41 protein-coding genes are annotated in these 46,775 nt (G+C 39.8%); 10 read left to right on the top strand and 31 right to left on the bottom strand.

What is annotated here, in order from left to right; genetic code table 11:
- From BUB05_RS10490 to BUB05_RS10400, 19 genes are all read right to left on the bottom strand, one after another.
- On the bottom strand, positions 1–206 hold a 206-nt coding region (locus BUB05_RS10490; protein WP_139257990.1), incomplete at its 3' end, for a helix-turn-helix domain-containing protein.
- Between the two features lie 480 nt (positions 207–686).
- Positions 687–995: a 2Fe-2S iron-sulfur cluster-binding protein gene (locus tag BUB05_RS10485; protein WP_073049562.1), complete on the bottom strand. Its 309-nt coding sequence runs from the start codon at positions 993–995 to the stop codon at positions 687–689.
- 19 nt (positions 996–1,014) lie between these two features.
- On the bottom strand, positions 1,015–2,670 hold the full coding sequence (locus BUB05_RS10480) for an FAD-binding protein (protein ID WP_073049561.1): 1,656 nt from the start codon (positions 2,668–2,670) through the stop codon (positions 1,015–1,017).
- Positions 2,667–4,289 carry an amidohydrolase gene (locus BUB05_RS10475; protein WP_073049560.1) on the bottom strand — a complete coding sequence of 541 codons (1,623 nt, stop codon included), beginning with the start codon at positions 4,287–4,289 and terminating at the stop codon, positions 2,667–2,669. Before BUB05_RS10475 ends, BUB05_RS10480 begins: the two co-directional genes overlap by 4 nt.
- A gap of 24 nt (positions 4,290–4,313) precedes the next feature.
- Positions 4,314–4,784 carry an amidohydrolase family protein gene (locus BUB05_RS10470; protein ID WP_139257988.1) on the bottom strand — a complete coding sequence of 157 codons (471 nt, stop codon included), beginning with the start codon at positions 4,782–4,784 and terminating at the stop codon, positions 4,314–4,316.
- Positions 4,785–4,853: 69 nt separating this feature from the next.
- Positions 4,854–5,888: a DctP family TRAP transporter solute-binding subunit gene (locus BUB05_RS10465; protein WP_073049558.1), complete on the bottom strand. Its 1,035-nt coding sequence runs from the start codon at positions 5,886–5,888 to the stop codon at positions 4,854–4,856.
- 30 nt (positions 5,889–5,918) lie between these two features.
- Complete coding sequence (locus BUB05_RS10460) at positions 5,919–7,196, bottom strand: TRAP transporter large permease (protein WP_073049557.1); 1,278 nt, start codon at positions 7,194–7,196, stop codon at positions 5,919–5,921.
- 28 nt (positions 7,197–7,224) lie between these two features.
- The gene (locus BUB05_RS10455) at positions 7,225–7,734 is read right to left on the bottom strand and encodes a TRAP transporter small permease (protein WP_073049556.1); all 510 of its coding nucleotides are present in this window, start codon (positions 7,732–7,734) and stop codon (positions 7,225–7,227) included.
- 38 nt (positions 7,735–7,772) lie between these two features.
- Complete coding sequence (locus BUB05_RS10450; RefSeq protein WP_073049555.1) at positions 7,773–8,507, bottom strand: maleate cis-trans isomerase family protein; 735 nt, start codon at positions 8,505–8,507, stop codon at positions 7,773–7,775.
- 12 nt (positions 8,508–8,519) lie between these two features.
- Positions 8,520–9,401, bottom strand: a complete 882-nt coding sequence (locus BUB05_RS10445) for an agmatinase family protein (protein WP_073049554.1) — start codon at positions 9,399–9,401, stop codon at positions 8,520–8,522.
- A 187-nt stretch (positions 9,402–9,588) separates the two neighbouring features.
- Positions 9,589–10,974, bottom strand: a complete 1,386-nt coding sequence (locus BUB05_RS10440) for a sigma-54 interaction domain-containing protein (protein WP_175548549.1) — start codon at positions 10,972–10,974, stop codon at positions 9,589–9,591.
- Between the two features lie 76 nt (positions 10,975–11,050).
- Positions 11,051–12,019 (bottom strand): threonine ammonia-lyase, encoded by a 969-nt coding sequence (locus BUB05_RS10435; RefSeq protein ID WP_073049553.1) that lies wholly within the window; start codon positions 12,017–12,019, stop codon positions 11,051–11,053.
- A gap of 79 nt (positions 12,020–12,098) precedes the next feature.
- On the bottom strand, positions 12,099–13,157 hold the full coding sequence (locus BUB05_RS10430) for a DctP family TRAP transporter solute-binding subunit (protein ID WP_073049552.1): 1,059 nt from the start codon (positions 13,155–13,157) through the stop codon (positions 12,099–12,101).
- Positions 13,158–13,187: 30 nt separating this feature from the next.
- Positions 13,188–14,462, bottom strand: a complete 1,275-nt coding sequence (locus BUB05_RS10425; protein ID WP_073049551.1) for a TRAP transporter large permease — start codon at positions 14,460–14,462, stop codon at positions 13,188–13,190.
- Positions 14,463–14,996: a TRAP transporter small permease gene (locus BUB05_RS10420; RefSeq protein WP_175548548.1), complete on the bottom strand. Its 534-nt coding sequence runs from the start codon at positions 14,994–14,996 to the stop codon at positions 14,463–14,465.
- Between the two features lie 44 nt (positions 14,997–15,040).
- Positions 15,041–15,931: an agmatinase family protein gene (locus BUB05_RS10415; protein WP_073049549.1), complete on the bottom strand. Its 891-nt coding sequence runs from the start codon at positions 15,929–15,931 to the stop codon at positions 15,041–15,043.
- 157 nt (positions 15,932–16,088) lie between these two features.
- Positions 16,089–16,832, bottom strand: a complete 744-nt coding sequence (locus tag BUB05_RS10410) for a maleate cis-trans isomerase family protein (protein WP_073049548.1) — start codon at positions 16,830–16,832, stop codon at positions 16,089–16,091.
- Between the two features lie 26 nt (positions 16,833–16,858).
- Positions 16,859–17,878, bottom strand: a complete 1,020-nt coding sequence (locus tag BUB05_RS10405) for an ornithine cyclodeaminase family protein (RefSeq protein ID WP_073049547.1) — start codon at positions 17,876–17,878, stop codon at positions 16,859–16,861.
- Positions 17,879–17,904: 26 nt separating this feature from the next.
- Entirely contained in the window at positions 17,905–19,029 is a 1,125-nt protein-coding gene (locus BUB05_RS10400) for an aminotransferase class I/II-fold pyridoxal phosphate-dependent enzyme (protein WP_073049546.1), read from the bottom strand.
- A 156-nt stretch (positions 19,030–19,185) separates the two neighbouring features.
- On the opposite strand from BUB05_RS10400, the gene BUB05_RS10395 reads away from it, so the two are divergent.
- Positions 19,186–20,409: a PucR family transcriptional regulator gene (locus tag BUB05_RS10395; protein ID WP_073049545.1), complete on the top strand. Its 1,224-nt coding sequence runs from the start codon at positions 19,186–19,188 to the stop codon at positions 20,407–20,409.
- Positions 20,410–20,679: 270 nt separating this feature from the next.
- Here the strand turns inward: BUB05_RS10395 and BUB05_RS10390 are convergent, their stop codons facing one another.
- Positions 20,680–21,567 (bottom strand): LysR family transcriptional regulator, encoded by an 888-nt coding sequence (locus BUB05_RS10390; protein WP_073049544.1) that lies wholly within the window; start codon positions 21,565–21,567, stop codon positions 20,680–20,682.
- A 142-nt stretch (positions 21,568–21,709) separates the two neighbouring features.
- Between BUB05_RS10390 and BUB05_RS10385 the strand changes: the two genes are divergently transcribed.
- Entirely contained in the window at positions 21,710–22,303 is a 594-nt protein-coding gene (locus BUB05_RS10385) for a DJ-1/PfpI family protein (protein ID WP_073049543.1), read from the top strand.
- A gap of 97 nt (positions 22,304–22,400) precedes the next feature.
- A complete protein-coding gene (locus BUB05_RS10380; protein ID WP_073049542.1) occupies positions 22,401–23,732 on the top strand; it encodes a Na+/H+ antiporter NhaC family protein in 1,332 nt (443 codons plus the stop codon).
- Between the two features lie 159 nt (positions 23,733–23,891).
- On the opposite strand, the gene rlmD is transcribed toward BUB05_RS10380, so the two are convergent.
- The 11 genes from rlmD to citC all read right to left on the bottom strand — a co-directional run bounded on the left by rlmD (position 23,892) and on the right by citC (position 36,752).
- Positions 23,892–25,256, bottom strand: a complete 1,365-nt coding sequence (rlmD, locus tag BUB05_RS10375; protein WP_073049541.1) for a 23S rRNA (uracil(1939)-C(5))-methyltransferase RlmD — start codon at positions 25,254–25,256, stop codon at positions 23,892–23,894.
- 166 nt (positions 25,257–25,422) lie between these two features.
- Positions 25,423–26,802, bottom strand: a complete 1,380-nt coding sequence (locus BUB05_RS10370; protein WP_073049540.1) for a sodium/glutamate symporter — start codon at positions 26,800–26,802, stop codon at positions 25,423–25,425.
- Between the two features lie 188 nt (positions 26,803–26,990).
- Entirely contained in the window at positions 26,991–27,881 is an 891-nt protein-coding gene (locus BUB05_RS10365) for a response regulator (protein WP_073049539.1), read from the bottom strand.
- A complete protein-coding gene (locus BUB05_RS10360; protein WP_073049538.1) occupies positions 27,871–29,160 on the bottom strand; it encodes an ATP-binding protein in 1,290 nt (429 codons plus the stop codon). The genes BUB05_RS10365 and BUB05_RS10360 overlap by 11 nt, the downstream gene beginning before the upstream one ends.
- A gap of 66 nt (positions 29,161–29,226) precedes the next feature.
- The gene (locus tag BUB05_RS10355; RefSeq protein WP_094762849.1) at positions 29,227–29,511 is read right to left on the bottom strand and encodes a DUF1294 domain-containing protein; all 285 of its coding nucleotides are present in this window, start codon (positions 29,509–29,511) and stop codon (positions 29,227–29,229) included.
- A complete protein-coding gene (locus tag BUB05_RS18460) occupies positions 29,508–30,626 on the bottom strand; it encodes a GGDEF domain-containing protein (protein ID WP_094762848.1) in 1,119 nt (372 codons plus the stop codon). Before BUB05_RS18460 ends, BUB05_RS10355 begins: the two co-directional genes overlap by 4 nt.
- Positions 30,627–30,707: 81 nt before the next feature.
- Positions 30,708–31,910, bottom strand: a complete 1,203-nt coding sequence (locus BUB05_RS10345) for an efflux RND transporter periplasmic adaptor subunit (RefSeq protein WP_073049537.1) — start codon at positions 31,908–31,910, stop codon at positions 30,708–30,710.
- 17 nt (positions 31,911–31,927) lie between these two features.
- Entirely contained in the window at positions 31,928–34,276 is a 2,349-nt protein-coding gene (locus BUB05_RS10340) for an ABC transporter permease (RefSeq protein WP_073049536.1), read from the bottom strand.
- Positions 34,276–34,986, bottom strand: a complete 711-nt coding sequence (locus BUB05_RS10335) for an ABC transporter ATP-binding protein (protein WP_094762847.1) — start codon at positions 34,984–34,986, stop codon at positions 34,276–34,278. The genes BUB05_RS10340 and BUB05_RS10335 overlap by 1 nt, the downstream gene beginning before the upstream one ends.
- A gap of 34 nt (positions 34,987–35,020) precedes the next feature.
- Complete coding sequence (locus tag BUB05_RS10330) at positions 35,021–35,635, bottom strand: NUDIX hydrolase (protein ID WP_245819851.1); 615 nt, start codon at positions 35,633–35,635, stop codon at positions 35,021–35,023.
- A 100-nt stretch (positions 35,636–35,735) separates the two neighbouring features.
- Positions 35,736–36,752, bottom strand: coding sequence for a [citrate (pro-3S)-lyase] ligase (gene citC / locus BUB05_RS10325; protein ID WP_073049565.1), 1,017 nt, complete (start codon positions 36,750–36,752; stop codon positions 35,736–35,738).
- A 233-nt stretch (positions 36,753–36,985) separates the two neighbouring features.
- On the opposite strand from citC, the gene BUB05_RS10320 reads away from it, so the two are divergent.
- From BUB05_RS10320 to BUB05_RS18680, 7 genes are all read left to right on the top strand, one after another.
- A complete protein-coding gene (locus tag BUB05_RS10320) occupies positions 36,986–38,083 on the top strand; it encodes an MGDG synthase family glycosyltransferase (protein WP_073049533.1) in 1,098 nt (365 codons plus the stop codon).
- Positions 38,084–38,338: 255 nt separating this feature from the next.
- Positions 38,339–40,291 (top strand): hydantoinase/oxoprolinase family protein, encoded by a 1,953-nt coding sequence (locus BUB05_RS10315; RefSeq protein ID WP_073049532.1) that lies wholly within the window; start codon positions 38,339–38,341, stop codon positions 40,289–40,291.
- A 157-nt stretch (positions 40,292–40,448) separates the two neighbouring features.
- Positions 40,449–41,756 carry a bifunctional folylpolyglutamate synthase/dihydrofolate synthase gene (locus BUB05_RS10310; RefSeq protein WP_073049531.1) on the top strand — a complete coding sequence of 436 codons (1,308 nt, stop codon included), beginning with the start codon at positions 40,449–40,451 and terminating at the stop codon, positions 41,754–41,756.
- Between the two features lie 154 nt (positions 41,757–41,910).
- Positions 41,911–44,541, top strand: coding sequence for a calcium-translocating P-type ATPase, PMCA-type (locus tag BUB05_RS10305; RefSeq protein WP_175548547.1), 2,631 nt, complete (start codon positions 41,911–41,913; stop codon positions 44,539–44,541).
- Positions 44,542–44,812: 271 nt separating this feature from the next.
- A complete protein-coding gene (locus tag BUB05_RS10300) occupies positions 44,813–45,547 on the top strand; it encodes a hypothetical protein (protein ID WP_073049529.1) in 735 nt (244 codons plus the stop codon).
- Between the two features lie 389 nt (positions 45,548–45,936).
- On the top strand, positions 45,937–46,086 hold the full coding sequence (locus BUB05_RS18685; RefSeq protein ID WP_175548546.1) for a hypothetical protein: 150 nt from the start codon (positions 45,937–45,939) through the stop codon (positions 46,084–46,086).
- 434 nt (positions 46,087–46,520) lie between these two features.
- Positions 46,521–46,670 (top strand): hypothetical protein, encoded by a 150-nt coding sequence (locus BUB05_RS18680; protein ID WP_175548545.1) that lies wholly within the window; start codon positions 46,521–46,523, stop codon positions 46,668–46,670.
- The last annotated feature ends 105 nt before the right edge of the window (positions 46,671–46,775 follow it).

Here is a 46,775-nt window from a genome sequence, read left to right as displayed (position 1 = left end):
TTTAAATCCCTAGTATATTTCTTATGCTTTATTTTTGTATTTAAACCTTCAATACCAAAGGTTTCGTATTTTCTGATCCATTGCTGGACTGATGTTTTTGTAACTCCAGCTATCCTTGCACAATCCTCTTGTGAACAAATACCATTCAAATACATTTCTACTATACGAGTCTTTTCCTCAAAAGATACTTTTCCTTTTCTTCCCATAAAAAATATGCCCTCCTAGTGATAACAGTTTTATTATTTAAACTGTCTATTACTAAGGGAGCATATCATAGTGATAACAGTTTTATTATTTAAACTGTCTATTACTAAGGGAGCATATCAAATTGTCGACATTTCCACATAAACTTTCCTATTCAATTCTCTCTAACCATTGATATCCCTTACTATTACAGTGGCCCGTTTGCTAGTCATTTTTCAGAGTGTTATCTAGTGTTACGTGTATGACCTGTTATATCAAGGTTTCAGAGGGTTGTTTTTTCTTTTGTTACCTAGTTTTATCTATTGTATCGTAATGTAATTAAGCATAATCTACAGGCAATGTTGGCAAGATGTTGGAAATGCCTGCAATCACTATTCAACAAGTTGTTTAATTTTGTCATTCTAATGTAAAAGAGCTTCCATAGAAACAATTCTATAGTTTCCATGAAAGCCCTTTATCAAATCGGAAAAGTGGTTGTTGAATCAATCAATATTTGCTACCAAATCTTTTATAACACCATATTTTTCAAGAGGTTCAATGGTCATCTCATCTGACATGGATGTAACACATGCTCTCTTCACCTTTCCATTTATTATCATGGTACATGAGCCACATACTCCCCTGTTGCAGCAGTATCTCCTGAATGACAGACTCCTGTCTTCCTCTGCAAATATCTCCCTCAACATCTGAAGAACGCTCTTGTTTGGATCATATTCCACTTCATATTGCGAATATGTTTTTTCTACTTCATCCTTGTATTGCCTGGCTATTTTAACCTTAGAATATCTCATTTTCATCACTCCTCACAAATTATATCAGTTCAAAACCATTGCCTTTGCTCGTACATGAACTTCCTTTGAAATCCCTATCATTGACTTCAGGAATATCCTGTCTGAAGTGATTTCCTCTGCTTTCATTCCTGAAAAGGGCTGCTCTTATAAGAAGTTCTGCATTATCAAGAAGTGACTTTAATTCAAGAGCTTCCACAAGTTCCTGGTTGCATACCAGATCCTTGTTAACCAGGCTGACATTACTGAATTGCTTCCTCATTTCATGGACCTCTTCCAACGCTTCCTTGAGCTGGGTCTCGTTTCTCACAACACCGGCTTTCTTCACCATAAGTTTCTGCAGCTTCACTTTCAGTCCAAGCACATCAACACCTTCTTTCTCTTCTCCTTGTAAGATTGAATATACTTCATTGCAGGCGGTTTCGATATCATTATAATCACTAATCAAGTGGTCATTATCCTTAGAAAACCTACCAGCTTCCTGGCCGCTTACCATACCATAAACAACAGCCTCGGTAAGAGCATTGCTAGACAGCCTGTTTGCACCGTCAAATCCGCCCGTGCATTCACCTGCAGCATACAATCCCTTGATATTTGTACTTCCATCGGCTTTAATCTTGATCCCGCCACACTGGTAATGGGAGCTGGGAGCGACTTCAAGAGGAACTTCAAGCATATCGACACCATTTCTCAAGAGAAAATTATAAAGCGGACCTACAAGACCCATAATCTCCTTCTTGTCACATCCTCTTCCATCGATTATGATCCCTCCGTGTTCGGTTCCCCTTCCTTGATCAATTTCAGTGAATATGGCTCTTGCCAATATATCTCTTGTTGTCTTTTCTTTTCTCACAGGATCATACCTGTATGCGAACTCTTCACCCTGGCCATTGTATATCCTGGCCTTAACAAGACTTTCATAGTATACCTCTTCCGGTATGATCACACCTCTCAAGGCATCGGGATAGACAAGCGCATGGGGATAGAACTGCATGAATTCCATGTCCATCACTTGGGCTCCTGCATTATATGCAAGAGCTATACCGTCTCCCGTAGAATCTACTGATGCATCAGAGAAATAGTAAAGCCTTTCATTGCCACCAGTTGCCAAGACAATTGATTTTGCCCTTATAAAAGTCAACATCCCCTTTTGACAATCTAGTCCAATAGCGCCTACCACCCTGTCGTCCGATACAAGGAGCTTAGTCACCATGAAATCTTCCTTGAATTTGACTCCCACTTCCTTGGCAGTCTTAAAGAGCGGTTTGGAAAGTCCTGCACCACCACCTTTTATCCATAGGCACCTTGGACGTGAACTTCCGCTTGATGCATACTGGAAATATGTACCATCTTCATTTTCAATGAAAGAAACTCCATATTCCTCGATTTTCTTGAAAGAGCCGGGAGCCTTTTCAGCCATTACTCTCACAAGTTCCCTGTTGTTAATGTACTTGCCTGCATCCAATGTATCCTTTATATGATCATCTATTGTATCGCTTTGATGAAAGCTGGCCTGGATTCCTCCTTCTGCCATGGGAGTATTGCCACTTTTGCCTCCCAACCCTTTCACTACAAGCATTACATCATCTGTAGTCTTGGATGCTTCTATTGCAGCCAGGGAACCTGCTACACCACCTCCAATTACTAGAACATCAGTTTTTATTTCTCTATAATTCATTTCATTCCTCCATAGATCAGTCTACCACCCAGAAAAGTCATCTCCACATTAATATCCTTAATTCTAGTTTTGTCAATAGATAGAGGATCATCCGACAGTATAATCAAATCAGCCAATTTCCCTTCCTCTATTGTTCCCTTAGTATCTTCTTCAAAAGCAGAATAAGCTGCATTTGTGGTATACATCTCAAGCGCATCATATACAGACACTTCTTCTTCCTTGAGCCAATAATCTCTGTTGACTATTGCACTAATACCTTGAAAAACACTTGCTGCATTTCTATCATTAGTGCATGGAACATCAGAGCTTCCAGTTATTACAACTCCTTCTTCTTTCAAGGATTTCCAGGCATGGCATTTTGATGTCCTATCCTTGCCCAGCCTGTATTCTATTAGAGGAAAGTCTGTTCTTGTGTGTAAAGGTTGTATATTTATATTAAGTCCCAACCTACCTATTCTTTCATACTGCTTATGATTGCCTATCTGACAATGCACTATTCTGTGTCTGTTATCTGCTTCCAAACTGCTGCCTGTCTTTTCATATGCATCTAATATCTGCTCAAGTGCCGCATCACCTATGGAATGTATGCACATCTGCAGATTGTTCTTTTGACAAAGGTCTATTATTTCCACCATTTCGTCGTCATCATAGACTGAAATCCCCTTTTGTCCAGAAGCATCATCATAATCCTCAATAAGCCATGCTGTTCTTCCACCCAATGTTCCATCGGCCCACAGCTTGACCGGTCCTATTCTGAAATAATCGTTTCCGTCGCCTGATTTAAGGTCTTTCTTAAGAAAGTTTCTAACATTTTCAATCCTGGGCAAGGATATTTTCTGATATACCCTTTGATAAAGATTACCTTCAATGATTAGTTGCCTGTAAGCTTCATAAAGATCTTCAAGGTCTCCTGCGTAACCCAGATCATAAGAATCCTCTGTATGGACTGATGTTATTCCAAACCTTGACAGGTCTCTTCCACCAATCATTATTGCTCTTTTCAAATCATCAACATTCCTTGACTGTGACATTTTTTCCTTGAACCACTCAAGCGAAGCTTCCTTGATAACTCCATTTGGACTGCCATCCTCATGCTTATCAAAGCTGCCTCCCCTTACATAAGTATTACCATCCACACCTGCAAACTGAAGAGCAAGGTCGTTTGCAATACCTATATGTCCGCATGTCCTTAGAAGTAGGATTGGGTGTTTTTCAGATATTCTATTCAGATCACTGGAATTCGGAAATCTTTTTGTATCTTCAAACCTGTTATGATCAAATCCTCTTCCCAGTATCCATGTTCCATCCGGTATTTCGTTTTCTCTTATATGTCTCTCACACTTTTCAACAAGTTTTTCAAGAGAAGGTATCCCAAGCAGGTCAATTGCCTCAAAAGAAAAGCCATAACCTACTACATGGACATGTGTATCTATAAGTCCTGGCATAAGAGTTCTTCCTTCAAGGTCTATTACCCGTGTCATTACATTTGCCAATTCCATGATTTCATCTCTAGAGCCAAGAGCTGTAATCCTGTCACCTTCAACAGCTAGTGCTTCGGCTTTTAGCCCTTCCTTCATAGTTATTATGTTTCCATTTATGAATATCAATGTCGGTTCCATATATACCTCTCACTTTTTGCTTTTTTATATTTCACGCTTGGTAGCCTCATATACCAAGCTTCCATCTATATATACACTTTCCAGGTTTATGGATTCAAGCATTTCAAAACTTAAAACCAGAGGATTGCTATCCAATACTACAATATCAGCCAAATACCCTTCCCTTATCATTCCTGTTTTTTTATCTCTGCTTGCCTTCAATGTCATAGATTCCAGCAGTTCATAAATACGGTTATCCTTGTTGCTTTCAGCCGCCTCCCTTAGGATATCATCTATAAAACCCAATGGATTCGTCCTGTTGTAAACAGGAGTTATAGTCTTGCCTTTCAAGTTCACTACACAGGTATCTACAGACAAGTATTTCATTGCTTGGCTGTTGTCTCCCACATAAAGAATCCTTTCATTTTCCACTGCAAGAGCTTCAGCTATCATACCATTGTCCATAGTTACAATATTACCGTTTATAAATATTATGGAAGCATCCATTACACTCACTCATCTCCATTCAGTATTTCAATCTGTAAAAAAAGAAAATTCCTTTGGAAAGGAATTTTCTTCTTGATGTTATTTATATATTTCCAAATCTTTAAGGAACAGGTCAAGTATTTCCTTTCCTCTTTCGCCTGTCTCTTCAATGAACTTGTCTCTAACAGGAAGGCTGGCCTCAGCATATATTGCTCTGATTTCCGGTGCCAGCTCAACAACCTGTATTTCACTTGAATCCTTGATTTTCTGAAGTCTTTCTTCTGTCAAATTCTTCTGTGCTCCAACTATGTACTCGCCAAGTTCAGGGAATACACTTCTTACCAATTCCTTGTCTTCATCGCTGAGTCCATTCCAGAAACCTACATTAGCCACTAGATTGCCAGGTAGTATTCCATGCTTTGACAATGTCAAATAATCCTGAACCTCGTAAAACTTCATCTCCTGAATTGCAGTAATGGGATTTTCCTGTCCGTCTATCATCTTGAGCTGAAGACTGGAATATACCTCCATGAATGGTACAGGTGTAGGATTTGCTCCTAGAGCCTTGTAGTTTTCAATGATTACCGGGGAAGCCATTGTCCTCATCTTGAATCCCTTGAAGTTATCCATTGAATCTAGAGGTCTGTTGCTCGTCCAGTGCATGAATCCAAGATTGTGCCAGTGGAGTGATACCATGTCATTAGCCAGGAAGAGCTCATCAAGCTTCTTGACACCTTCTCCGTTGTTCAAAACCTTCATGTTGACTTCAGGATCTTCAGAGAACATGAAGTTAAGTGACAATACCTGTGTTTCAGGAATAGTCGTTGCCACTGCTGCTGCATAATTGAGCATAAACTCCACTCCACCAGCCTTTAAGAGTTCTATCTGCGCCGATCCGAATCCCAACTGTCCTGCCGGGTAAAGCTCTACATCCACCCTTCCTTCAAACTTTGCTTCTATAAGTTCTTCGAATTTTTTTGCGTAAAGGTCCTGGGTTCCACCTTCAATCTCCTCGAATGCCACCTTCCATACTACTGTTTCAACTTGCTCATCTGCAGGAGTTCCATTTCCACATCCAACAAACAAAGACATTACAAGTGCTATAACCAATACAATACTAAATTTTCTTTTCATAAAATCCATCCTCTCTTATTTATTATTCATTTACATCGCTATATTTCTGAAAAACAAGGCTACTTCTGGAAAGAATATCATCAGTACAGATATTATTCCAAATATTATTACGTAGGGGGGAAGCCCCTTGATTACTTCAATATACGGTTTGTTGAAAACTGCACATGCTGTGAATATGTTACAGCCAAATGGCGGTGTTACTGATCCAATTGCCGACTGGAGTGTTACAATAATTCCCAAGTGTATAGGATCTATTCCTGCCTTCATGGCTATTGGGTAGAAAATAGGTGTCAATATTATAATAACTACTGCCTGGTCAACAAACATGCAACCTATAAAGTAGAATATAGTTACAAGAACAAGAATCTTGATCGCTGAAGGTGCTGGCCCCAGAAGCGCCGCCGTCATAAGTTGCGGTATCCTTGCATAAGTGATGACCCAGGAAAATATCTGACCACTTGCTATAAGTATAAACACAAGAGCAGTTACCACACCTGTTGACAATGCCAACTTGTACATATCGCTAATCTTTACTGATCTGTATATTAATACCTCCACTATGAATGCATAAAGCACCGATGCTGCAGCAGCTTCTGTTGGACTGAATATACCAGTGTAAATTCCTCCAATTATCAGGGTAGGGAATCCAAGGGGCAAAAGTGCCTTCCTGAATATCTTAGCTCTTTCAACCCATGTAGCCTTGTCCTTTCTTGGAAGGTCTATTTTTCTGGCATGGAAATAGTTATATGCTGCAAAACTTGCAAAGAGCAAAAGACCAGGTCCAATACCTGCTATGAAAAGCTCCCCTACTGATGCACCTGTAACTACGCAATACATTATCATTACTATGCTTGGCGGTATCAACAGGGCTATGTTTGCCGAACTTATGATTAGTCCCTGAACATCAGAATCCCTGTATCCTACTCTAAGTAGGTTATCCCTCATAGGTTTACCAATTGCTATTACGGTAGCCTGGGTAGAACCCGAGATTGCTCCGAAAAGGGTACATGCACCTACTGTAGTTATTGCAAGACCTCCGTATATATGTCCTACAAAGGACTGCACCAGGTCAACCAGCCTGTTTGAAGTATGTCCCATGGACATGATGTCAGCTGCAAATATGAACATAGGTACAGCTAAAAGTACAAAGGGTGATATACCTGCTATGAGCTGCTGTATTATAAGAACCAGGTCAAGACTTGAGAAATACACAAGCATCATGGCCAGTGGTGCTACTATCATTGAAGCAAACATTGGGAATCCAAGAATCAGGAAGACTACCATTATACTGCATAATAAAATTACCATTTTCTCATCTCCTCTCTAATATCCATTCTCATTCTGGCTCCTCGGTACCAATGTATACCTCTTTTTTTCTTATATTATTGATAAATATGTTAACGTAATGCAGTGACGACAGAAGGAATCCTGCACAAACAAATAAAACAACATATACTACGGGTATTTTAAGTACAGGTGTCATCCTGCCGCTTTTATTCACATCCATCAGATAGTTGATTGACAGATAGAAGAGAAAGAACATTGACCCTCCTGTAAAGAAGGATATTACTATGGCAAATATTTTTCTCAGTTTCAGGGGAACTGCATCGAATACTGCCGACATCCTGATATGCTTGCCCTTTCTTACTGCGTAACTCATGCCTATGAATGTTACAATAATAATAAGTATCTGTCCAAGTTCCTCAGCAAACTCCCAACTCCTGTTGAAGAAGGACCTGCTGATTACATTTCCAATGAGGATGACTGCCATTCCCAGAATACTCGACGCTACCAGAATTTCTTCTATCTTGCACATAATTTTGTCTATTTTCTTTAGAATTTCCATACTCTCACTCCTTTCAAATTTATTTTGAGTGAAGAATTCTATATAATGAATATTTTCCCATAATCCTGCACCTTATCCACAGGATAACCGATTTTTTTGAGAGATGACAACAGGGATACCTGGTTACTGGAAAGAACCGGTTTCCCAGTCTCTTCCTCTAAACGATTGATGGCTTCCAGAGTGTTCGAATTCGTACAGCTTATAAAAGCACAGTCTGCATCATCCGAATCTCCCTTCTTCACAGCATCAACGAATTGGTCCGGTGTAACCCTTGCTATGTCATAATCCGCAATACACTGATATCCGAAAAGACTAGTAACATTGAATCCATTATCCTCAAGAAATCTCTTCTCCAACACATTAAGTTCATCAATATAGGGAGTTACCACATTTACTCCCTTGCTGTCCAAATGCTCCAAAGCTTCAAGCAGTCCAGTTGAAGTGGATGTAGCAGGTACTCCTCCGCTGCTCTTCTCAATCCTTGTCAGCAGCTCCTTGTCCCATCCCTTTCCTTTTATAAGACTGCCAATGGTGCAGCAGAACACAATAACATCAACATCCAAAGCCCCCAGTATCCTTGATGCCTTTTCTATCTGCGGCGACTCCATCATAGCCAGAAGAAACTCCTCATCAGCCTGTGCATCCTCAAGCTCAATCCTCTCAACATGGAAGGATACATCTCCCGGCAATACATTCTGCCATTCCCACTCCAGGGTTACGCTTGATGCTATGTATATGACTCCAATCCGGTACTTCCAATCAAAACTTTTCATCGCCGAATCTCCTTACTTGAATTTTGAAACAAAACAGTCAAACATAAGCCTTGCTGACAAAGCCATAGTTTGGTCGTTCACCTCATATAAAGGATTGACCTCCGCTATATCAAAAGCATCAACTATTGGATAAAACTCCTGAAGCATAACCTTGCACTGGTGGGGATTCAATCCAAATGGCTCATCCGCTCCTGTAGCAGGAGCAAAAGCAGGATCAAGCACATCGATGTCGAATGTAAGGTATATCTTTTCAACTCCGTTCTTTCTATATAAGTCAACAACTTCTTTGGCAATATCCCTTGGCTTACCTTCATGTATTTCATAGGAAGTATACTGATGGATACCTGTTGACTTGAGATAGTCATCATACCAGGGATAGTTTGCTCCCCTTACTCCTATCTGAACTATGTTGTCAGGATTTACCCGGTCAAGTTCAAGGGCCCTTCTCATTTGACTGCTCTGAGAATATTTACCCTGAAGTTTGGACTCATCGACAAGATCCAGATGAGCATCAAACTGAATGATTCCAACCTGACCTTGGCAGGAGTCATGGAGTGCCTTGATAATAGGGAATGATATGGAATGATCCCCACCGATAACCATTGGGAATCCTCCTTTGTCGATTATTTCCCTAGCCTGTCTTTCTGCATTTTCAAATGTTTCGGAAGTACTTGGTACAATTATATCAACATCACCATAGTCAACAATCTTGTCCGTATGGAATGGTACGGTTCTTCTTTCATCAACCAGATAAACCATCCTGTCTTCCTCTCGGTTCTTGAACCAACCGAAAATTTCCCTTACTTTCTTCGGTGCATATCTTGCTCCCGGTCTTCCCAGTGAAGCTCCTCCGTCCCATGGGAATCCTAAAACTCCAAAATGATCATATTTCATAATTGCCTCCTAAATCTTAAATTCAACTATATATAAAGCAATTATCATGCCAATTCATTCAATATCTATACACCCATTGCAAACACTAATATTGAGGAGAATAGAAATTTCAATTTAAATCACTTTACGAAAATTGGGCACTTTCCTCCGAAAGCAAGTGCCCAATTTTCATAAAATTTTATATATTTTAATACAAATCATATTTTTTTAGTTTATAATATAATGTCTGTCTTGGAATCCCCAATTCCTTTGAAGTTTTCAAGACGTTATATTTATTCTTCTTAATTACCTTTTCAATTATTTCTCTTTCGTATTCATCTACCATTTCTGCCAATGACTTATTCAGAGTTATGTTGTTCTTGCTATCTTTTTCATCAATTACCTGAATATGCGCTATATCATCATTCTCTGATGTTTCAACAAAGTCTGCCTTATCTTTCAAATATTCAGGAAGATCCTTGAGCATGATTATTTCGCCATCAGCAAAGTTCATTGATGACTCAATCACATTCCTCAGTTCCCTGACATTACCACTCCAGTTATGCTCCATGAAAAGCTGAAGGGCTTTACTTGAGATATCCTTCACATTTCTATTTAGAATCCTGTTGAAATAGCTTACGAAGTGTTCTGAAAGCTTTCTAATATCATTCTTTCTGTTTCTAAGAGGAGGAATGACAAAATTCACAACATTGAGTCTGTAATACAAATCTTCTCTGAATTTCCCTTCATCCACCAATCTTTTAAGATCAACATTTGTAGCCGCTATTACTCTAAAATCCACTTCTATATCCTTGCTGCTGCCTACTCTTTTCACGGTTTTGTATTCTATGGTTCTGAGAAGTTTGCCTTGAAGACTTAATGGAAGTGAATTTATTTCATCAAGGAAAACCGTCCCTCCCTTTGACGCTTCAAATATTCCAGCCTTCTCTATAGCTCCTGTAAAACTCCCCTTTGTTGTACCGAACATTATGCTCTCCATGAGATTTTCCGGAATCTCTGCACAGTTCTGTACTATGAAGGGTTTGGTTTTCCTTCTGCTGTTGCTGTGTACCGAATGTGCTATAAGCTCCTTACCGGTTCCTGTTTCTCCCGTAATCAGTATAAGCGAATCATTTCTGGATATCTTCTTAAGCTGGTCAAGTCTGTCTAAAAGAGAATCGTCATCTGTAATGAAGTCGTCGAAGTCATATTTCTTAAAGAGCCTTGAGTCATCACTGTCTCCACCAAGCTCCTTTGATATTACTATTCCGCCTATTACTCCAGTCTCATTAATGAGCGGATATGCGGAGTTAATGACACTCAAGGCTTCATCTTCGTTTATCTGTACAATCTGATATTCATTAAGTATCGGTTCTCTCTTCTTCATGGCTTTGTAGACGGTTGTCTGTTCCAGAGTGAAGTATGGATACATATCCGTCAGTTTCATGCCAACAGGGCTTTCATCGCCTCCCATAAACAGCGAATCGTTTAGGGACTCATAATACAAAACCTTACCATTTGCATCAATTACAACCATTATGTTTACCATGTCAAGTATCTTGTTTATCTTATCTTTTGATTGGATGTTTTTCATATAGCTCTCCATATAGGTATTGATTACATATAACTATTATAGCAAACTTGGCATTCAGTTTTAAATATTTCTTTTGCTACTTAGTCCACTCCGAAGTCAATTTCCCCAAAAGCTCAAAATCAATATTAGATCCAGTAATAACAAGTACAGTTTTCCGATTCTCAAAAAGCTCAAAATATCTCCTGTATGCGGCATAGGTTATTGCACTCGATGGCTCCGCCACCAACTTTTCATCGAAAATCATTGAAGCTGTAGCATCTATAATCTCTTTTTCATCCACTAGAAGAATATCATCTACACACTCTCTTGCATTATCATAGGCAAATCTGGAAATACCCCCTATCAGAGCATCACATAGACTGCTGCCTTTAATAGGATACTTCTCATACCAATGGTTTTCTTTGAATGAATCCAGCATTGAAGGATTCATGTCAGTCTGTACTCCATAAACCTTAACGTTATTCTTTGATTGTTTAATATATGATCCTATTCCTGTAATCAGTCCTCCACTTCCTATAGGAACAAGTACCGCATCCACATCCTGAAGCTGCTCAATTATTTCAAGACCTATGGTCCCATGTCCTGCTATGCAAATCTCATCATCTCTGGGATCAACCAGAGTCAATCCCTTACTTGCAATATCCTTCTTGGCCAGTTCATATGTTTTGTCAAAGGTATCAGCAACAAGATTTGCCCTGCCCCCATATCTCCTTATCTTTTCAACTTTAGACTGGGGAGTGGTTGTAGGTACATATACCTCTACATTCTTAATCCCCATTAGGGATGCTCCGTATGCTAGTGCTGCTCCATGATTTCCTGATGATATTGCAGTCACTCCAACTTTCTTTTCTTCATCAGAAAGGGTTGTGAGCTTACTTATTACACCTCTGATTTTATAGCTCCTGTTGACAGGATTAAGGCTTTCCAGCTTCATATACATTTCCGTATTGTCTTGGAATACATAGCTGCTCTTTTCAAGTATTGTATTGTTCAAATAGCTGTCAATACGCTTTTTAGCACTCCTGATTAGATCTATGTCTACCATAATTTATCTCCTTATTACAAAGGCCTCCACCATATTATTAAAAACGTCACAGTGAAGGCCTTGATTCTACATATATGATCTATTGGTCGAAATTCTTTACATCTTCAATCAACAAGTTGTATATCTCCTTACCACTTTCTCCGGCAAGTTCAAAGTACTTATCCATGGCAACCTTACTGGCTTCCTTGAATTCATTTCTAATTTCACCACTGAATTCAATTATTTCAGTAGTGCCAGCGTCCTCTATTGCCTGTAAAGCCTCCCCTGTCATTTCAGACTGCATATTTGTTATATATCCGTTTACCTCGGCTACTGCTTCATCCACAAGCTTCCTGTCAGCCTCACTCAATCCATTATAGAAATTCGGATTTGATGCAAGTATATCAACAACAACAGTATGGTTTGACAACATCAGATACTTCTGAACCTCATTGAACTTGTTACTGTTTATTATAACAATCGGATTCTGCTGGCCGTCAACCATGTTAAGCTGAAGTGCGCTGTATACCTCTGTAAATGATATAGGAGTCGGGTTGGCTCCAAGGACCTTAAGCCCCTCTATATCCATAGGCGATTCCATTACTCTAATCTTCTGGTCTTTGATGTCGGCTAAGTTTCTTATTGGCTTGTTGCTTGTCCAGCAACTGAAGTCTTCTGTAATCCAGTCCACAATCTTTACATTCTTGTCAAGCATGATTGTCTCAAGCTTCTCGGCTGCCTTTCCTTCTCTCAGTACCTTTGCATTCACACTGGTATCCTCACTGAATACGAAATTAAGTCCAAAAACCTGCATCTCAGGAGCAACACTACCAATAAATGGGGCAGCAACAATTACAAATTCTGCAGTTCCGTTCTGTGCATGCTCAAGTCTTGCATTGTCATCTCCAAGCTGCTCTGCAGGAAATAGTTGAATTTCCACTCTACCGTTCGACTTAGCTTCAATGACGTCCTTGAATTTTTTTGCATAGGAGTCAAGCATGTCATCATTTCTACCACTGTGTGCAAACTTCCAAATCAGCTTTTCTTCACTCCCTTGGGATTCTCCTGATGTCTGTTGACCATTTCCACCACAACCAACAAACATCAAGCTCATAACCAATACCAAACAAATTAAACTTACAATCTTCTTGTTTTTCATAAACTACTCCTTAAATTATATATTTTTTTACTACATAAACAATCTGTATGCTGTTGAAATTTCCGGTATAAAAATAATCATCAATGATATTATAAAGAACATTATCAGATATGCAGGCAAACCCTTGATTATGTCCATATAAGGCCTGTCAAAGGCTGCACATGCAACGAATATGTTGGAACCAAAAGGCGGTGTAACAGAACCTATCGCAGCTTGTACGGATACTATGATTCCAAGATATATGGGGTCAATTCCCGCACTCATGGCAACAGGGAAGAATATGGGCAGCAATATCAGCATTGCCACTATCTGGTCAACAAACATGCAAGCCATGAAGAAGAACAGAGTCACTACAAATATGACCTTTATTGCTGATGGATCTACTCCAAGCATTGCTGTAGTAAGCATCTGAGGTATCTGCATGAATGTGATCATCCATGTAAATGCTTGTCCTGCAGATATCAATATGAATACAGTAGCAGTCATAATACCCGTTGATAAAGCTATATCCTTCAAGTCTGAAAGCTTGACAGTCTTGTATATTATCATCTCGCAAACAACAGCATATAGAACAGCAACTGCTGCCGCTTCTGTCGGACTGAATATTCCAGAATAGATACCACCTACGATAATTGCAGGAAATCCAAGAGACAAGAGCGACTTTCTTGTCACCTGCAGTTTTTCTCTAATGGTCAGCTTATCACTTTTGAGAATATTGCTTTTCCTTGCATCGATATAGTTGTATACTGCAAATGCCAGGAATACCAACAATCCTGGAATAATGCCGGCCATAAAGAGTTCTCCAACCGAAGTACCGGTCAATACACAGTACATGATCATGTTTATACTTGGGGGAATGAGTGCTGCAATTGTAGCTGAACTAACAATCAAAGCGTCCGTATTCTCTACAGTGTAGCCATTTTCGATCATTTTCTGTCTCATAGGCTTTCCTATTGCAACAACAGTCGCATTGGCCGATCCCGAAATTGCACCGAATATTGTACAGGCACCAGCAATGGTTACGGCCAGTCCTCCCGACAAATGGCCACAATATGCCTTAACCAGGTCAACCAGCCTGTTTGATGTATATCCCTTGCTCATGATGTCGGCTGCAAATATGAACATGGGAATGGCAAGAAGAACATAGGTGGAAACACCTGTTATATACTGTTGTGCCATTACAACCAAATCAATATTGGGAGCATACATCTTCATAATCACCAAGGCACCTACAGTCATTGGCATGAACATGGGATAGCCAAGAAGCAGGAAAAATACCAGAATAAGAATTATCATCAATCCCATTTATTTCACCTCCTCAATGGCTTCGCTTTCCGGGAATCTACCTATGTAAACCTCATCAGAGGTCAGGTTCTTAATTAGAATCACAAGGTATTGGATTGCTGTAAACAGTATTCCCAAAGTCACAACTCCAATCACAATATAGACTGGAATACCAAGAGCCGGACTGACCCTTCCTGATAATACTGCCGTCATCATGTATCTGAAGGTGATATATGCAAGCCAGAACAATGTAGCCGATGTAACGGATGATATCATGACTGCCAGAATCTTCCTGCTTTTCTTGGTTTTTCTGGAGTCATAAAAGGCAGCCACCTTAACATGCTTGTCAATCCTTGCCACATGACTCATTCCTATGAATGTAACGATTATTATGAGATAACGCCCAACCTCTTCTGCAAAGACGATACTGTTTTTAAATATCAATCTTGACAATACATTCGCTATGAGTATTACTGACATAAGGATAATTCCGTATGTCAATAATACCTTCTCAATCCTGCAAATAGCTTTGTCTATTAAGTTTAAAAGCTTCACTAGACCACCCTCTCTAGGTAAGTCCTTATAAATATTATCTTCCATTATTCACAACCCGCATTGTATACTGCTGCAATAAAATCAAGTACCAGGTTTGCAGCAACCGTAGATGTAAGTTCCCTGTGGTCTGTCATTGGGTTGACTTCCACGATGTCGATTATGTCCACATATGGCGCCACCTTCTTTACAAACCTTGAAAGCTGGTAAGAAGTTATTCCTGCAGGCTCTTGACCTCCTGATCCCCAAGCAAAGGCAGTATCAAGGACATCAATGTCAACAGTCAAATATATATGGTCAACACCTTCACTGGCCAGAGCCAAAGCTCTTTCAGCAACCTTATCGGCACCCTTTTCGAACACCTCATCAGGAGGGATTATCGTCATCTGGCTGTCCCTAATGAAATCAAAGTGTTCTGGATAGTTATATCCTCTTGGACCGATTTCCACTACATTCTTGCCGTCTATTCTTTCAAGCTCAATGGCTCTTCTAATTTGAGAGCTTCCTGAATATTTCCCCTGCACAGGAGAATCATCCTTTATGTCAAGATGGGCATCCAGATCAATTATTCCAATCTTGCCGCTTGTATTCTCATAGAGTGACAGAATACCAGGCCATGTTACAGAGTGGTCTCCACCCAACAGGATAGGAGTATATCCCTCCCTAAATATCTTGTTGATCTCTTCTTTGATTTCCTGTATTGTTTTCTCGTGGTCATATCTTGAAATCTGGTCAGTGTTGCCAAAGTCCTTGAAGTCTATCTGGTTGTAGTCGATTATCTTGTTATTGACTACATCAAACAGCTTGTTGCCTTCCATCCTCGACTGTACACCAGCCATTGCCTTTCTTATGCTGTCGGGAGCATATCTAGAACCAGGCCAGCCCCTTCCTGCAGATGTATCATATGTAATTCCATAGAGTCCGAATTTGTGCTTCATTCGATCCACCTTCCTTTTTTCTGTTTTATATTATAGATTTAGTTGAGTTAATTCATGTGTTATTAGAAATATAAACGATTCAATTGTATTTCTAATGTTGCATGAATTAGTACGAAACTTGTTATGAGATAAAACTAAATTATTCTTTCAATACATTTTATAGATATTTTTCCAGCAGCATACCATATCCAGGTATGCTCTTCTTGTATCCCGCTTTCTTGAGACAAGACCACAGAGTCACCTGATTACTTGACATTACTGGTTTTTTCAACTTATCTTCTAGATAATTTATTGCCTCTATTGAATTCGAGTTGGTACAGGTAATAAATGCACAATCCGATTCAGGTGTATCCATCTCAAGATGAAGTTCAACAAATTCCTCAGCAGTTACCTTTGCTATATCCTGATCTTTCAAGCATTCCTTTCCTCTTATGTTCACAACCTCAATTCCATTTCCTTCAAGAAATGCTTTTTCCTTAACATTCAATTCATCAATATAAGGTGAAGCAACAGTAATTGTCTTGCATCCCAAGGTGTTAATAGCATCAAGCAAACCGCTTGAAGTAGTAGTTGCTGGTATGCCTCCAGCTGCGTCAGAAATCTTTTTAGCCAGGTCCTTGTCCCACTTGATACCCTTGATGAAACTTCCAGCAGTACAACCAAAAGCAATTACATCCACTTCTGCAGAAGCTAGCTTCCTTGCAGCTTCTTCCACCTGTCCGGATTCAAGCATATCAATAAGTCCTTGTTCTGTAGAATTGTCGTCATCCAGGGATATTCTTGCAATATGAAAGGATACATCATCAGGGAGTGCCATATGCCACTCCCTTTCCATTGTCAGGCTTGATGATATGTAGATTGCACCGATCCTGGCATTCCACGGTTTAGATATGTTTAGCATTTCTTCTGTTCCTCCTAGTCTTAATTTTATATTTCCGCCTTTCTTCCAAGTCCTTTTTCCTTTGCCAGGTCTATGGCTATCTTAGCCGTCACAAGATCAAGCAAGGCAACTCCAGTAGCATCAAATACTGTTATTTCATCTTTTGTTTCTCTTCCAGGTATCAAGCCGGCAATTACAGCGCCCACCTCACCTACTACTTTTTTTTCAGTTATTATGCCTTTTTTGACTGCCAGCTCCATTTCACCAACTTCCATACACTGTTTCTTGTCATCCGCATATATTTTAGCATTTGTGAAGATTTCAGGGTCTATCTCAACCTTCCCTTTCATATCTGCTCCGACACAACTTAAATGTGTACCCGGCTTAAGCCATTCCTTCTTTATAACAGGGCTTCTTGATGGTGTAATAGTAATGATGACATCACTATCGCCAACCCCTGCAGCCATATCTTCTATAGCTTCGAAGTCTACATATTCCCTGTTCAATATCTTAAAGTCCTTTCTCAAAACCTCAGGCATCCTATCTGCAAAATTGACAGCATTTTCATATGACAATGCATCTGCTATATAGACTTTCTCTATCCCCGGCATAAGAATTAGAGTGGCTGCTATCTGGAAACTGGCCTGCTTGCCGGCTCCAAGTATGAACAATTTCCTTGAATCCGTTCTTGCTAGAACCTCTACCCCTATTGCGCCCGCAGCACCTGTCCTCATACATGTCACATAGGATGCATCCATCATCCCAAGAGGTACTCCAGTATTGGAGTCAAATACCATCAAGAGTCCGTTAAAAATCGGAGTATTCACATTATCGTTCCCCCAAAATGTATTAAGCATCTTTGCACCATGGAGGTTGATATTTCCTCTTATGTATCCCGATTTGATATCCATTACTCCGGCAGGCTCTTCAAAGTCATAACTTACAAGAGGCCAAACTGCTGTTTCCTCTTCAGCCTTCAGTTTGTATACAGCCTTAACGCCTTCTATGACTTCCTTCATTTCCAGGATTTCCTGCATATCTTTTCTTCCAAAAATTGAAACTTCCATAGTTAAACCTCCATTACATCAACCATTTATTTATCAAGGCTTTCCAGAAATTCACCAAGAAGTTTTAATCCGGTTACTAGCGTTTCTTCTCCGTCGAATCCATATCCAAGCCTGAATGTATTAGGTTCCTCAAAACATTCTCCATGACATAGAAGTACACCTTTTTCATCAAGAACATCGGCACAAAATTTCTCAGTCGGTATATCATAATCATATTTCATCAATACTGTTGACCCATAACTGTCAGCACAATATTTTAGCTTAGGCTGAGTTTCCATCCATTTATCCAATATAGCCTTGTTCTTTCTGACAATCTGTCTGCTTCTTTCCAGAATTTTCTCATTGTTTTCAAGTGCTATAGATGTGAGTAACTCATCTATCACACCACAACTTACAGTGTCATATGATCTTCTGTTGAAAAGCTGCTCGTAAGCTTTTTCATTTCTGGTAACTATCCATCCAATTCTTGTGCCTGCCATTGAATAAACCTTTGACATGCTCGATGTGCTAATCCCCTTTTCATATACATCAACTATTGAAGGCATGTATTCTTCATCCAGTCCTCTGTAGATTTCATCACATAGAATATAGGCATCAACTTCCCTCGCAAGCTCTACCATTTCCCTGAGCAAGCCCTCCCTTGTATATGCTCCTGAAGGATTGTTGGGATTGGTTAATGATATTATCTTGGTGTTTTTATCAACCAACTTTCTTAGCTCTTCAATATTTGGAAGGAATCCATTATCTGGCTTAAGCCTATGTTCCCTTACTTCAATTCCAAGATTCTTGGGTATTGAGTAGTGCTGCTGATAGTTTGGAGTTATTGCAACAACATTATCTCCAGCCTCAGTTAGTTCAGTTATTACCATATTATTGGCACCTGATCCTCCGTGAACCGTCAATACCTTATCTGGAGTTGCCTTTTCATAAATACCAGCAATCGCTTTCCTGACTCTGTCAGAACCATCGAATTCACCATAGTGCAGGCTCATCTCACCAATATCCTTTAATATTTCTTCAGGATTTTCTCCTACGAATTCTAGCATTTCATTAAATGTAAATGCCTTTACACAGCTAGCTCCAAGATTATAGTCGCAGCTTGCATCTCTAGGATTTAACCACTGCTCAAGTTTAAAATCTTCTATCCTCATATCACATCTCCTAATTTTTCGCCTTTGTACAAAGCTTTTGTTCAATTTCATTATATTCCTCATATTTTTCATCTACAAGTGTATCTATTTGTTAAATCTAACAATAAAGCTTGATATTATTTGTTGATTATTATAATATTGATTCAGGGTGATTATATGAACAATTCGATACAAAATCTAATAAAACAAAAATACACAGGAAAACTTAAACTGATAGCAGGAAAGGGCGGTCTTTCAAACAGGATCACAGACTGCGGAATACTGGATTATGAGCTAGACAAGAGCCTCAAGGACAAGTACACATACAGCAATTTCCACGAGGACCAGTTCATACTGTCTTCATTTCTGTATGCAAAGAACAATCCCTTTCTTATAGGAGATGCCGTGAAATATCTTGTAAGCAAAGGGGCTGCCGGTATTGCAATTAAGAACATCTTCAATCTTCCAATTCACGAATCCATAGTACGATATGCCGATTCAAAAGATTTTCCAATATTCATATTTGAAGATACTACTCTGTTCTTTGAAAATATTGTCATAGATGTAAAAGATTATATGAGATCAATGGAAAGGGCTAATTTTGATGAAGAAATAATTGATACCTTGCTATATCAGAATCTAAGTCAGGCAGAAGTCAAAGAGAATTCATTGAAGCTTAATCCTTCAATTTGCAACCAGTTCGTGTCTGTCAATGTAAGTACTATGGATAGCTCCAATTTGCCGGAATTTTCAATCTTCATGAAGAGATACAATGAAAGCAGCTTTATGAAACCTGCCCATAGTATTCACCAATATCGAAATGGATTGATTTTCCTATATTCTTCGGACATGCTAGATGAAAAACAACTTAATGAAGAATATGATGATTTGTTCAATGAAATACTAGAAAAGGACAATTATTCAATAGGCATCAGCAATCCTCATTACTATCTGTCTGAACTTCATATAGCTATAAGGGAAAGTATGGCTGCTTCCAGATATCATAAGTTTGAGAATCTGTTATGGAAAGGATTCGATTCCTTCTATTACAAACTTAAGAGTCATAAATATGTAGAATATTCAACCCTTGGACTGTACAAGCTTGTACTCCCTTTAGTCGAAAATTCCTATTATCAAACATTCAGCAACGAAATCCTGGAACCTCTTATTGAATTCGATGCCGAGAACAAGGGAAATCTTTTTGAAACACTGGTAAATCTGGTCCAATGTGAAGGAAATATCCATACACTGAAATCGGTAATGGACCAACATGAAAACACTCTGCGTTACAGGTTGCAAAAAATCACAAATATCATAGGCTTGAATTATAGAATCCCACAAGACTATGAACAACTTTCAATGGCTGTGAAGATATTTATTGCTTCTCAGGATAATTATTAGTTACATAAAATTCTAGGACTTATTATCCACAGTTTGTTGAAAATCAAAAGAGAAATGCCGACAAATTGCCGACATTTACACATAAACTTTCCTATTTAATTCTATCTAAACCTTGATATTCTAACTATTTTCAGTACCGTTTCACAGTGGCCCGTTTCGGAATTTGTAAAGCGGTTTTCCCATGGTGTTGTTTATTATTACGTAGCCTTACTTGCTGTATCAAGGTTTTAGATGATTGATTTTTTATTTTTGTTAGTTTAATAGATATGATTATTGTTTTTCCAATGAATTCACGAAATACTCAATAAATTCTTTCATCACTGGAGAAATCCACTTGTTCTTGTGATAAATGATATTGATATTCAAATTAAGTTTGTCATCATTTTCTATAACTTTTAGTACTCCTTTTTCAATCATATCTTTGACACTCATGTATGGTAGAAGACTGATTCCAAGATTGCTCGATACACTGTGCTTAATGGCATCTACACTCGAAAACTCAAGTGTATTATCTGTTGTAATTTTCTTGTTATATAGGTAGTTTTCAAAGAGTTTCCTTAATTGACAATCCCTATCCGTAAACAATATACATTCATTAATAAACCTTTCATCTTTAATCATGGTGAATTTTTCCAGTTTGGAATCATTTCCTCTAATAAATGTAAGCGGTTCTTCATTAATTTTATTCACTACAAGATCTGTAAATTCACGATATGGTTCAAGAGTTATTAGAAAATCAAACTCTCCATTATAGAGTCTTTCTTTCAATTTAGAGCAATTATCACTTGTTAATTTGATCTTAACATTTGGATATTTTCTTCTGAATTCAAGTAATGTCGGCTGCAACCTGTAGCTAATAAGCGATTCTGAAATTCCAATGCCTATTTCACCTTTAAAACTATCCGTACTATTAGAAACATTGACTATTTTATCATAAACTTCCATTAGGGCTATGACATGAGTATAAAGCTCTTTTCCAACACTGGTCAAAGCAATTTTTTTGCCCATTCGGTCAAACAGTGGCACACCAATTTCCCTTTCAATTGTCTGTACATGTTCCGTTACAGTTGATTGACCATAATTCAATTTTTTGGCAGCTTTGGAAAAGCTGTTTAACTCAGCTACATTTTTAAACGTAATCAGTTGACGAATTTCCATAAGATTTCACTCCACTTTTCATTATCGGTTTTATCGAATCAACGCTTCCCATCTTTCGATTTTACTGATTATAGTATTGATGATATCATAATATTACAAAACAAATAATTTGTAAATAGTTAATTGAAAGTGAGGAAAATTAATGAAAAAAGTATGTTTACTGTTGGCAGATGGATTTGAAGCTGTTGAAGCAAGTGTTTTTACAGATGTAATCGGCTGGAACCAAGTTGAAGGTGATGGAAGTACTGAACTAGTAACTGTAGGTACTAAAGGAAATCTCAAATGTACGTGGAATTTCAATGTAATTCCTGAAATGCTATTAAAGGATCTCAATGTAGATGACTTTGATGCACTCGCAATTCCAGGTGGTTTTGAAGAAGCCGGATTTTTCGAAGACAGCTTCAAAGAAGAATTCCTGGAGGTAATTAGGGAATTTGACAGAAAAGGAAAAATAATCGCTTCAATCTGTGTTGCTGCACTTCCATTAGCAAAAAGTGGAGTACTAAAAGGAAGAAATGGCACAATATACAATCTTTCAGAGGGCAAAAGACAGGACGAACTGGCAACTTACGGTGTTAATGTCATTAGAGATGAACCAATTGTAATCGACAGAAACATTATTACTTCATATAATCCTTCGACAGCATTTGATGTAGCTTTCACACTTCTTGAAAAACTTACATCAGTAGAGCAGAAAGATGAAATTAAAAGGCTAATGGGATTTAATAAGTCTTAGCAAACTATTAAGCTTTTCTATGATAATAAGGAAGGCTTATATGGAACACGAAAACGTTTGTCAATAATTTATGAATTAAATTAAAAAGGGAGTTAAAATGAAAATTAAGAAAGAATATAAACCAACCTTTAGTACAGCAATGCTGATAATAAGTTTTTTACTTGTTACAATGACCATGAGCATAATTTGGCTTGATATTCCAATTCATATTACATTAATAACATCAGTACTATTTACTATAATAGTGTTAACCATTAAAGGCTTACCCTGGTCAGTAATAAATGAAAGTATTGAATATGGCGGTAAAATGGCTATGGGATCAGTCATGATATTGATGATAATCGGTATGATCACCGGTTCATGGATAGCATCCGGCACTGTTCCCATGATGATTTACTGGGGTCTTAAACTTATTTCTCCAAACATATTTCTTGTTTCAGCTTGCATAATATGCGGTATAATTTCTATTGTAACAGGCAGTTCATGGTCTTCAGCAGCTACAATTGGTGTTGCGCTTATGGGAGTAGGCGCTGCCCTTGAAATAAATCCAGCCATGACTGCTGGAGCTGATTTATTCGACCATATAAAATCCATGGTTTATACCACGGTTCCAGGTTTGATTATTGTACTTATTGTATACTTAGTTCTAGGAACGAAATCAGCGTCGACAGCTGTAAACAATGATACTATTGATGCTATAACAGTCGCTGTTAGTTCAACTTTCAAACTAAACCCTATTCTCTTATTACCTCCAGCATTCATCATTGTATGCGCCATAAAAAAACTGCCTGCACTACCTACACTGATATTATCAGCATTTATCGCATCAATCATCGCAGTATTGGTACAAGGAGAATCTATTTCAGCAATCGCTAATATCATGAACAGCGGCTATTCTTCTAAAACCGGTGTGGAATCCATTGACATACTCCTAAGTAGAGGTGGTCTTCAAAATATGATGTGGACAGTAGGATTGATTATGATAGTAATGGTTTATGGTGCAATTCTAGAGAAAAGTAATCTTATGGATACTTTCCTCAACAAGATCCATCGCTTTACTAAAACTACAGGTTCACTTATTGCTACTACTGTTGTTTCTTCAATATTCATTAACTTTGCTACAGCAAGCCAATACCTTGCAATTGTAATAGGTGGGCGAATGTACAGCTCTGCCTTTAAGGAAAAACGCTTGATGCCAAAGGTTCTTTCAAGAACCCTTGAAGATGCTGGAACAGTTGTTTCACCGCTTGTTCCCTGGGGTCTTTGCGGAGTGTTCATGGCAAACACTTTAGGTGTTTCGACATTGGATTATGCACCCTATGCTGTTCTATGCTGGGTCGTTCCAATTATAGCAGTTATTTATGGCTATACCGGTTTATTTGTATGGAAAATTGAAGATATCGAAAGTTCAAACAAATCTATTCTATAGTTATAATCATGAAATACTTATGGCTGTCAAATCAATAAATTTGGCAGCCATTTAATCCTTTTACTTCTGAAAAAATTATAACCATACTTTGTTAAACTAAAATAGTACCGTCGACAAAATTGCCGACATTTCCACATAAACTTATCACTACTATTCTCTCTAACCCTTGATATCCCTCACTATTTTAAGCACCGTTTCACAGTGGCCCGTTTGTGGAAACATATCAACCGGTACAGCTTTCTCCACCTTGTATCCGGCTTCAATAAATTCCGGTATATCAGTGAGCAGCGCCTTGGGGTTGCATGACACATATATGAAGGTATCAGGGTTGAAGGCAATTATCTTCTTGATAGCCTTTGGATGGATTCCGCTTCTTGGCGGATCCAACACTATGATGTCCGGCTTGTCTTCAAGCTCATCAACTTTTTTCAGGACATCCCCAGCTATGAATTCACAATTTGAAAGGTTGTTGAACTCTGCATTTTCCTTTGCCTTTTCAACAGCCTCTTCTATTATTTCTATTCCTATGACCTTCTTTGCAACTGGAGCCACGATCTGGGCTATTGTACCGGTACCGCTGTAAAGGTCGAAGATGGTCTTGTCCTTGGTTTCTCCAATATAGTCCCTGACAACCGAGTAGAGCTTTTCTGCTCCAAGTGAGTTTGTCTGGAAGAATGAGAAGGGGGATATGTCGAATTTCAGGTCCAGAAGTTCTTCAGTTATATGGGTGTCGCCGTATAGAACTCTCATCTCATCGCACTGTACAACATCTGCAAGGGAGTCGTTTATAGTGTTAACTATTCCCTTTATGATTCCTTTGATGTCAAGGTCCAGAATAATGCTCTTGAACTCGTCATGGTTAAGTTCTCCCTGTGACGAAGTTACAAGGTTTACTAGTATTTCCCCTGACTTCTCAGCCTTTCTTATTACAAGGTGTCTCAAGTACCCCTCATGCCTACCCCTGTGGTGGAAGGTAGCATTATTTCCCCGGAAATATTCAAGAACAGCTATCAGTATTTGAGTGAAGTCACTGTCTACAATCTTGCAGGTATCCACTGTCACTATTTCATAGAACTTGCCTCTCATGTGCATCCCAAGGGAAAGGGGACCATCCTTGTATTCGTCTCCGAATGAGAATTCCATCTTGTTCCTGTACTCCAGAGGCTTGGGGCTTGGGATTATCTTCTGGAATTCAAAGTCTTCCTCTATGACCTGGTCGAGTAGTCCCTTTACATAATTTTTCTTGTACTCAAGCTGCATGTCGTAGGGCATGGTCTGGATCAGACATCCTCCGCATATGCCGAAATGGTCGCAAACAGGCTCTGTCTCATAAGGAGCTCTTTCCACTATTTCCTGGATTTTCGTATCTATCTTGTTTCTTCTTTTCTTGGCAATCTTTACTGATACAGTCTGCTCGGGCATGACATTCTTTATAATTACTTTCTTGTCTTCATATATTCCTATTCCCTTGTTTGGAAATTCATATCCTGTTATTTTAACATTGATTATATCGCCTTTTTTCATCTTCACACATCACTTTCTATTTATATTTGGACTGCTTAATTATATAAAAAAGAACCGTCCATTTCAACAGTTCTTTTCTATAACTTATGCATTATATCAATCTTTTATATATTGTTCTTTCAATCTACAATGGATTACATTGTCTATGAAAGATTTTTATTTATTCCTAGCTTATTTTTCTGAATGTACTGATATTCCCCTTGTTGGCAACACTTCTTCTGTTTCCGTATTTCTTGTTTGCTGTCGCAATCAATGCCAGGAAGACTACAAGACAGAATCCACCAGCGGCAAATCCGTATCCATTGACAATAAATGTTGGCAGAAGCGCTATGAGTCCAATTTCAATGAACGATATCAGTACATATGCCATTCCAAATTCCTCAAGAGTCTTGCTTTTGAATTCAGGGTCTACGATTCTAAGCAGTGTAACCCCTATTGCAATAACTCCTGTAGACCAACCAAAGATGAATATTCCTCTTTCGAACCAGTATTGTCTGAACATGTTCCTGCTCACAAGGTATAGATATCCTGTTACAAATATTATTCCGATTGCAAGGAAGATCAATATTGGAACCATGTATTTTACTACAACCGACATTTTGATTGATGCTATACCAAAGGCAACCAGATAGTCCGTAGCGGAGCTTCCTATTCTTGTCACTACTTCCTTGTCGATGTATGACGAAATGCCTGTAAGCTTCAATACTCCCTGAAGGACAACTCCGCAGATCATTGCCACGGAAAACATCGGCACGCTCAATGTAGGCATAAGTCCCTGGAGATAGTTTGTAAGGTAGTATCCCATGCCTGTTGCAATGAGCACTATGGCAAGATGCCAGGTCAATGGATCTATAGCCATGGAATTTACTGTTGCATTACCAAGTGATTTTTGTTCTTTTTCCGGAACCATGCCTGTTCTCATGCTTTCAGGCAAGTCACCAATATTTTTTATGAAGCTTGTAGAGCCTCTTCTTGTTGCTATATTTATGTTTATTATTCCACCTATTATTCCTATGAGAAGTCCCATGGTTGCAAATGTTTGAGCAATTGGCAGCGCCTCGTTCCAGTTTATAAGCTCCTTGAATGAACCTCCGAATGCGGCAGCCGCTCCGTGTCCGCCTATGAAACCGCCTGGCAGCAATACTGCAAATGCTTCAGGCACTTTCGGGAAAAACGTCGCAAGTATGAATCCTCCCACAAGTAAAGCTATGGCATACTGTCCAAAATATACAGCTGAATTCAACAGGAATGTGTCTCCAACCTCATCTGCGATTTTCTTTACAGAAAACTTCTGGTTGTTTCCAATGAACAGTGATGCAAACAGGAATACAACCAGCATGTATGGATAAGAGCTCATATTGCTTGTAAAGGGCAATATGTCAAGATACTGGGATCCAAGTGCCAGTCCCATAAATCCAGCCATAAGTGACGCAGGTAGAAACAGCTTTTGAATAATAGTAATTTTTGCGCGCATTATTTGTGCAACAAATAACAGCATTGACATAAGTGCGAAATCCATCAGGATATCATAGGGGTTGAGTGTCATAATAATTCCTCCAAATAAATTTTATGCAAATCAGTTCTTTAATCATCATATTCGTTTTCAGAAAAACGATTTCACAAGGTTGTTATTGATCTGCTTGTACACATGGTAAACCACACCTTACAAAAACCTACAACTTCTACACAAAAAATCGCAAAAAAAAGATTGAAACCGCCATTTTACAGTTTCAATCATCTGTTTATTTCAATTATTATGCCTTCGATGAATTTCTTTATATTGACCTTTCCATTGTATTTGGTTCTTTTCTGCAAATAGTTCATTTCATTCCTTACCTCTTCAAAATCAAAGAGCGTATTTGAATACCTGTTGAAAATTTCGCTTTCATAATCTTCAATCCCAAGGTTTGCAATGTTTTTCAGTGCCTTGCCTATGGTCCTCCTGACTCTCTGCTCAATGGATCTTGCGCTCAGGTCAGCAATTCCCCTTTTGCTGTACTTCTGGGATACCCCTTCATAAAGCTCGTACATCTTGTATTTCTTTAATCTGTCCAGTTCTCTACTTTCCCGAATCATAAGTATGATTTCTACAATATCGCTTCCCCCGGTGTCACCTGCTATTCCCAGCTGGTAAAATATATTCCTTATCTTGTCCCTGTCTGAAGCCTTGTCCTTTTCAGCACCGCCAAGATATTCCTTCAATGCTCCAACTCCGGATACTGCCCTGTCAATATCCTCAATGATTTTTTTCATCTTTCTTTTTTCCTTCACATTGTTCACTACAGAATACACTTCCCTGGCATTGATTGGCTTTTTTATATAAAACTCCACCCTGCTGTCATATGCCTGGGCTATCATCTCCGAGGTATCCACCTGTGAAATCATAATGAAGGATGTACCTAGGCCTGCTTCATTAATGGTGGAAACTATGGAAATCCCATCAATATCGGGAAGAAGCAGATCCACAAGGACAATATCCGGTCTTGCCATCTTTATGTCTCTGACGGCATCCTTGCCATTGTCTGCTTCTCCAATTATTTCACCCAAGTTGAATTCATTTATGATATTTTTAAGCAGTTTTCTTATTACTGCATCATCGTCTACTATATAAATTCTAGTATCCATTGTCATCACCTTCCGGATTGAAAATTATTTTGTCCCTTCCCATAACCAGCTTAAAAACAGTACCGGAACCCTTTTGGGATTCAACTGTCATTTCACCTTCAAAATATTTTTCTACTATCTGCTTTACATGGGTAAGTCCTATTCCACTGGAGAACTCACCGGTTTCCATGTCAAGTTTTGTTGAGTACCCCGGTTCAAAAATCAGCTTCATGTCCTCTTCTTCAATGCCTCCGCCCGTATCCTCGATTGTAAAGCACAGATTGTCATCTTCACTGTATTGGAGGACCCTTATGTCCCCTTCATTGTCAATTGCATCAATTGCATTGATAATAAGGTTATTCAGTATGGAAATCAGGGAATAGTGCTCCAAAGTCCTGAAATTTTCCTCATACTTAAAGAACATGTTGATTTTTTTCCCTTTTGATGAAATCACCTTTCGGGTGTTGTCTTCAATTATCCTGAAAAGATGGTCAATAGTCATATAGTCGAATACGCTTTTTTCCTCAAGGGTTCTTTCAATTCCCGTCATGACCCTCATATAGTCCTTCTTTATCTCGTGTATGTCCTTTGAAACCGAAAGGGCATCCTCTTTTAATGACGGTTCTTTCGCATTCTGATATATCCTGAATGACTTGTTCATTGCCTCTTCGATATCCTTGGTGGATTTCTTCAAGAAAAACAGCTCCGTCTTCAGGCTGGAAACGAGAAATACCATTTCCCTGAATTTGTTCTCCCTCTGTTCCTTCTCATATCTCAGAAAATAATAGTTGATGAAATAATAGAGTCCCACTGCAAATGTGGTCCTTATGCGACCAGCAATTATTATGACCTTCAGATTATCCTCAAAGGTTGATTCGATCCTCCAGGATGTTGCAGTCAGTTCGATAATATTTGCCGTAACCTCAGCAAAAAACAGATAAACAAAATTCTTGAATGGAATTTTGATTCTTTCCCTGATATCGAGAACCTTGAACATTGCTCCATATACAAGATAAAAGACTACTGCGCCATAGTAAGTTACCATTATACGAACAAGACTGACATCAGGGCTGTTTATTTTCCCTACAAAACACCTGAAGACAAATATTGTACAAGCGACCGCTACTGCAGAAAGCATCACAGGCACATTCCTCAGGAAAACCAGCATCAGCGACAATGCCACCACGCTGAAAGAAAACCTGATAGCTGAGTTGAGGGGACTTATATATATCTGTCCGAGAAATATTGAAACAACGCAAATAGCCAGTATGTTTTCAATTTTCTTCTTATCGCATCTCATATAGATCACTTCCCTACCTATAACCTTCAAACCCAAATAATCAGGCTTTCAAATTTTCAATCATCTCTACAACTTAAGCAATACAAAAGCAAGTATGAATCCATGTATTGCAAAAGCCAGTGCCGTCATAACAGTAAAAAACCTTCTGTTTATCTTGTGCCTGAAGAGGACCATGGCGACAAACATGCCGAATGCTCCTCCCAGAAATGAAAACAAATGGAGGAAGTTCTCCTTGAATCTCCATTTGCGCTTTTTCGCCTTTACCTTGTCCATACCGGACAGTATGAATGCTGCTGCATTTATGATCCAGTAGTAGTTTATTATTATGTCTTTTATTACTAAGTCCTTCATTGCTTCTCCTGTCTCTCCACTCTGTTTCTTCCATTTCCTTTTGCTTTATACAGAAGCTCGTCAACCCTGTTTACAGCATTTTGCATCGTTTCACCTTCCACGATTTCCACTACACCGAATGAACAGGTAACCCTGTCTCCCGTATGAAACTCATATTCCTCCAGTGCTTTTCTGATTCTTTCGGCAAGAGCCACGGCTTTGTCGCAGCTTGTTTCAGGAAGGAGCAGTATGAATTCCTCCCCTCCCCACCTGGCGAAAACATCAGTATTTCTCACTATCTTCTTTATTACATCCACACCATCCTTGAGAACCCTGTCTCCGGCAAGGTGTCCGTACCTGTCGTTGATCAGCTTGAATTCGTCGAAGTCCATCATTATTAGAGACAAGGATCCCTTGTATCTGGCCTTGTGGCGAATCCATCTGTCAAGCTCGTCGTCGAATTTTATCCTGTTGTAGATACCGGTCAGATGGTCTGTTTCACTTAGAATCTTAAGCTCCAGTTCATGGGTGTAGTTGACGCGGTTGTAATAATTCACCTTGTAATATGTTATGGTTATTATGAATATCATCAGAAATGAATATACCATGCCTGCTGCGAAATGCTGGTTTTCAACATACTGGAACCTCTCCCACGCCATAAAGAAGAACCCTGCATACAGAATCAAAGAAACAACAACCTTGTTGTTGAACTTGTTTGGCAACATGAACACTACGGTAATAAGGATGATCATGTCCATGACCTTCAGGAAAAACTCCACAGTGTCATACTGGCTTACCAGAACGAAATAGGACCCTACAAGGATAATTTCTATTATTGAAACCAGCATGCTGATTGTATTGCTGTCCTTGCTCCTTTTCACCATATGATAAAGACACAGTATAATCACCAGAGTCAAAGTCCTTATTGCTATAAGGTTCAGATAGTTTGATTCATTGCTCAAAAATAAGTACTCCGGGATCATGAAGAGTATATAGACGATAGCCACCAGTAGAATAAGGGGCTTGAAATATCTTGTATCCTTCTTCATCATACTGTCGAAATACTCATTTTCTATCTTCTTGTCCTTGAAATTACATGTCAGCTTGTTTATTGCATATTTTTCAGTCTTGTTCATTGAATGTCTCCATATCCAGCCTGGAAATTTAATTTCCACAAACTTCCGTTTATTTTCCTTAACCAATATACCCTATATACTCTAGTCTGTCAAAACCTCTTCGCCTTCAGACAAGCCGGATATTATTTCAAAATAGTCGTCGGTTTCAAGTCCTTTTAAAACCTCTTTTTCCACTTCAACTCCGCCTTCTATGACAGTGACATAATCCTTGCCTTCCTTTTCATAGACTGCATCCTTGTTTACATATACAACTCCTTTTCTGTTCTCAGTGTTGACTATTACGTCCACATTGCTTCCAAGAGTCAGGCTGCCTATTTCCTCGTCAAGATCTATCTTTATCTTAACCCTCTTCTGCTCTATTCCAAGCTCAGACACCTTTGAAACAGCCTTGGGATATATTTTTGAAATCTTCAGGTCCTTAATTACCAGATTCAGATCCTCGTTTTCAATGTCGACTCCCATGCCTTCCTTTAGCTGGGCGGCTTCGTCCACAAGAAAGTCCGCATACACTGCAAGACTGCTCTCGTCCTGCACCTCGAGAATAAGGCTTCCCATTACAGGTATGGATCCTTCAAATCCTTCCAGTTCAGTTACCGTTCCGTCAAAATTGGATTTAAGCTGGTATGAGTCCCGGGTCCTTTCAAGTATATCAAGTGATATTGCAAGGCTCTCAATCTGTGCCTCGTACTGGTCTTTGATGTTTCCGGAAACACCTTTGGCTGCCTGGTTATACTGGTTGTTGAGGACGTCTATCTGGTTCTGAAGCTGAAGCACGGTATTTTCAGCAAGGTTTACATCCGACTTGGTCATTACGTTTTCAGCATACAGCCTCTGCGCCTTTTCATATTCCTCTTTTGCAATTGCAAGGGAATTTCTCAGTCCCTGTATCTGGAGCCTGATTCCATTCAGAGTCTCAAAATCAACTCCCTTTACAGCTTCAGAGTAGCTTGCTTCAAGAGCCTTTATCTCCTTGTTTATCCTCTCCTCCTCAAGTTCAAGAGTGGAGTCGAATTCTATCAGCACATCTCCCTTCTTCACCATGTCCCCTACTTCAACGTTGATTGTCTTTATTTTCTTCATTCCATCACTATAGAAGGTATTGATGTTTGTAGAAAGTATTTCTCCATTTTCCTCAAGGTACTTGCTCAAGTCACCAACCTGAACCGGTTCAGTGACGAAGTCTTCACCTCCTGTGGAAGACATGACTGATGCATAATATACGCCGCCTGCTGCTACTGCAACCACCACCGCTGCAATTATTATCTTCTTCTTGCCGATTTTCATAATCAATTACCTCCTATTTATGTTGTTCTGCTCTTGAGCGCTTCTATAAAATCAAGATTTGTAATCTTTCTGTATGTTATCAACTGTGCAAAGGTCAAACATGTTATTGTAAATACTATGGCATATACGATGTTTCTGATGGTAATGGGTGCATCGAATACATAAAGGTCCGTAACATATATGGTCCTCATGGCATCTATGAGCACCTTTCCCAGCGGAATGCCGTAAATAATACCAACAGCCGACATGACGGTGTTTTCCTTCAGGATTATGCCGAATATCTCCCTCTTTGAAAAACCAAGAACCCTGAGGGAAGAAAATTCAAGCTTCCTCTCATTGATGCTGAGAACGGTCATACTGTAAATTATTACAAATCCAAGTATGCCCGAAAATACAACCATGACGTATATACTGGCGGCAGCCAGGTCTATGTATTCGTAAAAGAGATCCCTCATGTCCTGAAGGGACTGGGTTCCCCCAATGTTTTTCAAGTCGCTGAGTTCTTCATTTATCCTTTTGTCAGTCTGGACATAGGCACCGTTTATTAAACTCTTCCCCGCCAGCTTTTCATCCATATATTCTATGTTCATGTATCCGTTGATTCCAAGGGCCTGGTCTATGATGTCAACTATTTCGATATATACATCATCCATGCCCGGGATGAAATTCTTCACCAGCACCCTGTCTCCAGGCTCTACGTCAAGGACTCCTGCAAGATTTGATGATATCAACATTCCCTCGTCAGGAAGCTCGATGCGATTTCCGTAGAAGTCCTCGAAATTGTAAACCTTGGTATCGCCTTGGAGGCCTATAATACTGACGAATTTCTCATTCCTTCCATATTTCAGCTCAAAAGGCATTTCCAGCTTGCCTTCAACAGCCTCAACTCCTATGATTTTCTTCAGATCCTTAAGGGAGCTTTCATGGACAGTCGTCTTGAAGTCTATATTGTAGTCCATTGAAAGGAATACTCCGTAATGGTTTTCGAATACGTTGGTCATCATGCTGGATATCCAGAATGTCATGAGGCTCATCGCTATTGTAAAGGCAGCTCCCAGACTTATGAATATTGCTTTCTTCTTCTCCCTGAATATGTTCCTGAAGACTATCTTCCATGTGAAGGATACCCTGTTCCAGATGAACTTCACCCTGTCAAGGAGTATCCTGTGGCCTGTCTGTGATCTTTCGTTCCTAATGGCTTCAGCCGGTGTGACCAGTATTGCGTCCCTGGCGCCCACCAGACCTGCAACAGTACAGAACAAGGCAGAAAGCACGACTGCGGCAGCTATGTTTTCAGGGTAGAAGGTCACCTTCAGAAGAGGTATGTAGAAAAACTGGAGATACATCTGGGTCATAAATCCCGACAAAATGGTTCCCAGAACCGTTCCTATGGCACCTCCGATGATTCCTATGCTCACTGCATAGGTGGTATAGTGGGCAAGGATCCTCGACTTTGAATATCCCAGTGCCTTTAGTATCCCTATTATGACCTTGTCGTTTTTTACATACCTTGATATCATTGCAGCCAGTATGGCTGCTGCAACAAGAAGAAATACCACCGGTATGAAGCCGGAAATCTGCTTCAGCCCGTTTATCTCCTCGTGAACCAGCCTGTTGCTGAGCTGGTCCTCCTTCTTTACTATCCTTTTCAGTCCAAACCTTTCGAGCTTGTCCTCAAGTTCCTTTTCAACCTGGTCGAATTCATCATAGTCCTCCAGTGTTATGACAATGTCATTGTACCTGTCCTTCATTCCTGAAATATTTTCAAGGTACTCCTCTTCGACAAAGCCTATGCCGAAGGTTTCAGGGTCCGGATAGATGGTCTGCTCATTTTCCATTACATAAGTGTATTCGGGGTGTGATACGAATCCTTTGACTGTAAATACATACTTCCTTCCCGAAATCCTCAGTTCTATATCATCTCCAACTTCTATACCCCTCGCTTCCGCAAACTGGGTGTGTAGAAGGATTTCCTTTCCCTCTATCTCTCTTTTCCCATCTTCAAGGAAGAGTTTGCTGATGGTGTTTTCTTTTCCATCCACGGACAACAGTCTGAGACTTACCCTTTCATCCCTGTCCTCCACTATGACAGGAGCATCGAATATTATTCTCTCATCCAGGTCCTTGATGTTGTTCACGCTTCGAAGGTCTTCAGCATCCTTTTCAGAAATCTGCATGACTTCAACAAACATGTCGCCGAAATTGGATATTTCGTAGTATTCCAGCAGTGATGTTTCCAGGTTCGTCGCTGCACTCTTCAATGATGTGTACATTAAAAGCCCTGTAATTACAACAATCAGAATTGATATATACTGGCCTTTGGAATGCCATATCATTCTGATAAGTCTCAGCTTGAGTTTTTTCATTACCACTCAATCCTTTCCGGATCAACAGGTTCAGGATTCTCGTAGTAGTCTATTATCTTTCCCGATCTCATCTTCAGCACCCTGTCCGCCATGGCCGCAACCGGAGAGTTGTGGGTAATGATCACAACTGTCTTCTTGTATTCAACATTTATCTTCTTAAGTATCTTGAGTATTGATATTCCTGTTTCAAAATCCAGTGCTCCCGTAGGCTCGTCGCAAAGCAGAACCTCCGGCTTTTTGGAAACAGCCCTTGCAATGGCAACCCTTTGCTGTTCCCCGCCACTCATCTGCGCAGGAAAATGGTCCGCCCTGTCCAGAAGGTTCACTGCATCCAGCACCTCGTCTATGTCAAGGGTATCCTTGCATATCTCTACTGCAAGTTCAACATTTTCCTTTGCTGTCAGGTTTCCCATGAGATTATAGAACTGGAATATGAATCCAACCTCGTTCCTTCTGTAGCTTGTGAGCTTTCTCTCGTCAAAATTGGTTATCTCCTGGTCCTTGAAAAATATCTTTCCTTTCGTAGGAGTATCCATACCCCCTACTATGTTCAAAAGAGTACTCTTTCCCGATCCACTGGGGCCAAGGATAACAACAAATTCTCCTTCATATATTTCAAAGCTCAAGTCTCTTACCGCCTTAACGGTAACTTCTCCCATCTGGTAATATTTGCTTAAATTTTCCACTCTTATCAGAACATTTTTCATAATTACCTCGTTTCAGCCAAAACCGCTTTTGACATGGTTATTTTGATTTTTTCAGTCTTCTAATGAAATTATATGTCATCTTTGCCGTCATGCCCCAAATCTCATAATCTTCATACTGGTAAAACAGTACCGGATAGTTCATCTTTCTCCACTTGTAGTCTCTTCCATTTGGAATCCTTTCAAAGGGAAATCCGGGCTTGAAGTCAGGCCTGTAGGATATGTTGTAGGTTTCCGGTTCATTTTCGAGGAAAAAATCCAGGGGTACTGTGAAAATCTCCTCCACTTCTCCCCTGTTTATTGTCAGTGATTCAAACTCCATGTTCAAGACGCCTACAAAGGGATAAAGTATGAAGTTGCTTGTATTGGTAATATAGTCAAGCTCTCCGATTATTTCTATGCTGTCCGTATCTGCTCCGATCTCCTCATGGGTTTCCCTGATTGCAGCCTCCATGAAGTTCTCCTCAACCTCCACCATTCCTCCAGGAAATGATATCTCGCCAGGTTGTTTCACATTCATCGACCTGACCTCAAAGAGTATCTGAAGCTGTCCATCTCTCTCTATCAAGGGAAGCAATACGGAATAAAACCTGTTTATCTCAAGCGGCTTTGATTTCCTGTTTTCATATATGTCCCTGATCTTATCTATATTCACTGTCATTCCTCCCTTCCTGTTACTTTAATTATACAATATGTATTCATTATAATAAACGTTTAAATGAAAAAGACCATCATATTGACAGTCTCTTCTCGTATTAATCCCTTTTCTTTGAGTCACTGTATTCAGATATCAAATAATCATACGTAGCCTCAGGGACCAGCTTCTTCAATTCTTCAAATTTCCCTTCGCCGGCAAGCTTTCTCACATGAGACGCACTTACGGCCTTGCTTCCTATGCTAAATCTTTCAATTTCAATTACTTCAATGCCGTATTTCGGCAATATTTCCTTCATTTTCTCATTGTATCTGTTTGTTACCTTGCAGTACGGTTCATTTCCCACGTATCTTTTCGTTATATTCAGTTCTTTAGCAATATATTTCCCGAAAATCGTCAGATCCATTTCACAATAGCTGTCGAGCCAAACAGTATAATCCTTTAAAAAATATGATGGGAATGTCGATGATGATATGATATACTCCCCGCCTGTTATTATCTTCACATTTTCAAGATGCCTTGTGCTTTCCACAGCAAGTCTGTATCTTGTCTCAAATGGGACCGCCGATTTGTCTTCGGATACTATGAAAATATACACACAGTCATTTTCCTCTGAAACCTTTTCAATAAGATACAGATGACCATTTGTTATGGGATTCATATTCATCACTATGGAAGCTGTATTTATGCAATCCTCTTTAAAGCTTGAAATTTTTTTGAGATAATTTGAAAATCTGTCATTGCTGTTTTCCATGAAAACTATGTTGTCAGTCTTGCATACGGTACTAAATCCAAGACTTTCTATGATTTTTTCGTTCCTGTGACTGGTAAAGAGAGAGAGCTCTAATATCCCTTTATGATGCAGATGGTTCAACAATTCGGAAAATACGGTATTCAATAAATTTTCGGATCTGTATTCAGGCTTTACTGCCAGACATTTCACCAGATTTTTTTCAGCTGATGCTGTGGCGATGATTCCATCTTCATCCAGCATGTTGATGGTAATATCTATATGTTCATCGAAAACAATATCCAGTTCATCCAAAAAAGCTGCAACTCTTTTTCTACCTGTTTTGTCATTTTTATTCAAATATTCCATTGTATATTCGTTAAACATGCCGTCCTCCCTTTTTCCGGATATCACCAATTGAACTACCCACCTTCGCATTGCTTGGAGATGAAGTATTTTGGGATTAATTCTGATAAATATTCATATATATTAATTATACACCCAATAGGTATACATATATCAAAAAAAAATAACTTCTCTTAATTATTTCTTAATCTCTCCTTAACACTAACCAAATCTTGATGATTTATGATATAATCATTAATAGCGAAGGTGATTTTATGAAAAAAATTAATATACTAATATTGACTGCACCATTTGGAAACGGACATAAAATGGCAGCACAATCCCTCAAGGAAACATTCAGCCAACAGGGATGCAATGTTCTGCTCTACGATATTTTCACAGAGTCCCATCCCATTATCACAAACAACATATCCAGGACCTATGAAAGGATCTTCAATCTTGGAAACACATACTCCCGTTTTTACTATGGAATAGACAGGATATCCAGGACAAAGCTCATACACTTATATGGAAGGTTCGGCTACAGCACCCTTAAAGTCGTCACCGGAAAATTCAAGCCGGACATTATAGTCAATACATTTCCTGTAATGTCTGCAGCGGAATACTCCAGAAAGATTGGCTATCAGATACCCGTCGTCAATGTTGTTACGGACTACTGCTGCCACAGGCTTTGGATCAATGACAATCTTGACAGGATATATCTGGCTACGGACGACCTCAAGAAAAAGCTTCAGGAGATGAACATTCCGACCAGCAAGCTTGAAGTTACGGGGATACCTATTAGAACAGAGTTTGAGAAGAATCTGGATATGGATGAAGTCTATACCAAATACGGCATCAAGGCAGACAAAAAAACGGTTCTCATATCTGCAGGAGCAAACGGCCTATTGAAGGATCCGGGCAAACTGTGCCGGGAACTGAACAGACACGAGGAACTGCAGACAATAATCGTATGCGGCAACAACGGCAAGCTCAAAAGAAAGATTGATTCAATGAATCTTAAAAACATACATTCCTTTGGCTATATAGATGAAATACACGAACTCTACAAGATAGCCGATCTTATGGTTACAAAGCCCGGAGGAATAACACTCAGTGAAGCTGCAGCAGCAAACCTGCCGCTGATACTTTACAAGCCCGTACCTGGGCAGGAAAAGGAAAATGCAGAATACTTCAAAAGCAAGGGAGCTGCTCTTATTGCAAAGAATACAAGCGATGTTGCATCTCTTGTGTTGAAACTAGTGAATAGTCCAAAGGTATTAAAAAAGATGAAAAGAAACCTTAGACGATTCTACAATCCCGAATCGTCAAAAAGGATAGTGGACGACCTTCTTAGCAGACACATAATGTAGAACACAGTAACTATTGAAAAGCCGGCAGACGCCGGCTTTTTTGTAGCTTGGGAAAGTTTCCTTCGCGACTTAACAACCGCTTTGGTCACATGAAGAGAAGAAAAGCATTTGATGAAATTGTAAAAATATTATGACATTATGTTGCATAGCCAAGTTTTATACAAAATTTGTTATATTTCTGTATAAATATGTTATAATACGCAACTATTCTTAGTAGTATCATATAGATATCAATAAACGAACGGAAAGTGAATCATGGCTTATATACTTGGAATAGATACGGGCGGCACCTATACGGACTCCGTACTCTATGATAAAGAAAAAAACAAAATAATTGCCAAAGCAAAATCTCTTACAACATATGAAAACCTGGTACACGGAATCAAGGACAGCATAGACAGCCTGGAAATACCGGAACACTTAAGGGTCTCAGGAGTATCCTTGTCAACTACCCTGGCAACTAATGCCATAGTTGAAGGCAGGGGCTGCGAAGCCGGAACCATACTCATAGGACATGAGATGATAGACACGCTGCCAAACAAGAATTGCCGTGTCATCGGAGGCGGTCACGACATTTACGGAAACGAAAAGGAACCTCTTGACACGGACATGCTTATGAAGGCTGTAGACGAGCTTGACAGGAAAGTTGAAACATTTTCCGTCTCCAGCTACTTCAGCGTAAGAAATCCAGAACACGAACTGCTTGCAAGGGAGTTCATATACAAAAGAACCGGTAAGCCCGTCGTCTGCGGGCACGAGCTTACATCAAAGCTGGGCTTTCATGAACGGGCCGTGACGGCATCACTTAATGCAAAGATACTGCCCACCATAGAATCGCTTATCAAAAGCGTAAGAAAGGTACTCCTCGAAAAAAACATCAAGGCTCCACTCATGGTTGTAAAGGGGGACGGTTCGCTGATGGACGAGGAAACCGCCATGCTTAAGCCCATTGAAACAATACTTTCAGGCCCTGCCTCAAGCATCATAGGTGCAAAAAAGCTCATGGACCTGAAGGACGCCCTGATCGTGGACATAGGCGGAACTACAACGGACATAGCCCTAATCAGAAACAACATACCAAAGATTGACATGGAAGGTGCAAAGGTAGGCGGATGGCATACCCGGGTCAAGTCCGCAAAAATAAACACCTACGGAGTTGGAGGAGACAGCATCGTCCGGATAAACAGTCTTGAAGACATAAAAATCGGACCGGAAAAATCAATCCCCTTCTCTGAAGCAGGCATCAATTGCTCCTATCTTGCCGATGAAATAAGGGACTACTACTCAGGCGCCAATGTATACCGCTTCAATTCCATTGAAGGGTACAAGCTTGTCGGAAAGGCAAAGCAACTGACAGACCGGGAAAAAATCATAGCTTCCGCCCTGGAAAAGGGTCCTCATACGTACAACTATCTTGTAAGCAATCTGGGAAATGACTTCAGTCGCATATATCTGAATACTCTTCAAAAAAAAGGTGTCATCAAATTGATTTCCCTGACTCCAACGGACATCCTCCATGCAACGGAAATCTATGAACAGCATGACGCCAGGACAGCTTCTGCTGCAGTGGAGATAATGGCAAAAGAGCTCGGAACCACCAAAAGCGCGCTAGCTTCAAGAATTTTGCACGAAACTGTAAAAAAGATTTCAAAATCAATAATCGAAAGCGCCATGGACTATGACGGTGAAACATTTGACAAGAACGAGAAAAATGCGAAGCTGTTCATAGAAAAGATGCTCAAAGGAAACAGCGAATCCTCATCCTTCGATGTATCCTGCAGCTTCAAGACTCCAATAGTCGCCATAGGCGCTCCCGTTAAAGCCTATATGCCCCAGGTATCAGATCTTCTGAACGGGCAGCTTTACATACCCGAAAATGCGGATGTAGCAAACGCCATAGGTGCCGCTTCCGGCAACGTATATGAGAAGATAAGCATTGTAATAAACTCCGATGGAAATGGAGGTGCAATAATGCACTCGCCCTGGGGAAGGGAGATTTTTGAAGATGTGGAATCGGCAAAAAATGCAGCAGTGGAGAAAGGAACGAATCACCTGATGAATACTTCCCTGTCCACCGACATAACAGACGTAAAGATTGACAAGGATATACACGACATATATGCAGGACAGAGCCCTAACGACGAGGACAATATATTCATCGAATCAAACATAGAGCTGAGCCTTACCGGTAAGCCTGCATGGAATTAAAAGAATACCGTATATCGGAAATAATTGCCGTTGACGAAAAATGTCATCGGCAATTTTCACTTGATTAAGAACAAATATTTGTATATACTGCAGATAAGACAAAGTCGCTGTACTGAGTCAGACACGCGAGCTATATATTAGTCGAGGAGAATAAAAGATGAATTACGAAGAAGCACTGCAATATATACATTCAACATACAGATTCGGGTCAAAGCTTGGGCTGGAGAACATCACATACCTTCTCAACCTCATGGGCAACCCGCATAAAAAACTTAAATACATTCATGCGGCGGGAACAAACGGAAAGGGATCGACGTGCACCATGCTTTCCTACATACTTAAGGATGCAGGTTACAAGACGGGTTTGTTCACCTCCCCATACCTTGAAGACTTCAGGGAAAGGATCCAGATAGACAATGAACTTATGGACAAGGACGACCTTATCAACTGTGTTTCCGTTGTAAAGGGAGCCGTTGACAGAATGGTCAGGGAAGGAAAAAACCATCCTACGGAATTTGAGATAGTAACCGCCGTAGCATTCTATTACTTCCACATAATGCAGGTTGATATAGTGGTGCTGGAGGTGGGCATGGGAGGAAGACTTGACGCCACCAACGTAATCGAAAAACCTGAAGTTGTCATAATAACAAGCATAAGCAAGGACCACAGCGAATACCTTGGGGATACCGTTGAAAAAATAGCCTATGAAAAGGCATCAATAATAAAAAAAGGAAGCCAGGTTGTGGTATACCCGCAAAAGAAATCGGTTTTCAATGTTATAAGGGAAATGGCCTTCAACAAGATTTCAAGAGTCCACCTTGTGGACAAGGATGATATTGAAATCCTTGATTTCAGCCCCGAAGGGCAGAAGCTGAGATACCTGAACCTAGAAAACAAAACAGGCATATACGAATTCGATCTGAGTCTAATTGGGGCTCATCAGTCTATCAATTCACTGGTTGTGCTTAAAACCGTGGATATACTCATAAGCAAAGGATACAACATATCCAAGGGCAACATCCTCAATGGAATGAAAAACGTGAAATTCAAGGGAAGGATGGAAATCCTGTCAAAGGACCCCATGATAATCATAGACGGAGCTCACAACCCCGACGGAATAGCAACTCTCAGCTCAAATATAAGGGATTATTTCAAGGGTTATGACATCAATCTGTTCTTCGGCATGCTGGGAGACAAGGATGTGACCACATCCATAAAGATGCTGCTTCCCTATGTCAAAAGCGCAGTGACTCTCACACCAAACAACCCAAGGGCTCAAGAAGCCGAGGTGACCGCTGAAATGTTCAGAGTCCACTCCGATATTGAAGTCACAGCCTGCAACGACATACAGGCATCAACCAGATATATCAAGACCGGCGAAAAGGATATAAACATCTACTGCGGGTCACTGTACATGATAGGAGATGCGAGGAAAGCAATACTCAAGTATATAGAGGAAAGATAAGGATAAAGGTCAGCAGGGCTCTTCAGAGTCAAGCTGACCTTTTTTATTGCATGAATATTCAAACGAAGAGCAGTTCCTGCATTAAGCCATATTCTTTATTGCAATCTTGTATTATAATATATGTATGCAGTTTTACACTCACGAGGAGGTTCACATGCACAATAAAAGTATCGAAGAATTGACTTCCGAACTCAAATCGGACATGGATTCCGGTCTTTCTGCATCGGAAGCCGAAAAACGTCTCAAGGAATATGGAGAAAACAGGCTCAAGGAGGGTAGAAGCGAAACATTTCTGCAGCTCTTCTTCAATCAGTTCAAGAGCATCCTTATAATCATACTTCTACTGGCAGCCCTTGTATCGGCAATAATAGGAGAGTTCACAGAAGGTATGGTGATCATGATAATAGTTGTACTGAACTCGCTAGTAGGTGCACGACAGGAAAAAAGCGCGGGAGATGCCGTAAAGGCCTTAAAGGACATGACATCACCAAACGCCCGGGTCTTAAGGGACGGCAAGGTCATGGAAATAGAATCCCACCTCCTTGTGCCAGGTGATATCATAGAACTGGAAGCAGGAAACTTTGTCCCGGCAGACATAAGGCTTGCAGAAGCCGTAAACCTGAAAGTGGAAGAATCCGCCCTTACAGGAGAATCCGTTGCAGTGGAAAAGGACTGTTCCGCAGTCCTTGATGAAAAGGTACCCGTTGCCGAACGAATCAATTCCGCCTTCATGAGCACAATAGTAACCTATGGACGGGCAAGGGGAATAGTTGTCAAGACCGGAATGGATACTGAAATGGGCAAGATAGCAGAAATGCTTGATGAAGAAGATGAGGAAACCCCGCTTCAGAAAAAGCTTAACTCCCTCGGCGGCAAGTTGGGAATAACCTGTCTCGTGGTTTGCGTTATCATCTTCACCCTTGGATTCTACAGGAAAATGGATCTTATGGAAATTTTCATGGTTTCAATCAGCCTCGCAGTGGCTGCAGTTCCCGAAGGACTGCCTGCGATAGTAACGGTAATACTGGCCCTTGGAATGAAGAAAATGGTAAGCAATAATGTACTTGTCAAAAATCTTGGTTCTGTGGAAACACTGGGAAGCACAACCGTGATCTGCTCCGACAAGACAGGAACACTGACGCAGAACAAGATGACTGTAACAAAGGTCTTCAACGGTTCAGGCGAATTCGACATAACAGGTACCGGCTACAGTCTTGAAGGGAAAATCGAGGGAACATACAAGGAAGAAAGCTTCAGGAACATGCTTCTAACAGGAATCCTCTGCAATGATTCAAAACTGGATGTTGAAAATGAAGGAGTGCTTGGAGACCCTACAGAGGGTGCACTACTTGTTATGGGTGAAAAAGGCGGACTTGACCACGAGGAGACGATTTCAAACTATCCCAGACTAAAGGAATTCCCCTTCGACTCCGAAAGAAAGATGATGAGTACCGTACACAGCATAGACGGGAAAACAATGATGTTCACAAAGGGAGCTCCCGATTCCATCTTCAAGGCATGCACCAGGATAGAAATCGACGGCCAGCTACATGATATATCGGAACACATGGACAGGCTCAATGAAATTTACATGAAATGGGCCAAAGAGGCCCTGCGAGTCCTCTGCTACGCCTGCAAGGAGGTATCGGAGACCGCGGACCCCGCCACTGAAGAAAATGATATGGTCCTTTGCGGCATGTCGGGAATGATAGATCCGCCAAGAGAAGAAGCAAAGGATGCAATAGCCACATGCAAATCTGCCGGAATAAGGGTAATAATGATAACCGGCGACCATGCCGTTACAGCATCGGCAATAGGCAGCGACATAGGGCTCCTTGAAGGAGATGAAAAAGCTGTCACAGGCGCTGAAATAGATGAAATGAGCGATAGCAGCTTCATGGATACAGTTGGAAAGATCAATGTATTCTCAAGGGTGTCTCCACAGCACAAGGTGCATATAGTGGATGCCCTGCGAAATCTCAACCAGATTGCAGCCATGACCGGAGACGGAGTAAACGATGCCCCTTCCCTTAAAAAGGCCGACATAGGAATAGCAATGGGAATCACCGGCACCGATGTTTCAAAGGAAGCATCAGACATGATTCTTACTGATGACAATTTCTCCTCCATAGTAGGAGCGGTAAAGGAAGGCCGCGTAATATTCAGCAACATAAGGAAATTTGTAAGCTTCCTTATTTCATGCAATATCGGTGAAATTCTTCTCATATTCACTGCCATGCTCATGGATTGGGGTTCTCCACTTACTCCTATACAGCTTTTATGGGTGAACCTCATCACGGATTCCCTCCCTGCATTTGCACTGGGAATGGAACCGGAAGAAGACGATGTTATGAGCTTCAATCCAAGAGATCCCCAGTCTCCTATAATAGACAAAAAAATGGGTACCGGGATAGTCTTCCAATCTATAGGATTGGCGGCAGCTGCACTGATCTCCTTCAGAATTGGTTACAATATCAATCCCGAAATGGGTCACGAGTATGGAAATACTTTCGCCTTCCTCACCCTCATAAGCGGCGAGCTATTACGGGCATTTTCGGGCAGATCGGAAAACAAGTCCGTATTCAAGACTGGATTTTTCGGGAACAAATACTTAAATTTTGCCGTTGGTGGTTCGTATTTGTTAACTTTCTTAATAATTGAGCTTTCTTTCATGAGAAACATCTTCGACATACATTCCATGACGCTGAATCAGCTTGCAATAGCATTTACAATATCTCTGATACCCTTCCTGGCAGCAGAGGCAGGAAAAACGTTTAAGATTTAACAATCTGTATTTTCAGCTGGTTAAATTAAGTCCCGCAAATGTTACGTTTTTTTAATATTTTGAGCATTTACAAACTCAAAATATTGTGTATAATGATTATGGTTTATAAATTCCCCCCTCTTTAAAATATATATTTTGTTTTGTTGTACGGATACACCCGATTGCCTAGGCAATCGGGTATTTTTTGTTTACACGGCAAAATATAATTTGTATAATAATTAACAAGTTTTATTATTCGAAACAAGTAAAATTAATGAATTAAGGAGTATCAATGAAAACCATCAATAAACTCAAACTTCCCATTGTACTATTGCTTGCCTCATCGATTCTGTATGCCATACATTACCAGCTGTTCCACGATTTCCACCATGTGGCTTTCTACCTCATGGAAGATCTTGCCTTCATACCAATCGAAGTCATTTTCGTATCCCTTATAATCCACAAAGCAATCGAAGACCAGGAAAGGGAAAAAATCAGAGAAAAAACCAATGTTCTGGTTAGCGTCTTCTTCAGTGAGGCGGGAAACGGCCTTTTAAAGGAACTTATATCATCAGACGACGAAATACATAGCCTTAAGTCCATAATCGAAGAGAACGTACATTTTTCGCCTAAGGAGCTAAAAGTCATGAGAGACGGTTTGAACAACCACTCATACAAACTTAACCTGGATTCAGACGACCTTTGCAGCATTAAGGACATGATTGCATCACACAAGGGTTTCATACTCAATCTGATCCAGAATCCCCACCTCATAGAGCACGACGGTCTTACCGACCTCATCCTTGCCATGCTTCACCTGATAGAAGAGCTTGGGGCCAGGAAGGATCTTGATGCAGCATCCAGGGAAGATGTGGAACATCTGACAGGAGATGTTGAAAGAGTGTATTCCCGTCTTGCAAAAGAGTGGCTGTCCTATATGGGATACCAGAAGAAGGAATATCCATTCCTGTTCTCTTTCGCGACAAGATCAAATCCATTTTCAGATGAAAACAATATAGAATTCTAATATTTGCATGCAGTTTAATTAATCAAAACAGAGCAACCGTGGAATGGAATTTTTCCAATGGTTGCTTGTTTTTTTCAAAATCAGTCCCAAAACCTCATCTTGCATAATTTTATTATTTCCCACGAATTTGCATCATTCGATTCATTTTCCTGCACCGCAACTTGCATTATTACACAAAACTGCATAATCTATGAATTCCCACACTGTTTTTTGCAAGTTTGAACGTCATTTCTTAAACCAATTCTTGCATATTTTATTTCAATCTTGCATTTTGGTGTTCATTATATAAGTTTTACCTCTGTTTTTTATATTTTTTTGCAATTTATAGTTGACTTCCTGCATATCAAGTGGTATACTTAGTCCATAAGATAAACAAGGAGGAAATATTAATGAATAAATGTGTGAAGGACAATAAATTCGATGTTGCAAAATTAAAGTTCAAGGCATGTGGTACCGTAACTTGTATTCATAATATTGACAATAAATGCATGCTTAAGAAATGCGAACTTTACGAAAGAGCTTTTAGACAAGAATATTAATCAGAAGATATAAAATTGCCAGTCGGCAATTTTTTTTTTTGCCATTATTCCCACAATGCTTTCTCCCCTATCCGAATCCGTCGAATCACGACACCGACCTCCAATCTCATACATGATATTTTTCTTCAAAATCACCTGCAGGAATATTTTATTTACATTCATTTGAATCAATCGAATTCACTTCCTGCATATCGCCGTCTGTTTTATGTACGCAATTCATAAGATTTGAATTTATATTCTATTTTTTGCAAGCTAAGAAATCGTTTTCACGTTGCATTTTTGACAATTTCTTGCATTTTTGATTTTGTTCTTGCATTTTTACTGTTATTTTACATATTTTTATAGTTTTTTTACATTTATTTGCAATATTATGTTGACATCCTGCATTTAAGGTGATATACTTTGTTCATAAGAAAAACACGGAGGTTATAATTATGAATAAGGAAATGAAAGACAAAGAATTCAATGTTGCAAAACTTAAGTTCAGAGCTTGCGGAACAGTAACATGTATTCACAATATAGATAACAAATGCATGTTAAAAAACTGTGATATGTACGAAAAGACATTGAGACAAGAATATTAAAAAATTGCCGGAGTGGCAATTTTTTTTTTATAAAAAAGCAGATGGAAGGAGTACTCCCTTTCCATCTGCTTTTTTGTAATTTGAGTTTGTTCACATGCAGCTAAG

Origin of the sequence: Dethiosulfatibacter aminovorans DSM 17477 (genome assembly GCF_900142005.1) — a bacterium.
Lineage (GTDB): Bacteria > Bacillota > Clostridia > Tissierellales > Dethiosulfatibacteraceae > Dethiosulfatibacter > Dethiosulfatibacter aminovorans.
Note: the sequence above shows the minus strand (reverse complement) of the source record. Positions and strands in the feature narration are given on the sequence as shown.

Coding starts and splice junctions, on each gene's coding strand:
- BUB05_RS10475 (WP_073049560.1), bottom strand. CDS start 4,289: ATGGAACCGACATTGATATTCATAAATGGAAACATAATAACTATGAAG.
- BUB05_RS10370 (WP_073049540.1), bottom strand. CDS start 26,802: ATGACACTCAACCCCTATGATATCCTGATGGATTTCGCACTTATGTCA.
- BUB05_RS10310 (WP_073049531.1), top strand. CDS start 40,449: ATGAATTACGAAGAAGCACTGCAATATATACATTCAACATACAGATTC.
- BUB05_RS10355 (WP_094762849.1), bottom strand. CDS start 29,511: ATGAAGGACTTAGTAATAAAAGACATAATAATAAACTACTACTGGATC.
- BUB05_RS10345 (WP_073049537.1), bottom strand. CDS start 31,910: ATGAAAATCGGCAAGAAGAAGATAATAATTGCAGCGGTGGTGGTTGCA.
- BUB05_RS10380 (WP_073049542.1), top strand. CDS start 22,401: ATGAAAATTAAGAAAGAATATAAACCAACCTTTAGTACAGCAATGCTG.
- BUB05_RS10480 (WP_073049561.1), bottom strand. CDS start 2,670: ATGAATTATAGAGAAATAAAAACTGATGTTCTAGTAATTGGAGGTGGT.
- BUB05_RS10410 (WP_073049548.1), bottom strand. CDS start 16,832: ATGCTAAACATATCTAAACCGTGGAATGCCAGGATCGGTGCAATCTAC.
- BUB05_RS10485 (WP_073049562.1), bottom strand. CDS start 995: ATGAGATATTCTAAGGTTAAAATAGCCAGGCAATACAAGGATGAAGTA.
- citC (WP_073049565.1), bottom strand. CDS start 36,752: ATGTTTAACGAATATACAATGGAATATTTGAATAAAAATGACAAAACA.
- BUB05_RS10300 (WP_073049529.1), top strand. CDS start 44,813: ATGAAAACCATCAATAAACTCAAACTTCCCATTGTACTATTGCTTGCC.
- BUB05_RS10465 (WP_073049558.1), bottom strand. CDS start 5,888: ATGAAAAGAAAATTTAGTATTGTATTGGTTATAGCACTTGTAATGTCT.
- BUB05_RS10430 (WP_073049552.1), bottom strand. CDS start 13,157: ATGAAAAACAAGAAGATTGTAAGTTTAATTTGTTTGGTATTGGTTATG.
- BUB05_RS10305 (WP_175548547.1), top strand. CDS start 41,911: ATGCACAATAAAAGTATCGAAGAATTGACTTCCGAACTCAAATCGGAC.
- BUB05_RS10450 (WP_073049555.1), bottom strand. CDS start 8,507: ATGAAAAGTTTTGATTGGAAGTACCGGATTGGAGTCATATACATAGCA.
- BUB05_RS10445 (WP_073049554.1), bottom strand. CDS start 9,401: ATGAAATATGATCATTTTGGAGTTTTAGGATTCCCATGGGACGGAGGA.
- rlmD (WP_073049541.1), bottom strand. CDS start 25,256: ATGAAAAAAGGCGATATAATCAATGTTAAAATAACAGGATATGAATTT.
- BUB05_RS10440 (WP_175548549.1), bottom strand. CDS start 10,974: ATGAAAAACATCCAATCAAAAGATAAGATAAACAAGATACTTGACATG.
- BUB05_RS10320 (WP_073049533.1), top strand. CDS start 36,986: ATGAAAAAAATTAATATACTAATATTGACTGCACCATTTGGAAACGGA.
- BUB05_RS10395 (WP_073049545.1), top strand. CDS start 19,186: ATGAACAATTCGATACAAAATCTAATAAAACAAAAATACACAGGAAAA.
- BUB05_RS10315 (WP_073049532.1), top strand. CDS start 38,339: ATGGCTTATATACTTGGAATAGATACGGGCGGCACCTATACGGACTCC.
- BUB05_RS10365 (WP_073049539.1), bottom strand. CDS start 27,881: ATGGATACTAGAATTTATATAGTAGACGATGATGCAGTAATAAGAAAA.
- BUB05_RS10435 (WP_073049553.1), bottom strand. CDS start 12,019: ATGGTAGACATAGATCTAATCAGGAGTGCTAAAAAGCGTATTGACAGC.
- BUB05_RS10385 (WP_073049543.1), top strand. CDS start 21,710: ATGAAAAAAGTATGTTTACTGTTGGCAGATGGATTTGAAGCTGTTGAA.
- BUB05_RS10415 (WP_073049549.1), bottom strand. CDS start 15,931: ATGAAGCACAAATTCGGACTCTATGGAATTACATATGATACATCTGCA.
- BUB05_RS10455 (WP_073049556.1), bottom strand. CDS start 7,734: ATGGAAATTCTAAAGAAAATAGACAAAATTATGTGCAAGATAGAAGAA.
- BUB05_RS18680 (WP_175548545.1), top strand. CDS start 46,521: ATGAATAAGGAAATGAAAGACAAAGAATTCAATGTTGCAAAACTTAAG.
- BUB05_RS18685 (WP_175548546.1), top strand. CDS start 45,937: ATGAATAAATGTGTGAAGGACAATAAATTCGATGTTGCAAAATTAAAG.
- BUB05_RS10340 (WP_073049536.1), bottom strand. CDS start 34,276: ATGAAAAAACTCAAGCTGAGACTTATCAGAATGATATGGCATTCCAAA.
- BUB05_RS10400 (WP_073049546.1), bottom strand. CDS start 19,029: ATGAGGATAGAAGATTTTAAACTTGAGCAGTGGTTAAATCCTAGAGAT.
- BUB05_RS10390 (WP_073049544.1), bottom strand. CDS start 21,567: ATGGAAATTCGTCAACTGATTACGTTTAAAAATGTAGCTGAGTTAAAC.
- BUB05_RS18460 (WP_094762848.1), bottom strand. CDS start 30,626: ATGAACAAGACTGAAAAATATGCAATAAACAAGCTGACATGTAATTTC.
- BUB05_RS10405 (WP_073049547.1), bottom strand. CDS start 17,878: ATGGAAGTTTCAATTTTTGGAAGAAAAGATATGCAGGAAATCCTGGAA.
- BUB05_RS10425 (WP_073049551.1), bottom strand. CDS start 14,462: ATGGGATTGATGATAATTCTTATTCTGGTATTTTTCCTGCTTCTTGGC.
- BUB05_RS10460 (WP_073049557.1), bottom strand. CDS start 7,196: ATGGTAATTTTATTATGCAGTATAATGGTAGTCTTCCTGATTCTTGGA.
- BUB05_RS10360 (WP_073049538.1), bottom strand. CDS start 29,160: ATGAGATGCGATAAGAAGAAAATTGAAAACATACTGGCTATTTGCGTT.